The sequence below is a fragment of the Treponema denticola genome, from assembly GCF_024181405.1.
Lineage (GTDB): Bacteria > Spirochaetota > Spirochaetia > Treponematales > Treponemataceae > Treponema_B > Treponema_B denticola_D.
Genome location: NZ_CP051302.1, coordinates 1,209,850 through 1,267,520, shown reverse-complemented (window position 1 = coordinate 1,267,520; position 57,671 = coordinate 1,209,850). Strand labels below are relative to the sequence as shown.

The window sequence follows — 57,671 nt, the reverse complement described above, 5'->3', positions numbered from 1 at the left end:
TGCAGTTTAAATTTACATAAAGGTTTAAAAATAATCTTTTTAAGACTTCCTCTTGACAAATTTTCTTCTTTTTGATATCATAATGATATCAAAAAGAAGTTTTTATAGGAGAATTTTATGAATGAAGTAGAATTAAAAGCAAAAAACGGGTTTGTGATGTTATGTCTTTTTATACTTATCGAACTTGCTGCCTTTCCGGCCTTGGTCTGCAGTATCTATTTTGCAGGTGAGGATTTAATTCCGCCTTATATAGGTATTCCCTGTATTGCGGTTCTTGTTTTAATAATAATAACGGTTTCTACCTGTTTTTTCGGTATTAAGATATTAAAACCGCAGGAAGCCCTAGTTCTAACCCTTTTTGGAAAGCACACTGGTACCCTAAAAAAGAGCGGGATGTATTTTGTTAATCCCTTTTCTATCGCTGTTAATCCTGCTGCAGAAACCGTTTTGCGCCAAAGCGGAGATGTAAACAAAAAGGTTTATGCTCAAAATGCAGGTGTTAATTTTGCATTAAACAAAAAGATTTCTTTAAAGCAGATGACCTTAAACAATAACCAGCAAAAGATAAACGATAGGCTTGGAAACCCCATCGAAATAGGCATTGCCGTAATTTGGAGGGTTGTAGATACGGCAAAGGCTGTTTTTGCAGTGGATAACTACAAAGAATTTTTATCTTTGCAATGCGATGTTGCTTTAAGAAATATAGTTAAAATCTATCCTTACGATATTGCAGAAAATGTAGATACAACAGGGGACGGTACTCCCGATGAAGGCTCGCTCAGAGGTTCTTCCGAAATTGTTGCAAACAGAATCAAAAATGAAATTCAGTCAAAGGTTAATGAGGCCGGTATAGAGATTATCGAAGCCCGCATTACCTATCTTGCCTATGCCCAAGAAATAGCTGCCACAATGCTTCAAAGGCAGCAGGCTTCTGCAATTATCGATGCCCGAAAGATGATAGTTGACGGAGCCGTAGGTATGGTCGAGATGGCCTTGGATAAGTTAAACGAAAGCGGAAAGGTGATTCTCGATGAAGAGCGAAAGGCTGCCATGGTGTCAAACCTTCTTGTAGTCCTTTGCGGAAATAAGGATGCTCAGCCCATAGTAAATTCGGGTTCTTTATATTGATGGAAAAGGATGAGAAAAAACAGATACCCTTACGGGTATCTGCAAAACTATATCAGGATCTTGCTTCTTGGGCTGAAGACGACTTCCGTTCTATAAACGGACAGATAGAATATCTTTTAAGCTTCTGTGTTAAGCAGCGCAAAAAAACGGGTAAGTATGTAAGCGATGAAATAGATGAAGAGCCGGATCTGGGAGAGATTAAATAAAATTTTCTTAAACCGTATTGACAAAAGTTAGAATTTATGTAGACTATCTAGCTAGATAACTCGTTATACCATTTGCGGTTAAATTAAATAAAATGACTATTTACCGCCTCAAACATGACTTTTGTCACTGGTAAAGCGGGTAAAAAATATGTAAACTTACAGAAATGTAAGGCAGAAAGTTAAAATGTAAGCTATAGTAAATGCTTGTTTTAATTTTTTATAATATAATATGTACAACTTTTTTGGAGGTTTTGTATGAATATTGTACAAGTTAAAAACTTAAAGAAGACCTATCCGTTGGGAAAGGTTTTAGTTGAAGCCGTAAAAGGCATCGATTTCGCCATTGAGCAAGGCGAATTCGTTTCTATTTCAGGGCCTTCGGGTTCCGGCAAATCAACCATTCTTAATATGATAGGTTTAATAGATACGCCCTCGGGCGGGGAGCTCATCATAAACAATGAAAGTATTTATAAGGAATCGGATTTTGCTTCTCTTTTAAAAAAACAGAACAAAAAGGTTAAGGTTCCCAACAAACTGGATAAAAAAATGACCGTACTCCGCCACGAGTATTTAGGTTTTATTTTTCAATCCTTTAACCTTGTTCCGGTTTTAAATGTATACGAAAATATAGAATTTCCTCTTTTATTTGGAAAGGCAAAAGAGAGTAAAGCAAATCAAAAAGAGTGGATTAACTATTTAATCGATAAGGTCGGTTTGAGCGAATGGAAGAACCATAAGTCTAACGAGCTTTCAGGAGGTCAAAGGCAGAGGGTTGCCATCGCAAGAGCCTTAGCTACTAAACCTCAAATAGTTTTAGCCGATGAGCCTACTGCAAACCTTGACTCAAAGACAGGTATTCAAATTTTGGAGCTTATGAAAGAGGTAAACAGGGAACTTAAAACAACCTTTATCTTTTCGACACATGACGCAAAGATCGTAGATATGACCAACCACCGCATTAAGATTTTGGACGGTCAAATCCTTGAAGATGTAAAGGCTTCAGCTTAAACTTAGGAAAATTATTATGAATAAGACAATTTTTAAAATGGCGGTAAAAAATCTTTTTGCAAGTAAAGCGAAAATGATTATTACCTTATCACTTATAGGAATAGGAACTTTTTTGGTAATCCTAGGCTTCGGTATCTTAAATTTTTCATTGCAGCAAACTCAAGCGGTGTGTATAAGCGATTTTTCGGGAGATGTTTTAATTACGGGCAAGCCTGAAAAAGACACTGTAATGGTACAACTCTTGGGAGTTTTTCAGACAGTCAGTGTCAGCATGGATACACCTAAGATGCCCTATCTGGTTCCTTTTGAAAAAGTTAAGTCCAAGGTTGAAAGCCTTCCTGAGGTAAAAGGCCTTACATCTTCCGTTTTTGCAAGCGGTATGCTCAAGGCTCTTGATTTACCCGATTCATGGGAGGCCGAAGACAAGAACCGGTCCTTTTTTCCTTATGCACAGATTCTAGGAATTGAACCTGAAAGTTATAAAAATCTTTTTGATACGATTAATATTTATGAAGGAGAATATCCTAAAACATCAAACGGTAAGTTTGCTCTGATTCCGCGTGATTTAAAAGAAAAGTTTGAAAAATATTATGACAGGCCCTTAAACTTGGGTGACGAGATTTTGGTAACGGCCTTTGCAGGAAAGGCAAGACAGCAAAAAGTTATCATAACGGGCTTTTTTGATTATGCTCATCCCGATACGGCAATAGACGGCATAGCCTACTTTGATGTAGATACAACCCGAATACTTGCCGATATGACCATGGGAGCAAGAGTTGCAGCGGCCATTCCCGATTCCGTCGATTTAAGCCTTTCAGAAAAATCGGAAGATGAACTTTTTTCGGATGATTCAGGCGCAGATATTATAGATACCGTACAGAATTCAAATTCAAAGATTGATTATGAAAATCTTTTGGGAAGCACCGAACTGCGCGATCGGCTTAACTTAGCCGACAATGAAGCTTGGCATCATATCGTAATAAAGCTTAAAGATTCTTCAAAGACTCAAAGCGTAATAAAAACCTTAAATGATTGGTTTAAGGAAGAAGGAATAAGCGCTCGAGCTGTGAATTGGGAACGCGGAATGGCAATGTATTACAGTGCAATAGAAGGAACAAGAATTCTTTTTATTACAATGCTGGCTATTCTTTCCGTAGTAGTTTTAATCGTTATAATGAATACACTGGTTGTCGCCGTTATGCAAAGAAGCTCCGAGATAGGAACGATGAGGGCCATAGGAGCTAAAAAAGGTTTTGTCAGAAGGATATTTTTTGCGGAATCTTTTTTTATGTCTTGCGTAGGTGTTCTTATCGGCTTGGTACTTGCTCTTATCACTGCAGCCGTTGTAAATGCTTTTGACATCAGGGTCGGAGATATACTTGCAGCTATGTTCGGCGGAAAACAGATTAGGGTAAGTATTTCGATCGGTTCTGCCGTTTGGACAATGGCTGCAATGCTTTTAGCAGGTCTTGCAGCAAACTGGTATCCGGTAAGGCTTGCTTTAAAGATAAGTCCTCTTGAAGCAATTAACCGTTAAATAAGGAAATGGATTATGAATATATTAAAAATAGCATTTAGAAATTTAAACAGACAAAAAAGGCGAAGTATTCTTTTGGTTTTTGCGATAGCCTTTGCTTTCTTTGTCGTTATCTTTATGGACGGCATGACTTCCGGTGCCGTAAACAGTATGGCCGGAGAAATTTCAAAAATCGTAGGAGGCCATGTCTATATAATAGGTTCAAAAAAGGCTCCCGATAAGTCGGCGGATGATCCTGCTCAAATTTATATGGACAAAAACGATGTTGAGTTTATAGAAAAGACCGTAAAAGAATTAGGAATAGAAACTACGTACATCATAAAAAGAAGTCGTGCATCAGGTAAGCTGATATTTGAAGGAAAAGAAGTTACCTCTCAAATTGACGGCTGCAAATTCGATGAAGAAAAAATTTTACATGACAGTATTCTTTTTAAGGAAGGAAGCTGGGAAGCCATGAAAAAAGAAAATGCAATTCTTCTTTCCGAATCGGTAGCCGCAACCTTAAATGTAGACTTGCACGATATAGTTTTACTTGAAACTAGGACATCACAAGGTCAGCTTACGGTTATTGAACTTCAAGTAGAAGGTATTGCAGTAAATCGCTCTTCATTCGGCGGAATCACAAATTACATCAATTTTGATTATTTGCAAAAAATTACGGAATTGGAAAAAGACAGTATAGAAGTATATTCGCTTTTTTTAAAAAATCCCGATATGCAGGAAATTTATGCGCAACAGCTTGAAAGAAAAATCGCAGAAACTCATCCCATTACAAGCAGGGATCTTGCCCGAACTATAAGCCCTTCACAGCCTGCAAGCAATGTATTTAAGCAACTTGAAGAAGGAAAGTGGCAGGGAACCAAATTCGGCATAGCTACTTTTTACGATTTTGCTCCGCAGGTTATTACCTTTATGAATACCTTAAACGGTATAAGTTTCGGTATTTTGATTGTGCTTTTGGTTATTACGATGATAGGTATTTCAAATACCTTTAAAATTATTGTGTATGAAAGAAGGGGGGAAGTCGGAACCATGCGCTCTTGCGGTGTTATGAGAAAACATATAAGGCGTCTTTTTCTTGCAGAAGCTTCATTTTTATCCTTATTCGGAGCCGTATGCGGTTTTGTACTTGCTGTTCTTGTAATGCAGGTTATCTCGTTTATTCCGATAGCTGTAGATTCACCTTTTTCGGTCTTTACCAAAAACGGATACTTTGCGTGGAACTTATCCGCTCTTTTAGTTTTTTTAAAGTTTGTGATAATGTTGGGTTTAACCCTGCTTACTGTAAGGGGCTCGGCTTCGAGAGCCGCTAATATGATTCCTGCCGAAGCGCTGAGGTCGGGAAAATAAGTTTTTATGGGAGATTCGATAAACAGTTCGGCAGAAATTCTGCCTTACTGTTTATCTTCGAGTTTTGTGCTTTGCACAAAACATCGTGTTATAGGAGAATGTATGAAATATTTTATTAACAAAAAATTATTGATTATACTCATTGCTTTTTTTGTAAGCATTGCGGTATTTGCCGAGATTCCCTCAATGGAGGAAATGTATAAGATTATGGATAAAGTTTTCGACACGGGAAATTTTAAAAAAGATTTTACAAGCACTCTCACACTGATTGTCGAAAAGCCTAATCAGCCTAAGGAAGTCGTTCAGTTTAAACTCTTTAGGCGTGACACTAAGGACCAAACAACTCTTATTCAGCTGGCTCCCGAAGCCGATAAGGGAAACGGTTATTTACAGGAAAAGGAGAACCTTTGGTTCTATGATCCTATTGCCCATCAGTTTACTCATTCTTCCCTTAAAAGGAATTTGGCAAACAGCGATACAAAATTATCCGATGTAAATAAAAAGTCGCAATTTAGGCAAGCTTGGGAAATTCTTAAAATTGAAGAAGCAAAGCTGGGTAAATATGAGGTTTATGCGGTAACTGCTAAGGCTTTGGAAAAGGATGCTGCTTATGCTCAAGAAAAATTCTTTGTACGAAAAGACGAACACCTCCTTTTAAAAATAGAAAGTTACGGTGCGAGCGGAAAACACATGAGAACTACTCTTATACCAAAATACGCAAATGTTGAAGGTATGCCGCTTCCCGTACATCAAATATATATAAATGAGCTTATCAAGGGAGAAAAAACAACGCAGATATTTCAAGACTTCAGCACTGCAAAAATTGATGATGTAGTTTTTACCAAGGCTTATTTGGAGAAGATAAACTAATATGAAAAAAATTGCGATTTTTATTTTTGTTTTATTTATTCCCCTTTTTGTGTTTGCACAAGAAAACTCTTCCGATTTGGAAAATGATCTTTTCGGCGGAGATGAAGATACCCTTATATCTGCCGAAGAGGCCGGTTCCGAAAATAAAAGCGGTTTAAAGTTTAAGGCTGATCTTGAAAAGGCAACTCTTAGCCTTGAGTCAAAAAAAATGAGAATAGGCGGAAGTTTAAGTTCTTCAATGGGAATAGATTATGCTTGGGAAGATCCCTATTCAAAGAAGAATGATTACCTGAAATCTTTGAAAGACGGAAAGGGAAAATTTAACATAAACTTAAACGGAAGTCTTTTTTTTGATGCCCGTCCCAGCGAAGACTTAAAACTTTACGGAAAATTTCTTTTCGGCTTTCCATTTGAGAAGAGTTTATCAGGACAAGGTTCAGCTTTTGTGCCTAAGTCGATTGTTCCTCCAAATGGTATTGAGTTGCCTGCCTTTGTAGAAGTAAGCGGAGTTCCAAATATTAAAATTCAAGAGCTTTACACGGATTTTTCCGCTAAGAATATTGCATTTTTCCGTTTTGGAAAACATGCAGTAAAATGGGGAACCGGTTATTTTTATAGCCCTGCCGATGTTATAAATATTTCAAGAATCGATCCTCAAGATACTACGGCCGATAGGGAAGGGGGTATTTCTTTAAGAACCCATATAATAATTCCCAAAACCCAGCACAATATCTGGCTCTACCTGTTGCCTCCGGAACAGAGAGACGGCTATGATCCCAAATACACGGCAGGAGCCGCAAAGGGCGAGTTTGTTGTCGGTAACTGGGAATTGGGATTTGGAGGCTGGTACAAATACGAAAAAGCACCCCGTCTTATTACCACCGTTTCGGGCAGTATTGCAGGAAAGGTTGCCGTCTTCGGCGAGGGCGTTTTTGCTTGGGGAAGCGATTATACCTATTATAAGGCCGATATGAGTCCCTATACCGAAAAAAACAAGCCCTTTTTTCAGGCAACACTAGGCGGTTCTTATTCAAATGCCGACACCAATACCGGTATAGTTTTACAATATTTTTATAACGGCTTCGGGTACTCAAATACTGATACCGCTCAAGATATTCTTTCAAAGGCTGCTGTGCACATAAAAAATAAGAATTACACTCATCCTTCAGTCCTTGCCTCAGGTGATATTTTTGCTATGGGAAATATAGGCCAACACTATATAGCTCTTAATATAAGCCAAAACAAACTCGGTACCGATAAGTTGAGCCTAAACTTTTTTCAGCAATTTGCTATATCGGAACTTGAAGGTTTTTCAAAGCTTACCCTTAACTGGAGAATATATAAATTTGCCAGTATGAGTACAGGGCCTTCTTTTAGCTATCCCTTAAGTCCCAATTCAAAGACGAAGGGTGAGGTGAGGTATAGTCTTTCGTTCCGCCTAGGCGGCGGCACCTTCTAAGCCGTAAATAGAGGGGCATCTACTGCGTTGCTGCGAAAAAATGAATGCTCGACGTGCAACAAGCACGCCTCCGCTTCATTTTTCCTCGCGCCTTGTATCTGCTCCCTCTATTTACGGCATAAGTTTGCGATACGGGATTCAAATGCGGTTAATTTTTATTTGCTTCGCGTCCTCGGATCGCCTCTTGCCGGATTGGATTAATCTCCCCCGCCACGGATGGCGGGTGGTTTCATCTCTTTCTTCAATTGAAAAATAGTCAGTAAAATTTTATACAGCAAGTTAGAAATATTTCTCTTCCTCTAATACCCAAAAAATCTTAAATACTTGCATATTCCATAAAAATATGCAATAATTAACTTATACATAAGAAAACTGCCGCTTATAGTATGTTTCGGCTGCATGAAGTCGGCTCTTTCTTACAATGTTTTTTATGTTTAGGTTGTTTATCCTGTTGGAATTTAACAGCCATGCATAGGTGTTTTATCCAGGTTTATTAAGATGGAAACATTAATCATCATAATAGACCATGGTTAAGCTATGCCATAAAAAATTTGTATTGTGCTTTTTTAAGGAGGTTTTTATGTTTATTGAAATTAGGTCTTATGAAAAAGAGCGTTTGTCGGTGCGTTTTAAAGCTGAGGGAGATGATTTTTCTAAAATTCTGCAATCAAATACCTAACAGGGCTTGGATTCCGGCCGGATATTTCTGGATTATACCTGCCGACCGTAATTCTTGCGATATTTTATTAAACAACCTTTATAATGAAGGGATTTGCAGGGCAGATTCCGGCTTTATCTTTAAAAATTGTGAACCTAATGATAGCAACAAGCCTCATGATGCCAAGCTTTTGAATACCGAAATTATTGGAGAAAGGAATAATCATACTGCAACCGATGTTCAGTGTATTTTAAATAAGTTGGAAGAAGTTATTACTGCCAAACACTACAGTAAGCGTACAATGGAAGCCTACAGCTATTGGATAAGCCGCTTTATTCGTGAAAATAAGAATAAAAATCTTAAAACTCTTTCCAATACGGAAATAAATGCCTTTGTGAGCCGTCTTGCAGTGAAGGAAAAGGCTGCCGCTTCAAGCCAAAATCAGGCTCTTGCGGCTCTTTTGTTTCTATATAAAAACATATTAGGCTTAACTATAAAGACTCCTGAAAATATAGTCCGTGCTAAAAAGCCTAAAAAGCTGCCTGCCGTAATGACCCGTGAGGAAACTGCAAAGATATTCTCTCTTTTGCCTGAAAACGATTACGGGCTTATTATCCGTTTGCTTTACGGAACCGGAATGCGGCTTATGGAAGCCTTGCGGTTAAGGATTCAAGATATCGATTTTGGGAAAAACGAAATTACGGTACACTGCGGAAAGGGTGCGAAAGACCGTAAAACCGTATTGCCTGTTTCACTTAAATTTCCGCTTCAAAAGCATTTGGAAAATGTCCGGCGTATTCATGAGGCAGACTGCAAGGACGGCTTCGGTTCGGTGCCGCTGCCCTCTGCTCTTGCAAAAAAATATCCCATCGCCGGCAAAAGTTGGGCATGGCATTGGGTATTTCCCCAAACACGCCGATGGCGTAACAAATAAACAGGCGAGCAGGGGCGACACCATATCGATCCTTCGGTTATTCAGCGAACTCTGCATGAAGCGGTTTTAAAGTCCTGCATCCCAAAACCGATAGGCTGCCACACTTTCCGCCACTCATTTGCAACGCACCTGCTTGAAGCAGGCTACGATATCCGCACCATTCAAGAGCTTCTCGGTCACAGCGATGTTAAGACTACTATGGTTTACACCCATGTCCTAAACCGCGGCGGTCTGGGCATTCAAAGCCCTATAGACAGGATGTGATTTTTTTATCCCATTTAGTGAAGATAGGCCTAATCTGCCAACGGTTCATTTATCCGATTCGTATTTATGGTAGAAAGATGTGTTTTTTTTTTTACAGCAGTTTAGATTGCAAATTATTGGTTTTTATGCTATAGTGAGGAAGGGTCGAAGGGATGTTAGGTTTATACAATTGTTATAGGCAAATTAAATATAAAGGAGAATAATAGTATGGATAATGATATGAGAATAAAAATAATTGAAAGGTTTGATTCATATTATGCTGGCATCAATAACAAGGGATCTTTTTTACTTGCTTTTAATACTTTTTTTATTGGGCTGGTAGTTGTTAATTATAAAAATTTATTATCTTCTGTAATAGATAATTTGAAATGTTATTTATGCGGTCTAATAGGAATTATAGTATTTTCTTTTATCTCTTCAATTTTCTTTACGATAAAAGCAATAGTTCCTTATTTCGGTTCTGAAAACATTAATAGAAAAAAATCCTGTTGGTTTTTTTATGATATAGCAACAGATGACAAAGAAACATTTTTTAATAGAATAAATAATTATACAGAAGATGATATAGCTTCAGATTTAAATAATCAAATTTTTGAACTTTCAGTAGGACTTAAAAAAAAGCATGAAGATATTAAAATAGCTTTAATATTTGATTGTATTATAATATGTATGTTTGTTATTTTATTTTTTTTCATTAAGGGGTAAGTTATGACTTTATTTAATAATTATTTACAGGATATTTCTAAAATTCTTACTGAAAATAGAAGTAGCTCTTCTTTGTGCTTTTCAGATTCAAGAAAAAGTCTTGAATCTGTACCAAGTATTAAGCTTGAGGAAGCTGTAATGGAGAAAACACTTGAGAATACTAAAAATTTAATCCAAATTAATAGAAATGAACTTGCCAATCTTTTTGGTATGAATCCGTTTTCTTTTCAATCTCTACAAATAGGTGCTCATCCTGATTTTAAGAGCTTAGGATTCGAAGATCATGAACAATATTACTGTGTATCTATGTTTATGGATATACAAGGGTCTACTAGATTAAATGAAAAGTATAATTTATTTCAAATAAAAAGAATTAAAGATACTATATTAACTTTAGCAATATATGTATCTTTATATTTTGGTGGGCATGTGCATAGATTGCAAGGTGATGGTATTTTTTTACAATTTGTACGAAAAGGGCTTGCTGAATGTGATGCTGTAATAAATGCATTGAATACAGCATCAGTTCTTACATACTTTATAAGTACAGATTTAGCTTCTATTTTTATTTCAGAAGGTGTAGAGCCTTTAAACGTAAGAATTGGTATTGATTTAGGTTTTGAAAAGGATGTGCTTTGGTCTTATTATGGTATTCCTAACTATTCAGAATTAACAACTACCAGTTTACATACAGATTTAGCTGCAAAATTGCAAGCAGCTGCGAATTCAAATGAAATACTAGTAGGAGAAAATATAAGAACGATTCTAGACATAAATGAAAAATTTTGTGAAATCTGTACAGATAGTCGAGACGAAAATGATTTATACATTTATAAGGGGAGTAAAAATTATAAAAAATTTAACTTTAATTGGAAAAATTATTTAAGTTCTTTTGATTTCATAAAAAAATCATCAAATAAACTTCTAATTGAACAACCGCAATTTAAACTTATATGTAAAGTTAAAGAAGAAAAACATCCCAACGAAATTGAATACTATCAAAATTCAAGAGCTATTGTAAAAGGAACCCAAATAAAATTTGATATCATGAAAAATGGATACCCCTATGAAAAAGAAGATTGGGAAAGTATAGAATGGAAAGCATTTAATTCTGGAACTGAGGCAAAACAGGCTAACCAGATAACTCATAATTTTGATGGACGCTACAAAGATCTTACTACCTGTTATGCGGAAGCCGCATATCTAGGGCATCATTATATTCGTTGCATTATTAAAAGTAAGAATTCAAAAAAAGAAAATATATTAACATTTCCAATATTTATAATATGATCTGCATATAACATGGTGTAAAAAAATGCTGTGTAATTTTTTTACAATGAAAAATTGTATACTTTGTCTATCCAAAAGAAAGCTCTGCTTTTACACCATGGGCGTTAAGTAAGTAGAAACAAAAAACCTAACACTCGCTTCAACCTGACATTGCGGACAAGCCGCAAAGCAGGTTAAGCGAATGTTAGATTGACCTGCCTTATGGCAGGCGGGTAACGGAACCAATCGAAACAGACTTTCGACCGAAAAATAAAATAATTGCAATGAAAAAGACATTGCGAAAGGATGGTTTTAATATGGAAAAGAAGATAAAGTTGTATAGCTTTTTGTTTTTTTTAATGGTTGAGTTATGTACAGTGTGGGGACAGGATAAAGTATTATCTGCTGGACATAGACAATATATTCCAATAGAATATAACGGAGAAATCATATATAAATGGCTTAGTATCAGAAAGGTAAAAGAATACGATGTTGCAGGAAATTTGATATATGAAGGGAATGGTTATACTGATGATAAATGGTATGAATATGATGCTGAAGGGAATAAAATTTGCTGTAAGATCATGAATCAATTGAGAGATAAATTTTATTATATGGAAGAGAAGTATGAATATAATACTAATGGTTATCTAATACGCATGTATAAGAAAGGTAGTGGTAATCCTCAGGAAACTACATATCAATACCATAAAGATGGAAATATCATATTGTGTGTAGATTCGGATGGGTTGATTTATGTGTATGATGATAAAGGTCATCTGCTTACTAAAAAGAGAAAGAATAAGAATTATGGCGGGACAATTATAGCGAGCTTTGACAGTAATGGTGTTACCATGGGTGGTAAAGATACAAACGAATTTTCTGAAGAATTTTTATATAAATATGATAATATGGGAAATATAATTTATGAAGAGTATAAAACTTCCGGTCAAATTGATAACATACAAGTACATAAATATGACTATACTAATAATCGTATTTACTCTTACAGGAAATGGCGTACGGGAAATTATAGTTTAGAAAGTATTCATCTTCTTGAATATTATGAGGATGGAAAAACATTAAGAAAAGATACCGAATTATTTGTAGATCGCGCGTATCAAGGATTGTGGTATCCTTTGTATTAGTATTTTATTCAATACCTGCATTAAGTTGATATTGTTCTGTTACAATTTAATGCATTATTAAAGGAGAATGATTTAACATGATATGTAGAAAATGTTCAACTCCACTCAATGAGAGTGATATTTTTTGTCCAAAATGCGGTAAACGGCAAAAAAAGATTAACTTTAATTTAAATAAAAAAATATTTGCCTCTTCCAATATTATTTATGGAGTTTTTTTCATTTTATTTGCAATAATATTTTTGCTGATAATGAATGATAAAAGTGATAAAAAAAATAGAACTTATGATTTTTTGATAAGTACAATGATTCAATCTATTACAAATTTAAACTTAATTGCTTCCGATTACTATATACATGGAAATATCAACTACACACATACTTCAAGTATGAGAAAGATGCTGGAAGTAGATACACCGAATTATTGTTCATATCTTGTTCAAAGGAAAAATTTTTCAATTATTAGTCAAAGATATTACCGATATGTTAATAAGTACCAAAAGGAGTTGTCACAAAGTGATGAAATTTTTAGATTATATGATTTATATAAAAAGACTATTCATCTATTTGATTTAAATTTAAGTTTGGAAAAATTTAGAAAAGAATATGAATATTTATACAAAGAATACGAGAATTTATACGGCGGGTATGGATATAATATGCGTCAAGATGTCGAACTTCAATAGGTACAGCAGCCGAAACAATATCAAGCGGTGGGTATGAATACAATATGTTCAAGATGTCGAATCCGTGTAAGATACATATAAAGTGAAATAATGCGTATTGTATTTTATACTTTATATAATTATACTGGGACAAAACTCGGAGTGTCGTCGAATAATAAATCTAACACCCGCTTCAACCTGACATTGCCTTTACGGCAATGCAGGTTAAGCAGATGTTAGACCGATGCCTTACGGCACGATAAACTGTAACTTTGAAAAAATAGGGTATTTTTTTGTAAATTAAAGCGTAAAACTCAAAGTAATAGCTTAGATTCTTTGAATAAAGTTATATTTTATTATAATATCTACTTGTTAAGTAAAATAAAACTTTAATCTTTGGATTTTAAAACTTGTTAAGGAAGTCAACGAGTTAAAAGTCCTTCGGACGGTCATGGTAATTATAATAATTAACTTGTTAAGGAAAACTAAAGTTTTATCTAAGTATTTTAAACTAGCTAAGGAAATCAACAAAATAAAAGTCCTGCGGACGGTCATGGTGATTATAATAATTAACTTGTTAAAGAAAATAAAGTTTTAGTTTTGATTTTAATGATTTAGTAATTAAAAAGCTGTCTAGGTTAAAAAATAAAGTCTTATTGTTAAGAGTAAGCTTATAATTTTAAGATAATATTATTTATAAAAGATTAGTTTTGTAAATAATATAGAATTATAGTTAAATTAATAGTTTTTAATATATGCATTAAGTAATATGAAAGTTGGATATGCAAATAATAAAGCTTTATAGTAAAATTTTAAGTTTTTTATTTATTAAATATTGTAATAAAAAGCAAAATAGTGTAAAATTAAAAGCGTAATTGTTAATATTAAGTTATATAAATAAAATAAAAGTGTCTAACACGCAGTTCAAGACTGACAAAACCCGCTCTGAAGAGCGGCCGGCTAGACGCCGGTACGTTTTGCAGCTTAACTGCACGTTATGTGGACGCCCGCACAGGGGCGCTTCTGAAGGAGAAAAAAATGGAAAATGAAATTATTAAACTTGATAGAATTCCACAAATTATAAATGAAAATAATGAAAAGAAATGTATAACAAAAATATCCAAAATCTGCCAAGCGCTTAATAATAGCTTCAAGATTGAAAATAATCGATTTTTGTATATATTAAATCAGATCCCAATAATTTCCCATGCTTTAAAATATGAAAAAGGTTTTACAGCGATAATTCCAGAAAAGTTTAAGGAAGGCTTGAAAAATGGAACTTTAAGAATTATGAAGGGAAAAGATGGTTCGACTATTTCAACGATTATCAATTCAAAGGGTAATATTGTTCATCAAATGCGTTTAAAAGAGTTTATACAACTTGTCAATCCTGCAGAACTCTCCCAAGCAATGAATCAAATTTGTATGCAAATGCAACTAGACGAGATTCAAAAAAATATTTCAGAATTTCGTATTGAAGTAAATTCAAAATTAAATGAAATATTAAAAAATATCCATGATAATAGAATTACGATTGCGGATTCATTAAAACTGAGTTTTGAAAGATTCCAAAAAGGTGAAGAAATTTCAAGAAGTCAATTGTTATTTAAAATTGATGATGCTAAGGCTAATTTATTTAAAGAAATAGAAAGTCAAATTGATTCTTTATCCAGATATAAAACAAAAAATATAATTGACGAAGAAAAAAATACTGAAATACAAACGAAAATATCATTTATCTTAGAAGCAATAAATTCACTACAAGATGTATTTCTAATCGAATGTTACTTGCAAAAAGATGATGAAAATAAATATTATGAAATAATAAATGCTTATTCCGGTAAGCTATTAAAAATATTAGATATTAACAATCTAAAATTACTAAATGGCTTATCAGATTTTTCATTTCTTAAATTGAATTTTAATATTTGGGAAGAAAAAATGATTCCGCAAGCAAATACTTTACTTTTGCAATATAATGAATCAAAAAAATTCTTGTATGGAAGGAAATAAAAAATGAAGTATTGTTTAGGTAAATTTCATGGAAATGTAAAAAAAACAATCGATGATAATGAAGATTTTTGTCTTCTATGCAAAAGTAGAATGGAAGCAGAAAAAATAGCTAAGAAAGAAAAGAGAAAGAAGAGATTGGTAAATATAGGTAAAGGAGCTGTTGCCGTTATTACTATAGGGTTAGGGATTGCAAATCTAGTAAAACAAAGCGATGAATCTTAATCACATAACACTGTTTTCAAAGCCGACAACGCAGACAGGCTGCGTTGCGGTTTAAAACCATGTTAGGTTGACGCCTACGGCGCGGAGGATAAAAAATGAATAGGACGCTCTGTTTAAAAATACTTTACGGTGTAATACTTATATCACTTGCTACCATTGTTTATTGGAGTATATCAAATACTAACAAGGATTATCCCCTTGTTACTTCGCTTTTTATTGGTTTACTTTTGCTTATTATACCTGGAAGAATAAGTCAATACTTTTATCAAGATTTCTACACCGGTAGAAAGTATATGAATAAAAATGATTTAGATAAAGCATTATATCACTTTTTACAATTTGAGCGTTGTATTGAGGAAAAACCATGGAAAAAAATGATTCTCTGGATGACATGGTCTGTTTATACGATAGATATTTTAGCCATGGTTAAACACAATATTAGTTGTATTTATATAAATAAAAAACAATATGAAGAAGCAGAAAAATATATTAAAGAGGCTTTAAGTATTGATAATAAATATCCGCTTCCATATTTAAACCGTTCCATTATTAACATGGCTAATGGTAAAAAAGAAGAATGCATAAATAATATTGAAAAGAGTATAAAACTGGGAATGAATAATAGTAAAGTAGATAAGATTATAAAAAATATGCAGTCTGTGTATGCTAATATTCAATCTGTTGAGTAAGCTCTAATTATAATTAAGCTGTTTGGAAACGAGAATAAACCTAACACCCGCTTCAACCTGACATTGCGGACAAGCCGCAAATGCAGGTTAAGCGAATGTTAGACGGATTGCCCAATGGGCAACAAGAAAGAAAATGAAAAAATTATATTTATTATAGGATTTATGTTTATGGGCTTAATATCATGTTTTGTAAAGACAAAAGAAGAAAAATTTTGGTGTTGGTTTTGTAAAAACTCACAATTAATATACAATTATGAAATAAATCAGGAAAAAATTTTTAATGAACTTCAAATTCAATTACGTAAAATAAATCCTGATCTAACGTTTGAAATTAGTTCTGTAAAAAATGGAAAAAGAGATTTTGTAATTAGTGCAGATGGAATACTAGATGCATTTCCTGCAGTAGAAAAATTGTATTTATTAAAACCGGAATTATCAGAATGGACTTTTATAAAATTTCGCCCGAGAAGAAAAATAGAGAATTCAATTAAAATAGAAGATAAAGAAGTTTGTCCAAATGATATAAGATTTATGTTTATAAAAGATGAAGATAAAAGTAAAATAGGAATTGTTCTTTTTTGCAATGGATATACTGAGATCGAATGTGAAATTTATAGTCAGATTGGATTTTTATTTCTTGATGAATGTCTAGGAGAATATGATGTAGAAAAATTTATCGGAACAATAATAATACAAGGCTTTGATAACGAATATTTTAACGATTCAATAAAAATAGAGTTTTTACCAACTGAGTTTGATAAAATAAAAGCAAATATAATTAAATAGTATATAGTTATATTTAAAAATAGCGTCTAACACCCGCTTCAACCTGACATTGCGGACAAGCCGCAAATGCAGGTCAAGCGAATGTTAGACGGACACCGCTTTCGCGGTGCGAATATTTTTTTATAAATAAGAGGTATGGTATGGAAATAAGAAATGAATCTAAGATTGAAATTATAAAACTTTCTATGATTCTATTTACAATTATTATATCATTAATTGTTTTATCAAAGACATTTTTGGAAAGAAATAAATAGAGTGAAGTAATCCAAGTAACAGGTTTGGGAACAAAAGATTTTGAATCTGATTTGATTGTATGGTCTGGTTCATTTTCACAGACTGATATTGATTTAAAAAATGCGTATGAGCGATTGCAGCTTGATCAAAATAAAATAATAGACTTTCTAAAAAAGCGAAATGTGTCAACAAATGAATATTTATTTTCAGCAGTAGTAATTGATAAGGAATATGAAACAATATATGACATGGATAAAAACCAAAAACGTCTTTTTAAGGGATATCGCTTAATGCAAGATATAAAGATTGAATCAAACGAAGTAGAGAAAATAGAAACTATTTCACGAGAAATTACAGAGTTAATCAATATGGGGGTTGAATTCTATTCATCTAAACCACAATATTATTATACGAAACTGACTGAATTGAAAAAAGAATTAATTGAATATGCAACTGAAAATGCAAAAACTAGAGCAGAAACAATAGCGAGTAAATCAGGATTTAAACTAGGACGATTGAAGAATGCAAATATGTGTGTATTTCAAATAATAGCTAGAAATTCAAATGAAGATTATTCTTGGGAGGGAACTTTTAATACTACATCAAAACAAAAGACCGCAACAATAACAATGAAATTACAATTTGGAATACAATAGGAATGAGCATCTAACACCCGCTTCAACCTGACATTGCGGACAAGCCGCAAATGCAGGTCAAGCGGTAGTTAGCATGACACCGCTTTCGCGGTGCAAAAAAAAGAATAATTTTTTTAAATTTTATTGTAGTAGGTATTGATGTTGTATCATAAAAATGGTACAATATAATATGGATAAAGAGAATTGCTTGATATATGAAGGTGTCTTTTTTAGAATTGAATGGTTTTATGATAAAGCAGGATATAGTCAAGCATTTGAATACTTTAGAAAAGCATCACCTTCTCAAAAACGAAAATTTCTTATGTTGGTAAAGAAAATAGGTGATTTCGGTAAAATATTTGATAAAACAAAATTCAGATATGAAGGAGATGAAATTTATGCATTTAAACCTCAGCCTGATAGATATTTATGTTTTTTTAAGAAAGGAAAGAAAATAATTGTAACAAATGGATTTTGTAAAAGAACGAATAAACTGCCGTTGGCAGAAAAGACAATCGCTTTAGAAAATAAAAAAATATATGAACATTTATATGAGGAGTGATATGATTATGGAAGAGTCGACCTTTGATAAGTACATAAAAAATGATATAAAACAAAAAAAGAAGTTTGATAAAGAATATAATAACTTTCTACTATCGGAATTTATACTTGAAAAAATGGAAGAGGAAAATATATCTGTTAGAGAACTTGCGAGGAAAGCTGAAGTATCACCGACAATCATTCAAAAATTACGAAATAATAAAACAGCAGATAAAATAAATTATCAGACTTTTTTATCTGTTGTAAATTCTCTTGGCTACAGGGTAAACATAGAAAGAATTTAAAAGTGCTAACACCCGCTTCAACCTGACATTGCGGACAAGCCGCAAATGCAGGTTAAGCGCATGTTATGTGCACAACGCAAAGCGTTGGAGGTAAAAGATTAAAATGTCAAAAAGCATTCATACAACTTATAAAATATTTAAAAATAAATCTAAAAAGGAAATAATAGAAATGTGTGACTTAGAAAATCCTGATTATAAAGTTGAAGAACTAAGAAAAAAACAGCAAATAAAGAAAGAAGTCAAAATAGCTAGAAAAAATAACAAGGATAAAAAATGAAACTATTCTTAAATATTATTAAATTTGTTGTAATTATATTAATTTTAATAATATTTATGTTTATATATTGGATTAAATATTTATGTAAAAAGTAAAGAAGAAAAAGTAAATCAACAAAATTTTTTATATTTAACTACTGTTTTATTAAATGAAGGTCAAATGGCTATAGCTAGTTATATAATTAATAAGAAAAGAGAATATGAATTTACTAATTATTTCTTTTTAATATATGATGCATTTACATCTAATAATAAAATTACTTTAGTTGCAGCGAGTACATATTTAAATGATTTTAAGAAACAATTATCAATAAACAGAAATATTATAGAACTGGCTACTAAAAGATATGTAATGAAAAAAAATTGATAGTAAAATTTGCTATAATTATGTCTGTTCAAGACTTTACTTTGGAAATGGAAAATATGGTCTTATTGATGCTGCAAAATTTTATTATAATAAGGAATATAGTGAATTATCAGAAAAAGAATTTATTAGTTTATGCTTATTATTAATAAATCCTGTTATATATGATTTTACTAATGAAGAAAGAAAACAATATTCATAAGAAAAAGTTAATCAAATATATAAGAAATTAAAAAACACATAACACCCGCTTCAACCTGACATTGCGGACAAGCCGCAAATGCAGGTTAAGCGAATATTATGTGGACGCCCCTCAGGGGCGCTTGGAGGAAAAATGTTATTTGTATTTGATTTAGATGGAACTTTATTAAATTCTAAAAAGGAAATATCTGAATCTAATAAAAATGCTGTTCAAAAGCTATATTTAGCCGGTCATAAAATTGTAATAGCAACGGCTCGCCCTCCTAGAAGCATAGATTCTAAGATTAAAAAACTTGGAGTTCCAACTGATAATATTTATTATAATGGTGCTCTTGTTCGCTGTTTTGATGGTATAACTTTTTCTCATTTTATAGAAAAAGATGTCTTTAAGGAAGTATTTTATTATATAAAAGAAAATGATAAATCTGCCGTGGTTTCTATCGAAGATAATGATACATGGTTTTCATCTTCCGATTTTGATTTTAAGGATTTTTATTCTGTAAAGGATGGTCCTGAAATTATTACTGAGGCTAAGTTACTTCAAAAAAATCCGAATAAGATATTGATAAATTCTTATTCAGATTTAAATTATTTAAATGAAAAGTTTAATAACATTTGTAATGTAATAGAAACGGATTCAAGGACATTAATTCAAATAATGGATAAGAATGCATCAAAAGAGAAATCAATTGATGAAATTTCTAAAAAATATAAAATTAGTTCTAATGATATATATTGTTTTGGTGATGATTACAATGATATTGAAATGTTCAAATTTTGTAAAAATAATGTGGCAATGGGAAATGCAATTAGTGAATTGAAAATAATTGCAAAATTTGTGACTGATACAAATGATAACGATGGCGTTGCTAAATTTCTTGTTGAAAAAGGAATTATCACCTAACACCCGCTTCAACCTGACATTGCGGACAAGCCGCAAATGCAGGTCAAGCGAATGTTAGATGGATGCCTTACGGCACGATAAACTGCAACTTTGAAAAATGGGTGTATTTTTTGTAGATTAAAGCACCCCACAATTAATAGGTTAGGTCCTTTTAGGAAACTTATGTTTTATTATAATAAACCTGTTCGATAACTGTGTTTTCAAACAGGTCGACGAGTTCTAAACCGTACAAATAGCACGATTTAGAACATCGCATTTCAAGGTGACCTATTCAGAAACGGAAGTTTCCGAACAGGTTTAATAGCTACTTGGTAAGGAAAATAATAAAAATGAAAATAACAAAAATAACTAATGAAAAGTATGATGAGAAAATGTTTTTAGTTATTATACTGGGAGTACTTGAAGCTGTCATTAACAAAAAGATAACCATAAATGAAATTAATTCTATCCTTCCAGTTGGTATGCATAAAAAATATAAATTCAATAAGAAAATAAATGATTTGTTAATAGAGTGTCATTACATAGAAGATTTTGAATCGCTACTTTCTAATGAATTGGAATCTCAATTACATAAATTAAAAGAACAAACCTTATTGCTGTTATCCGAATATAATGAGTGTTCTAATGTGCGTTGGCTAACTATAGGTATTCAAGATGGATTTTAATGATAAGAAAAGGGTGATAAAAAATGATCCTGTAAAATAATTGGAGGTAAATTTAAAAACTACTTGATAAAACTCTTGAGATAAGAAAATATTAAGAAAATAAAACTTTTATCTAAGGATTTTAAACTAGCTAAGGAAATCAACAAAATAAAAGTCCTTCGGACGGTCATGGTGATTATAATAATTAACTTGTTAAATAAAAATAAAGTTTTAGTTTAGATTTTAATGATTTAGTAATTAAAAAGCTGTATAGTTAAAAAATAAAGTTTATTGTTAAGAATAAGCTTATAATTTAAGAGAATATTATTTATAAAAGATTTGTTTTATAAATAATATAGAATTATAGTTAAATTAATAGTTTTAATATATGTGTTAAGTAATATGAAAGTTGGATATGCAAATAATAAAGCTTTATATTAAAATTTTAAGTTTTTTATTTATTAAATATTGTAATAAAAAGCAAAATAGTGTAAAATTAAAAGCGTAATTGTTAATATTAAGTTATATAAATAAAATAAAAGTGTCTAACACGCAGTTCAAGACTGACAAAATCCGCTCTGAAGAGCGGCCGGCTAGACGCCGGTACGTTTTGCAGCTTAACTGCACGTTAGACGCGCGGGGCAAGCAGGAAAAATGAAGAAATTACTATTTTTTATAGCATTAATTATTATTGCGGTAATAGTAAGTATTATGATAACTTATCTATTTAAAATAACTGCAAATAAAAAAAAACGTCCATTAATTTATTATTGGTTGAAAAAAATTGTTTTTTTACTTTTAATTATTGATTCTAGCATAGTATTTATTTTAATCCACTTAAAAACAAATGGACTTTGGAAAAATTATAAAGAGTTCATAAATCCGATAGCTGATAGTATTTTACTAGGATTGATTTTGAATTTTATCAATATTATTTTTAAAAATATATCTTCATTAAATCAATTTAGAATTGCAAAAGAAAATATTGAAAATGTATTAAAACCTAGTATATTGCGACTAATATTTGGGAAGGAAGAAATTCCTGATATTGCATTTGTGAAATTAGAGGAAATTTGTGATAAAGCAATAAAAAATATTGAAAAACTTCCAGATGAGAATTTTGAAGGATTTTATCATACAATAAGGATGGAGCGTAATTCAATTCTATTCAATCAATCAGAGGCTGCAAAAATAGATAGAACACATGTCTTTATTTATAATGGAATCACATCAAATCTTTCAGAATTTTTATTAAGAATAGAGGATGCAGAAAATATATGTCAAAAACGCAATATAACTTCACCTTCTAAAGCTACACAAGTAAAAAGAATAAATTCAAAAGTAGCTTTAATTTGTTACTTAAATGCATGTAAAGAATTTTCAAGATGTTATTTTGATGAGTTTTCAAATAATATTGAACTTAATGATAAAGAAATAAGAAAAGCGAAGAAGAATAAAGTGTAAATACAGAAAGCAAAAAAAAGATACCAAGAAGAAATATCGTCTAACACCCGCTTCAACCTGACATTTGTTTTGTCATAAAACTTGCTTAATGTGCCTTTTCGGCACCGCAAGTTTTACGCCAACTTTGCCTTACGCTTCGCTTCGGCAAAGCCGCAAATGCAGGTTAAGCAGATGTTATGTGGACTGCCCTTCAGGCAGCTTGGAGGTAGAAATGAAAAGGTTTGTATTAATATATGTTTTTGTATTTTTATCTATTGCAATATTTGCATCTCCGTTTGGTTTAAAAATGGGAATGACAATAGATGAAATTGCTGAACAGAGTGAAGAATATCCATCTTTTGTAAAAGATGAAATTTATTTAGTAAAACCTATAAAAAAGCATCCTCTTTTTTCATATTATGTGGTTTATGTAAATGAGAAAACAGGTTTGTACCAGATTAGGGCAATTTCGGATTCTATTAGCTGCAATAAATATGGTACAGAAATTCAAAATGCTTTTACTTCTGTTAAAGATAGAATTGCTAAAACTTATGGGAAACCAAAAGTGAATGATAGATATAAAAATACGGCTAATTCTTATTATCAAAAAGATGAATATTGGTTTTATTCGTTAAGAGAAGGTTCTCGTGAACTATCCGCAATATGGGATGAGAAAACTACACTTATGGATGACTTGGAAGGTATTGTATTAGATTGTATTGTAGCGGATGGCTGTTTTGATGGGACAGCACATCTTGTATTATACTACTATTTTAATAATGCAAACGGTGTTGAAGATGACCACGATTCCGTATTCTAAATTTTAAAATAGTATGATGTTATTGATTATATTTGGTTTTATTGCTTTTATCCTCGTCATTTTTTTTCTTGGAAAATGGGTTTGGGTAAGCAGAGGAGAAATGGGGGAACATTATGTATCGAAAATTTTATCATCATTGGATGAAAATGAGTATAAAGTTTTTAATGATGTAATGTTACGGACAAAAAATGGTAAAACAACACAGATAGACCATATAGTAATCTCTGCTTATGGAATTTTTGTAATAGAAACAAAAAATTACAGCGGTTGGATTTTTGGAAATGAAAAAGCTGAATATTGGATGCAAGTAATTTATAATGAAAAGAATAAATTTAGAAATCCTGTAAAACAAAATCAGGCTCATGTTTTTGCAATAAAAGAACTATTTGCAGAATATAGCGATATAAAATATTTTCCTATTGTCGTTTTTGTTGGTAATGCGGAATTAAAAAACATAGAATCTAATATGCCTGTAATTTATGATGATGATCTTTTAGACTTGATTTACTCGGATACTACAAATAAGTGTCTTACAGAAATAGAAATTCAGAAAATTGTAAACTTACTTTCAAGTAAAAATATTGTTGACGAGGAAATAAAAGTTGAACATATTAACAATATAAGACAAACTGTAGTTGAAAGAAAATTAAAAATGGAGAATTTAATTTGTCCTCGATGTAATAGTGAGTTAAAATTAAGAGAAGGTAAATCTGGTAAATTTTATGGATGTTCGAATTATCCAAGATGTAGATTTACTATGCCTTTTTTTAAAATAAACACATAACACCCGCTTCAACCTGACATTGCGGACAAGCCGCAAATGCAGGTTAAGCGGTAGTTAGACAGATGATGCCTTACGGCACGATAAACTGTAACTTTGAAAAATAGGGTGTATTTTTTATAAATTAAAGCATAAAACCAAAATTAAAAGCTTATGTTCTTTGGATAAAGTTATGTTATAATATCTACACTTGGATAAGTAAAAATAAACTTTTATCTAAGGATTTTAAACTAGCTAAGGAAATCAACGAAATAAAAGTCCTTCGGACGGTCGTGGTAATTATAATAAATATTTGTAGTATTAAGATTTATTGTTAAAAGATTGAAAAAGTGATATATTATTTATAGTATGATATTCGATTGGAATAATGAAAAAAATATGATGCTTAAAAGAGATAGAAATATATCGTTTGAGCGGATTATTGTGGCAATTGAGCAAGATGGTTTATTGGATATTTTAGAGCATCCAAACAAAGAAAAATATCCAAATCAACTTTTGCTTCTTGTAGAAATTGATAGATATGTATATGTAGTTCCTTGTGTACTTGAAAATGATGTTTGTTTTTTGAAAACTATTTTTCCAAGTAGAAAATATACGTCGAAATATCTTGACTGGAAAGGAGAAGAAAATGAATAGAGAAAAAGAGTTGTATGAATCTATAGAAAATGATGAATGGAAATCGGTAAAAAATTTTTATGATCTTAGTAATGATTTAAAAAAGGCTGCTGAAAGTATGCTTATGAAAAGAGAGAAGATAGATATAATGCTTGTCAAGCAAGATATGAATAATCTAAAGGCCAAAGCTTTTGAAGAAGGTATGGAATATGAAGTTTTTGCAGGAAGTATTTTACATAAATATTTAACCGGAAAGCTGATAGAAAGATAAATAATTCAATGCGTCTAACACGCAGTTCAAGACTGACAAAACCCGCTCTTACATAGCGGGCCGGCTAAACGCCGGTACGTTTTGCAGCTTAACTGCATGTTAGACGGATGCCTTACGGCACGATAAACTGTAACTTTGAAAAATAAGGTGTATTTTTTGTAAATTAAAGCTTAAAACCTGAATTAATAGCTTAGTTTTTTGAATAAAGTTATGTTTTATTATAATGACTAATTGAGTAAGAAAAAGTAAACTTTTATCCAAGTGTTTTTTAACTTATTAAGGAAATCAACGAACTAAAAGTCCTTCGGATGGTCATAGAGAGCTCTTTATTCACAATTAGTAAAAAATATGAGAGTTTAATCCACTTGACATTTTATAAGTATTTTAAGATAATTATTTAGTAAAATATTACGAATATTAGAGGTGTATATGATTGCTATAAAACCTGTTTCGGATTTGCGTAATTATAATGAAGTTTTGCAGGATGTTGCTGATGAATCGCCGGTTTTTCTTACTAAAAATGGCAGGGGGTGTTATGCTGTGATTTCCATAAGAGATTACGAAAAATTGACGGCTACGCAAACTCTTTTTTCTGAATTGAAGAAAGGCGAAGAATCTGCTTTGCAAAATGGATGGCTGGACACAGCTCAAGTCAGAAAAATGGTGAGACTTTGATGTTTGAGATAAAGATTGCTCCGCAAGCGGCAGCAGATTTACTTGAAATCAAAGATTATATAGAGAATGAACTTCAAAATCCCATAGCAGCACATAATACCATTTCAAAAATTATAGAAACATATGAAAATTTGACAGTTTTTCCAAATATAGGGATTCCTGTGGAAAAATATGTTTCATTTCCTACAGATTATAGGTTTGTGCTTGCAAATAATTATTCAATATTTTATAGAATTGAAGACGAAGTTATAAGAATTGTAAGGATTTTGTATTCAAGAAGAGATTTTGTTCGTATTTTGTTTGGAGCGAATAGCAAATAGCGTCTAACTACCGCTTCAACCTGACATTGCGGACAAGCCGCAAATGCAGGTTAAGCGAATGTTAGTTGGACGCCTTCGGCGCGAAAAAAGGAGAAAATATGTCAAATCAATTGGCACCGATTGGTGGTAGTAAGGAATTAGCCGTAGAAACCAATATTTTCGTGGAATATTTAGCACAGTATGGTTTACCGGCAGATAATATCATTGCAAATGACACGGAAAGAGCCGTCATTAGTGCTAATTTGCCTAAATTTATAGCGGCATTACCCAATGAAGAAAAACGTGATGCTAGATACTTGTCAAAATTTGTTGGAGCTAGTGCTATAGGTTTATTTGATGCAGCACTAAATTACATCTGGAATGAAGTAGTATTAAATCTAAGAAAAAAAGCAAGTATTTATGGTATTGATTTGTTTTTTGATGCCGCTGTTGGAGGAAAAAATCGTGAATTATACAAAGATGAAAAAGATCTTGCAGGATTAAAAGATGTTGTACTTCTAGACACATGTAAAAAACTAGAACTAATTTCAGAAGTTGTTTATAAGAAACTATTGCACATACTTAATATGCGCAACGATGTAGCTGCTTCACATCCCAATGTTGAAAGTATTGGTGGATATGAGTTACTTGGATGGTTGCAGACATGTGTGAAAGATGTTCTGCAAGACCGTCCCTCTGAATCAGCAATAAAAATCAAAGCGTTCATTGATAATATAAAAACAGCTGATAAACCAATTGATCAGGCAACCGTACAACGCCTAATTCAAGAAATAAGACAGTTGTCATTACCACATGTTAATAATATGGTTATTACCATTTTCGGTATATTTATTGATCCAAATACAACGCAAGTTTTGAAAGCAAATATAGCTAGAATAGCTCCTGTAATTTGGGATTGTTGTCAAGAATCTTTGAAATTTAAAATAGGAGTCATTATTGATGGTTTTAGAACAAACCTTCATCAAGAAAAACTGAAAAATGGAATAGAATTTCTAACAATAGTTGATGGACGTAGATATGAATCCTTACCAGCAAGAGTATCAACCTTAAATGACTTAGTTGATCGATTAGAAGATGCTCGTACTGGGCGAGATAATTACTATAACGAACCACCAATAATGTCTGAAATATTACTATTTTGCAAAACTACATCAGATATTCCCTCTGAAGTTTCAGAAAAAATAATTCGAACCGTTTTGCTTTGTAGAATTGGAAGAGGATATTCATACTGTGATGGCGTAAGTCCAGGTGGTTTACCTCTTTATGACAAATTCCTCTCCTTACTTGATGATGATATGATCGCAAAACTGGTTTTAATGACTTTTGATCCAGTTGTCGGTGCTAGAATATATAATGCAATTTGTTTCAAACATTATGAATCAATACTTACTTTACTTAGGACAATCGCTATTGCCCCAAGAGTTCAGCAAATTCTTGACTATCTACTAAAGGATATTAAGAATGCTCCTACTGCATATAAAGATAAGGTATTTGTAGAGTTGATAAGACCATACAACTAACACCCGCTTCAACCTGACATTGCGGACAAGCCGCAAATGCAGGTTAAGCGAATGTTAGGTTGACGCCTAATGGCGCAGGAAAATAATATATGGAAAAGACAGATAAATTAATTTATTTAGACTGGAATATATTTCAAGATATAAAACAGAATAGAAATGCAGAGGATTTAAAAAATATTTTAAGCAAAGCAAAGCAGAGAAATTATATTTTCCCGTATTCATATTCTCATATAAGAGATTTATCTCGTTCTACAAATAAGGAATACATAGACGAAGATTTAAAATTTATTAGTATGTTTTGCGATAATTATTGCTTACATTATAATGCGGATAATGAAAATGATTTTTATATTGAAAAGAAAAACTCCCAAGAAGTTATGGAGTATTTGAAACAGCAAAATGCTATGATAAAAAAAGTAAATTGTACTTTTCTATTTCCAAGGTATAGAGTTGATATGAATAAAATATCACAAGATAATATTTTATTTCCCTATTTGGAAAAGAATAATTTTATCATGTCCCCTGAACTGATTAACACATTTGCTAAGAGTCTTTACCCAGTAATATTTGAAAATTATCAAATGCAAAAAAAATTTAAAAATTCATTGGAAGAATTAATAAAAATTAATTGTCCTGCTTTTCAAGAAGTGTTAAATTTACCGATATATAAACACTTTTTATCAGATAGATGCACAATAATGAATAATTTTTCTGAAATATTTAATAGTTTTTTATCATTATCGAATAAGTCACAAGACAAAATTAAGTTCGGAGAACAGATAACAACAGCTTCGAATATGTTAGAATTTTTACCAGCATTTTCAGAGAAAATAAATAAAAAAAATAATATAAATAATATAACAACTGATTCCGAACATTTTTTTTGGGGAGCTAGTTCTAAATATTATATAACAAATGATGAAAAACATAGTGAAAAAATTGGATTTTTATATGCCTATTTCCATATAAAAACTAAAGTTTATACAAAAAAAGAATTTGTAAGAAATATAACCTTTATGTAAGACACCTAACACCCGCTTCAACGCTGACATTGCCTTTGCGGCAATGCAGGTTAAGCGGTAGTTAGGACGACACGCCGCTGGCGTGCGATGTTTTGGAGGAAATCTATGAAATTAGATGGATTTGGTGTTTTTGTAAAAGATATGCCGACAATGGTGCGTTTTTACAGGGATATATTGGGATTTGAAATCAAAGAGGCAGAAGATGCATCGAATGTATTTCTTGAAAAGGACGGCACTCTGTTTTTATTTTACAGACGCTCAGATTTTGAAAAGATGACTTCTACAAAATTCAATTATGCAGAAAAGATAAATGGGCATTTTGAAATTGCCTTAGGTGTAGAAAATTTTGCGGCAGTGGATAAAGCATATAATGAAATAGTCGCAAAGGGTGGAGAATCTGTAATGCCGCCTACAACAGAGCCTTGGGGACAGCGAACTTGCTACATTGCCGACCCCGAAGGAAATCTTGTAGAAATCGGTTCTTTCGTGAAAGAATAAAGTATATTTTTATCAAGATCATATTACTAAAAAAGTAAATTGAACTTTTAGGCGAAGTTAAGGCTGCTGTATTTTAACTTTTTAGGAAATTAAAAAGTATTTTCTTACAGAAATGAAAAATATATAAATAGCAAGTTGCTTTATACCTCAAAAAGGAGAATAATAAGTAATGGCGTCTACTAAAGATTACTTAGATTTTGTACTTGACCAGCTTTCTGATTTGGAAGATATAAGGTTTCGACAGATGATGGGAGAGTATATAATTTATTATAAAGATAAAATCATCGGCGGGATATATGATGATCGTTTTCTCGTAAAGCCTACAAAATCAGTAATGGAAAAAATACCTGATGCATCATATGAAGTGCCGTATGCCGGTACAAAAGAAATGATTTTAGTTGATGCGATAGATAACCGTGAATTTCTTCGGGATTTGATTTTGGGTATGTATGAGGAACTGCCGGAACAAAAGAGAAAAAAGTCCTAACACCCGCTTCAACGCTGACATTGCCTTTGTCATGGAAATTGCTTATGACGCTGCGCCGCTAAAGCGACTCCGCTTCTTTTATGCAATTTCCACGCCAAGCCCTATACGGGCACGGCAATGCAGGTTAAGCGGCAGTTATGTGGACAAGCTAACCGCTTGCGGAAAGACTTGTGCGGAACCGACCTATAACATTTATTTCGATCTAAAAATAAATTTATAGGAAAAAAGAGGGAGAAAATTGAAAACTATACTTAATATTTTTTCTAGAGGATTTATCGGATTGTATGCAATTCTGACTCTTATTGCAGTGATTGCAGAAATTAAGGGGATAGGTTTTAAAACTGTTCACTTGCTGTATTTTGTCGGATCTATTTTGTTGATTTCGGCTGCGGTTACGAATCTACCATGGCTTGTATATCTTTCTTTAGTGTTAATGATTCCATTAGTAATTTTTACCGGTTATGTGGCTGGGAATTTAGAATGGTCTCATATTATAGTTCGCATATTGATTACATTACTATTGTCTTTACTATACAGATACTCAATTTGCTGAGTAAGTAGAAAAAAATGTAAAATAATTTTTTTTAATATGTATGATGATAATCAAGTTTTGGATATTTAGCTAAAAGAGTGGGGGCGAGAATTTAATCGAACTATTAAGATATAAAAGTTTTGCTTATAATTTTATTTAAAAGGGAAATTGAAAATTAACACATAACGCCCGCTTCAACCTGACATTGCGGACGAGCCGCAAATGCAGGTTAAGCGAATGTTATGTGGACTGCCGTCAATAACGGCAGCAAGGAGAATATTAATGAAAGTAAAAGTATTGCTATTCTTTTTTATATCTTCCATTAGTCTTGTTTCTTGTAAAGAAAAATCTGCAAATGATTTATTTGAAAGTTTTGTGCATAAAAAACTTAATGAAAAATATATTGTATTAAAAACAGCCAATGTAAATTCTATCGAAGCCTTGGATAAGAGTTATCGAAAGATAATAGAAAATCATAGTAACACAACTTTGCTACTTGAAAAAGCAAAATCTATAAAAGAAACGAAATATTGCATTCCCAATTTGGTTTGTCCTATGACGGAGGGTGATGTTGCTATTTGTATGCTTCTCGATATGTATAAAATGTCTGATGATTATTTTGAAAATGTAATGTATAAAAATATAAAAAGAGAAGTACATAGTGCAGCTGATTTCTGGCATTATATTCATGTATCCGAAGACAACAGAAATGAAATTATAAAGAAAATTACCAATTGGATTGAAATTTATACAAACAGCGATTTATTATTCCATTGGAGTGAAGAAGAAATTATCAATCATCGTTTTGAACTTATATCCGATACGAAAATAGAAACTTTTGTATTTCATAAAGCAGATGATGGAATGCAAACAGTAACTTGTACTTATGGGAAAAAAGATTCTTTTGTTACCGGTCCAATTGAATATTGGGGTATAAAAAACGGTTTACTTTGCATTTATCAGTATGAAAATATGCCTTCAAAAAAACAAATCAAAATCGGTAAAATTCGAATTGATGAAGAAAAGAAAATTCTGTATGCTTATAGAAATAATAAAAAAGTTGAATATCAATATATAAAAAAATAAACTCACATAACACCCGCTTCAACCTGACATTGCGGACGAGCCGCAAATGCAGGTTAAGCGAATGTTAGGTTGACGCTGCACGCTTGTTTTATCTTTAAATTAAAGGAATCAAGTTTTCCCTAGCATTGATTGTGCTTTTCAGCATAACATCAACTTGATGAATTGATTCGGATATAAAGTGTGAATTAGATTGTATAAAAATATGTTATCGAAAAATAAATATTATTAAAAAAGAGGTAGGTAATGCTTAGTTTTGTGTATGGAATATTATTATTACTTGCTTCAGGAATATCATTTTTAGGAGGGCTAATACTACCTCTTGGAATTATTTTCGTTGCAGTGGGATGCCTTATAGGTCTCATTATTTCCATATTATTTATAAAGAAATCAATGGAAAATAAAAAAGTTAATCTATTATCATTCGGAGTTATTGTAACTTTAATGTTTACATTACTTGGATTTTATTTTGACATACATAGAACAAATAAAATAAAAGAAGAACTTTATAAATTAAAAGCATATGTAATTAAATATGTAGAAGAGAATGGAGAATTACCTAATTTTGAAAATGACGAGTATATAAGCAAGTATAAAAATAAGCCAAGTCTAAGTGATTATGGAGACGGTAAATTTGATATTAGATATATGGATGGAATAATATCAAGTGAAAGTAATGATATTGGATTTAGACCGAGCCCATAAACCTAACACCCGCTTCAACCTGACATTGCGGACAAGCCGCAAATGCAGGTCAAGCGGCAGTTAGGCGGATGCCTAGCGGCACGATTAACTGTAACTTATTTTTTTATAGTAATTTTTTTTGTTTTTTAAAAAGCTACATGAAAAATAAAACCTTATTGTTAATCTAATTTTAGAATTAATATTCTATAATATAAAGTTTAGATTTATATATATTATAAAATTATAATTAAATTTATATTGTTTAATTTATGATTGAAGTAATATAAAAAGTTAAAAATATAAAATTTAAATTATCAATTAATTATTTGTAGCTAAAATATAAGATTTGGTTAAAAGTTGTTTGCGATATAAATTATTAATAAAAGTACTATAAATAAAATAAACGATTATAAAACGCGGTTATATGGAGATACTTGGGATATCTAAATTGAATAAAACAAATTGGAGGATAAGAAATGCAGAAATATGTTTTAGAATATACTAATAATATTAAAGACTATTTACATGCTTTTAATGAAATTGAGAAAAGAAAAGTATGGAATATATTTGATAAAATATTTGGAATTATTATTATATTGATATCAATTTATTGTATTGTTAATTTTTCTAATTATTTTAGGTGGATAGCAATAATATTTCTATTATTTGGAATTAATGATTTATTCAATATATATAGAATTGCATATGTAATTATTAGAATTCATTTTTATATAAATCCTAAAAATAAACATAAGCAAAAACTAATATTTTCTGAAGAAAATATATTATATGCTACAAATGGGGTTGAAAGTAAAATTGAGTGGAATTTCTACAATCGTGGAATTGAAACGAATGAGACTTTTTTATTATTTTATGGCAAAAATATGTATTCTGTAATCCCTAAACGAGCAATAAAAAAGGAAGAAATAGAAGGTTTAAAAATGTTATTTACTGATAAAATAAAAGATTTTCGCCTAACACTCGCTTCAACCTGACATTGCGGACAAGCCGCAAGTGCAGGTTAAGCGAATGTTAGATGGACTCGTGCTACTGCACGAGCTGAATTTTTCAGGTATAAATCTAGATTTAATATTAAAAAAAGGTATAATAGAAGTATGAAACCTAAAGAAATAATAACAAAAATCAATAAAATAGAAATAGATATTGCTGATTTTATAAGTAGTTACAAAAGTGAACAACTTGTCAGTAATTATGATGATTGGAATTATAAAGATGTCATTGCGCATCTTTTGGAATGGATTATGTTTTCAAAAAATAAACTAAACGCTATTGTACATAACCAAGATTTTCAAGAAATAAGTAATATCGATATATTCAATAAACAAAATTATATAAAAAATAAGAATAAGCATATTACAGAATTACAGAAGAAACTAATCTTTAAACTGAATGAATATAAAAATATTGTGCTATTGTATACAGAAGCGGATTTACAGAGAAAAGATTTGCCAACAGGTTTTTCATTTGAATTATGGCGGTATATGATAATGGATACTATTATACACCCTGTAATGCATTTATTATATTATTTAATTAAAACAAAAAACTATAAGTTATTTTTCAAATTGTGTAAAAAATATAATGACATATTTTATTGTTATGCAAAAGGAAATCTTGAGGTGTATTCTTTTTATGAATATATTGAAGATAGTAAGAAATTTATTGAGAATATAAAAGAATTAGGCGAGCAGTATAAAAATGATGATATGATACATGCAGTTTTAAAAGCCAATAAAATAGATGGAAACATCTAACACCCGCTTCAACCTGACATTGCCTTTACGGCAATGCAGGTTAAGCGAGAAGTTAGAACGACGCCTATCGGCGCGAAAGGAGAAAGAATGAAGAAATATATTTTAACAATGATACTAATCACATTCTTTTCAGTTACTTTATTTGGACAAAAAATTGAAGATTTTGAAAAAGATTTTATCAACACAACCAAAATGGAGTTTACTGAAGCTGACTTAAATAAAATGTTTCAGACATATTCAAATTTCCTAACACCACACAGTGATATGAAGCAACTCATGGCAAATCTAAAAAATGAGCAAATAGTTGAATATCCGCTGTCGAAATTTAAAGAAACTGCTAGTTACAAAAATAATATTAAAATTTTATTTAATTCAAAAAATGAAAATCAACGATTATTGTCTTATTTGGTAATTGCAGGCGCTGGCGACATAAAATTTGAAAAAAAGCTCTTAAAGAGAATTAAAACCGAAAAATCTATGGGCAATATTATTTGGGCTGGTATGGCTTTGATGCATTTAAAAACCAATCACACAACAGCTCTATTTGATTTTTTGGTAGAATACGAAAATTTTGGAGATAGTCATATGATTCCTTTATATTTTCAACTAAATAAGAATTCTCTACAAAAAACTGCTTATGATAGAATTAATAGTGAAAATGTAAAAGCAAAAGTCCTAGCTGCTCAAATATTTTCGGTTACAGGTAAAAATAAAAAAACTGAAAAAATACTACTAGATGCTGTTAAAAACTGGGATTATAGTATAAAGGGTTACGCTATTTATTCAGTAAAAGAACTTAGAATTGGCAACCTCAAAAACACTTTTATTCCATTATTAAATAATACACAAACTCGAAGAATTGCAATTCAAGCTTTAGCTAATAGTCCGACAAAAGAAGATGTTGATTATCTAAAAGAGTTAAGTAAAAATGAAAATCCTATTTCCAAGGATTTATTAGACGGATTTTATGAATCAAAAAATACAGAAAATATAAAATTTTGGTTGTATTTAGTTTCTACAAAAGAGATTCCTAAAAATTATTTTTTTAGTGTATCGGAACAGCCTCTATTATTTTCAGATGAAGTTTTAAAAGATGTTCAAGACGCATTAAGAACTACAAAACACATCGAAATTCAAAAATATCTAATTAGTGTGTTGGGTGGTAGAAATGACAAAGAGTCAAAGGATATAATTTTTACCTATTTAGATAATAAAGATTCTTCAGTTAGGTATTGGACTGTAGATGTTTTGAAAGGAAGTCAATCTAGTGAAGTTTTAAATAAACTAATAGAAATGTTGGAAAAACCAGAAAAAAGAGTTGTTTCAATTACCAACATATTGATAGAAAATAAACTAGACACGCTTCAAACTCTTTATGAAAAAATATATCAAACTGAAAAGAGTTTAGATTGGCAAAGAAGCTCGATTGAATATCTATCGAATTTTCCAAAACAAAATCATAAAAAGATATTTCTGAAAATTTTAGAAAATACTAATTCTGACTTTTCGTTAAAGAGAAATGCTGCTATCGGACTAGCAAATTTAAAAGATGAAACATCAGTCGACACAATAGTTAAAGTTTGCGAAACCGAACGATTAAGTAGTGATTATAACGCTCGAATTTATTTAGTTGCTCTATCAAAAATAAAAGGCGAAAAAGCAAAAGAATATATTGAAACATATAAAAATAGTAAGGAGAATATGATTCGAGAATTAGCGAATGAATTACTTGCAAATTGGAACAACTAACACGTCCTAGCAGTGTAAATAATCAATAGTGGGTTAAGTAATAAAACTAAGAATCTTCTAACACCCGCTTCAACCTGATATTGCGGACAAGCCGCAAATGCAGGTTAAGCGGCAGTTAGTTTGACAAGATTTAATACAATAAGGAATACGCAATTGAGCAAAATTATCATAGCTTTACTACAATTAACGCCGGGGAACTTTCTTGTTGAAAATATGTATATCGGTATAGCTGCTTGTCGCAAGGCAAAAAATATGGGGGCAGATATAGCATTATTTCCTGAAATGTGGAGTATTGGTTACGAAATCCCTAAATCTGTCAATGAATTAAAGAGTAAAGCAATTAGTAAAAATGATGCATTTATACATTCATTCTCGGATTTAGCAAAAGAATTGCAAATGGCTATCGGTATAACATTTCTTGAAAAGTATGAGCCATTACCAAGAAACAGTATATGTCTGTTTGATAGATTTGGAAAAGAACTATATACCTATGCAAAAGTACATACATGTATTTTTGAAGATGAAAAAAATTTAATGCCCGGTAATGATTTTTATGTATCTGAATTAGACACAGAGCGCGGTTGTGTAAAAATAGGTTCAATGATTTGTTATGATAGAGAATTTCCTGAGAGTGCACGAATACTCATGCTCAAAGGTGCAGAAATACTACTTGTACCGAATGCATGTCCAATGGAAATTAATAGGATTTCACAATTAAGAGCAAGAGCATTTGAAAATATGGTTGGCATTGCAACTGTTAATTATCCAAAAGGAAAACCCGATTGTAATGGTCATTCTACAGCATTTGACGGTATTGCCTATAAAATTGATGAACCATATTCACGAGATACATTAATAATAGAAGCCGGAGAGGAAGAAGGAATATATATCGCAACTTTTAATATAGAGGAATTAAGAAAGTATAGAAGTAGAGAAGTTCATGGTAACGCATACCGGCAGCCGACAAAATATGAGATTTTATTATCGGAAGAGAAACAAGAGCCGTTTATCCGTAAAGATTATAGAAAATCAGCAAACTAACACCCGCTTCAACCTGACATTGCCTTTGCGGCAATGCAGGTTAAGCGAATGTTAGATTGACGCTTCGCGCAAAGGAAATGTCTTTTGTTTATGTATTAAAGATTTCTTAATCATATGGAGATATTAATGTGGCTTTTAATAATGATTGGAATTTTTGGATTGGAGTATGCTTTTCTATTATCAGCATAGTTATTTCAGTTATTGGTATGTATCAAGCAATTGGAGCGAAAAAAGCTGCATTAGCAGCTAAAAAATTGTTATCAAATAGAAATGCTGAAGTAGAGTTCTCGAAGATGATTACAAAATTACAAACTATAAATTATAAAATTACCTATGAAGAAGCAGATGCGATAATTAGTGAACTATCTGCTGTAAGTATTGATCAATATAATTCCAATGTAGCTGGTTCAGTTGATTATGACGGATTAAAAGCAGAATTAGAAAAAAATTTACTTAATTTACGCATAAATCTACAAAAAGTTATACCATTAACTGAAACTCAGGAGCCAGGAATTGTCTACAATGCTATTAATGAACATAGGTACAATTTGATCAATACGTTTGCAAAAATAAAATCTGATCTAAGAAATAATAATACATCGGAGGAAAATAAATGAATAACAATTTTGCTTTCTCAACTTATATAAAGAAATTTACTGAGTTGACAAAAAATAATAAAATAATATGGACTCGTGTGAATAGTACAACATTTAAATCAGAGTTAATCAGTAAAACAGGACGTTATAATACACATCTAAAAGAAGAAAATACATTTATAATTACAATACAGAAAATTGAATCTACTGAAAGAGTCAATAGATTGGATTTCTCTTATGTTTTATCTATAATCAATAAAAAGTCACAAGATGTTGTTTTTGATATGGAGTCAAGATTAAATAATTCTGATGCATATCTTCTAGATGAGTTATATTCACTAATAGAGTATTTATATGAGCAGAAAGCTATTGAAATATTAGAACAGTTAATCTAACACCCGCTTCAACGCTGACATTGCCTTTGCAGCAATGCAGGTTAAGCGAATGTTAGGTGTATATAAAGGAGTAAATTATGACATCAGCAACAAAAAACAAAAAAGAAATTATTGATTTCCTTTGGGACTGGGCGAACAATTCTGATTGGGCTAAGTTATTGGTACATAAAGTCGTCAGCACTGAAAGCAGTTTACTTAAATCTGATAGAGAAGAAATATTTAAATATTTCTTGCATAAAATTGGATTGATAAAAGAGTTGCCTCCTCTAACAATCACAAAACCAAGTTATTCACCTGCTTCAAAAAAAATTGAGCTATCTGCACTTTCAGAAGTCACTGGTGTTAATAAACTGGCAAAGAAACAGACAATAACATTTGCACCAAACCTTACTGTCATTTATGGTGAAAACGGAACAGGTAAAACCGGATATGGAAGAATCCTAAAAGCTCTTGGATTTAGTTATGATCAAAATAACACCATCTTATCAAATATTTTCAAAGGAACAGAACCTCAATCTGCTAAAATTGTTTTTGAAGCGAATGGTAGCCCCGAAACATTTGTTTGGACAGGAAAAAACAGAAATGAAGATCTAGCAAGCATCTCGGTTTTTAACAATAACTGTGTTCAAATCAGTCTCGATGGCAGTCGTCAACTGATTGTGTCACCTATAGGTTTTCATTTATTTGATCTCGTTTCTTCAGAGCTAAGTGCTTTAGACGCTCTATTTCAAGATAAAAAAAATGAATATCCAGTTCAAGTTTCGTGGTTAGAAAATCTAAATTTAAATACCCCGCAACAGGTATTCATCAGTAATCTATCAAAAGACTCCGATGACCAAAAACTAACTGAGCTTTCGACCTTTGGCAAAGAACAAGCAAAAGAACTTCAGGTAAAAGAATTGGATTTATCAAATCTAAATAAAATATTACTGCAAAATGAGATTCGAGCATTAAACTATCAATGCTCAGAGCTGAACACAATTACTGAAAGAGTAGAACAAGCAAAAAAGGTCTTGAATGCTGATGTATGGAACCAACTAAAGCAGATTAATCAATCCATTGCTGAATTAGAAAAAAATACTCAAAAAGGCATTAGTGAGATTGCCTTATCAAAAGGCATTGAGTTCTATGAAACAAACGAGTTTAAAACCTTTTTAAGTTCAGCAGAAGCTTATATCAAAAAAATGGCTAAGCCCAATTATCCGCAAAATGAAGATGTGTGTATTTATTGCAGACAACCTCTTGAAGTTGATGCAAGAGAGTTATTAGAAAGTTATCGTAAACTACTGAATGACAAAACAGAAGAAAATTTAGCTAAACTTATAAAGTCTAAACATGATTTGATTAATTCCGTAAATGATATAGATACATCATTAAAGCTAAGCTATCCAAGCTTCGGAAGTGATGATAAAGATAATCCAATCCAACCAGAAGAATTGACTGCATATAATAGAGAGTTAGAAATTCTAAAGAAAAAAATTATTAATGATGAAATTTCAGAGGACTTGGTCTTTAATTTGAAATATGATGATTTTAAAACATTTATTTCTAATAAAGCAATACAACTTCAAGATTCTTTAAGCAAGAAAAACGAGTTATTAACAAATATCGAAACCAAAGAGAAAGAATTAAAAAAAGTTATAGCTGAATTGAAAGACCGTAAATATCTTTCTGAAAAAATTGATGAAATCAGGGATATAATTGTTAATCACAAAATATTGGCTATTCTAAATAAACACTCCAATTCCTTTTCTACAAGTTCAATCAGTAGGAAAACATCACAGGCTAGGGAAGAGCTGATAAGTCAGGATTTTAATAATATATTTCAAAAAGAATTAATGGCTCTTAGAAAATCAGAAATGCCAATAGAGTTAAGCTTTGGTACTGATAAGGGAAAGACAAAAATTAATCATAAAATCAGTAATCATCAATTATTGGAAATCCTGAGTGAAGGAGAGCAAAAAAGTATTGCATTAGCAGAATTTCTAACCGAATTGCAATTAGATACCATCAATGCCCCTGTAATTTTTGATGACCCTGTTAACAGTCTGGATCATAAGATAATCGATTCATTTGCAAAACGGGTTATACGCTTAAGCGAGCAAAGACAGGTTGTGGTTTTTACTCACAGCGTTTTACTTTTCAATAGTCTTCTTTACTCCAGCAATCAGCCAAGTTTCAAACACTTGAGTTATAAGTTTTACAATTCTCAGAAAGAGTATGATTTTGTGGGTGTAATTACTGAAGCTGAAGAAGAGAAAAATAAGGTAAAGCAGAATATCAGTAAAATTAATACATTAATCAATAGCAAACCCAAAGGCAGATCAGAAGCAGAAGTTGTAAAGGAAGGCTTTGGTGAGCTTAGAAGTGCTATAGAACTTTGTATTGAGCATGAAATCTTTAATGGTACTATCCAGAGATATCAAAAGCATGTTTCACTTGGTAAGTTTATTCAGGTCAATGCTGAGAGCTTAGGTAAATATAAAGCTAGTCTTAACGATATTTATGAGCGATGTTGCGGCTTTATTAATGCGCATAGCAATCCTGAACTCGTTCATAACGATCCAACCATTGACGACCTAAGAGCTGATTTTGAGGAATTTAAAAAAATAAGATCGGAGTTTATTAAGAGCTAGAAGAAGAATTTAGAAATAAAACCTAACACTCGCTTCAACCTGACATTGCGGACGAGCCGCAAATGCAGGTCAAGCGTTAGTTAGATTGACCTGCCTTATGGCAGGCGGGTAGCGGAACCAATCGAAACAGACTTTCGACCGAAAAATAAAATAATTGCAATGAAAAAGACATTGCGAAAGGATGGTTTTAATATGGAAAAGAAGATAAAGTTGTATAGCTTTTTGTTTTTTTTAATGGTTGAGTTATGTACAGTGTGGGGACAGGATAAAGTATTATCTGCTGGGAATAAACAATATATTCCAATAGAATATAACGGAGAAACCATATATAAATGGCTGACCATCATAAAAATAAAAGAGTATGATGATGCAGGAAAATTGATATATGAAGGGGATGGTTCTACTAATAATAAATGGTACGAATATGATGCTCAAGGAAATAAAATTTCTTGTAAGACAATGAACCACTTTAGAGAAAAAGTTGATTATGAAGAAGAACTCTATGAATATGATAGTAATGGTTATATAATATGTATGTATAAGAAAAGTTATGGTAAGACACATGAAACTACATATCAATACAATAAAGATGCAAATATCATATCTTGTGTTGATTCGGATGGGTTGATTTATATATATGATGATGAAGGTCGTTTGCTTACTAAAAAGAGAAGGAATAAGAATTATGGTGGGAGAATTATAGCGAGCTTTGACAGTAATGGTGTTACCATGGGTAGTAAAGATACAAACGAATTTTCTGAAGAATATTTATACAAATATGATACTATGGGAAATGTAATCTATGAAGAGTACAAAACTTCCGGTCAAATTGAGAACATACAAGTACATAAATATGACTATAGGAATAATCGTATTTACTCTTACAGGAAATGGCGTACGGGAAATTATGGTTTAGAAAGTATTCATCTTCTTGAATATTATGAGGATGGAAAAACATTAAGAAAAGATACCGAATTATTTGTAGATCGCGCGTATCAAGGATTGTGGTATCCTTTGTATTAGTATTTTATTCAATACCTGCATTAAGTTGATATTGTTCTGTTACAATTTAATGCATTATTAAAGGAGAATGATTTAACATGATGTGTAGAAAATGTTCAACTCCACTCAATGAGAGTGATATTTTTTGTCCAAAATGCGGTAAACGGCAAAAAAAGATTAACTTTAATTTAAATAAAAAAATATTTGCCTCTTCCAATATTATTTATGGAGTTTTTTTCATTTTATTTGCAATAATATTTTTGCTGATAATGAATGATAAAAGTGATAAAAAAAATAGAACTTATGATTTTTTGATAAGTACAATGATTCAATCTATTACAAATTTAAACTTAATTGCTTCCGATTACTATATACATGGAAATATCAACTACACACATACTTCAAGTATGAGAAAGATGCTGGAAGTAGATACACCGAATTATTGTTCATATCTTGTTCAAAGGAAAAATTTTTCAATTATTAGTCAAAGATATTACCGATATGTTAATAAGTACCAAAAGGAGTTGTCACAAAGTGATGAAATTTTTAGATTATATGATTTATATAAAAAGACTATTCATCTATTTGATTTAAATTTAAGTTTGGAAAAATTTAGAAAAGAATATGAATATTTATACAAAGAATACGAGAATTTATACGGCGGGTATGGATATAATATGCGTCAAGATGTCGAACTTCAATAGGTACAGCAGCCGAAACAATATCAAGCGGTGGGTATGAATACAATATGTTCAAGATGTCGAATCCGTGTAAGATACATATAAAGTGAAATAATGCGTATTGTATTTTATACTTTATATAATTATACTGGGACAAAACTCGGAGTGTCGTCGAATAATAAATCTAACACCCGCTTCAACCTGACATTGCCTTTACGGCAATGCAGGTTAAGCAGATGTTATGTACATAGCGCAGAACGCTCAATATTTATAAAAATAGGAGTATAATAATGAGACAATATGTAATTGCATCAATAATGATTATTGTTGGCTTATTATCCATGTTTCTTAAAGGAAAAATTCCTGAATTAAGTCTATGGAACCAATTTTTGGAAGATCTATCAAGTGCTGTTTTAGTTAGTGGACTTCTTTCCCTTTTATTTAAAATCTTTCAAGATAAAGAAAATCAATCTACATTGAAAAGATTACTGCGTATTCATGACAGTGTTGATGAACTTGGTTTGGAAGTAATCGAAAGTGATGTACAATCATTTTCATTTATAAATTTGATTGAAGATTCAAATGAGTTATCAATTATTATGAATGATGGGCAACGTTGGGTTGGCAATCATTCGGTATCTTTAACCAATAGATTTAACCAAAAAACTACTACTCTATTTTTTACAGTTGATCCAGATTCATGTTTTGTTGATGTATTAGCGAATAAAACGGCGATAAAAACTGAGCAATTAAAAGAAAAGATTAGAGATTCGTGGACACGTTTGGAACAAGCGTATAATAATTCTGAAAAAAACGGAATCTTAAAAATTTATAGACTAAAAAATTATCCTACAAAATCGATTTTTTGTAGTGAGAAAGAACTTCTAGAAACCCCATATCAAATATCATCTGGGAGAGTAAAAATACCATTGTACATTTATAAGAAAGTCTCAAGAAAAGATTCACCGTACTATTTTGTAAAAAACGATATTGATGAGTTGATAAAAGAATCAAAACTTGAAAAAGAATTTAAAAACACATAACACCGTTTTCAAAGCCGACAAACGGGACAAGCCCGTTTGCGGTTTAAAACAATGTTATGTCGACGGCTTCGCCGCGTAATGTTGTATTCTATAATAAATATATCTGATATTGTTATTAGTATAATAGGAGAAAAAAATGGGTTTTGGAGATTTGATGCTAAATGTTGTGACTTTAGGAGCACACCAAAGAGTTAAAAATGCAGAAAGTGATTATAAGGATAAACTGTATGAACTCAAAGAATTGAATGAGTCTCATGAGAAACGAAAAGAGGAGGTTAATAAAACTTTACAAGTTGTAATTGAAGTAAAAAAACAGCAATAATTCAACTGAGAAAAGGGAAAAAAATATTGGATCAGTTGAATATTAAGGAAAGACAACAAATTGATAGTTATTTGAAAAGCCAAGACTATTCACTAGATAGAATAGATTCTAGTATGAAAGCAGGAGAGATTGCAATTAATACGACAAAAGGTGCAGTGGCAGGAGTAAGCACTGCATTAGGTGCATGGGCAATCGTGGGAAGTTTTGGAACTGCGTCTACAGGTACGGCAATAAGTACACTATCTGGTGCTGCAGCTTCAAATGCGATACTTGCTTGGTTAGGTGGTGGTAGTATTGCAGCAGGTGGTGGAGGTATTGCTGCAGGCACTATGGTTCTTGGAGGTTTGGTTGCAATACCGGCTATTGCTATTACAGGATTATTTCAACATTTACAAGCCAATAAAAAAATTGAACAATTAAAGGAAGAAGAATTGAAAATTATTAAATCAATTGGGCAGATTAAAAAAAACTTATTAGCATTTGATGCAATAGAGCGTAGATCTCAAGAATTGATTAAATCAATTCCTAAAGCTCTTGAAGCGTTTGAAGTAATATATAAGACTACATATAAAAAAATTTATCCATTTGGTTTTACTAGTAAATTCTTCAAAAGTCTTAAAACAAAAGAAAAACGTTTTTCTCAAAGAGATATTGAACAGATACAAATCCTTGGAAACACAACGATTTCTATCCTAAAAATGGTAGATTCACCAGTAATGTCAATAAAGGAGGGTTAAATGTCTAACAAAAATATTAACGAGATTGTCAAAAAAATACCAGATGTTCCTGCTCCTGATATTACTTCTGCATTTAAAATGTTTATGGACTATAAAAAGGAAGCAGAAATAACAAAAAGAGAAATAAAACGTCTTGATAATGCAAAAGAAGTTCTTCTTGCAGAAATAGAAAAAAAATACGACCTCTATTATAGGATATTTGCAACAGTTTTTTCAGAAAGAAGGCAAGTAATAGATAAGTGTTTTGAAATTATAGATAAAGGTATAAAAGAGAATGATAGAGAATATATTTCTGTTGGACTTTCAAATTTATCTAATTTAGTTGCATCAAGTCCTTTTTCAAATATTGGGGAACTAACAAAACTCATTGAATCTGGTGCACAGATAGATTTATGAAATGACATAACACCCGCTTCAACCTGACATTGCGGACGAGCCGCAAAGCAGGTTAAGCGTTAGTTAGACCGATGCCTTACGGCACGATAAACTGTAACTTTGAAAAACAGGGTGTATTTTTTATAAATTAAAGCATAAAACCCAAATTAATAGCTTATTTTACTAAAAATGCCGTATTTTATTGTAATAACAGCTTGATAATTATACGCATAATGCGTATAATATGATTGGATATAAAATGACAGCAAAAGAAATAGAAAAAATACTAAAGGCGGATGGTTGGTATTTTGTAACAGCAAAAGGTTCTCATAATCAATATAAACATACTGTAAAATCCGGAAAAGTTACGGTCCCAAATCATAAAGGAGATATACCGATAGGAACCGTGAAAGCAATTCTAAAGCAGGCAGGATTGAAATAAGGATATATGGAGGAATATAAAATGAAATTAGCATATCCGGCAATAATAACATATTGTGAAGAAGATAATAGTTATAGTATAGAATTTCCCGATTTGCAAGGCTGTGTTTCCGGAGGATTTTCTCTTATAGAAGCGATAGAGATGGGAATAGATGCGGCATCAGGGTGGATATTAACAGAAATCGAGGAAGGAAATGCTGTTCCAAAAGCAAGTGAACCTACAAAAATAAAACTACCTGATAATAAAAGTTTTATAAATATGCTTATTTTAGATATGGATTCGTATAGTGAAAAATATTCAAGCAAATGTGTAAGAAAGAATATAACGCTTCCAAAATGGGTGAATACGCTTGCAGAAAAAAATAATGTAAATTTTTCACAATTATTACAGAACACGATAGTAGAAAAATATGTAGGTGTTATGTAAAAGCATCTAACACCCGCTTCAACCTGACATTGCGGACGAGCCGCAAATGCAGGTTAAGCGGTAGTTATGGTGACAGGCATCTGGCCTGCTTTTTGGAAATGAAAACGAAAAAAATAACTTTATTGTTTTTAATATTATACATTATGAACTTTCTCTTTGGGTGTAGTACCATACAGTGTTTATCTAAAAAAACACTAATTCAAGAAGAAGTAGTAATTATTTCAAAGAAATATATTATTCAATCATACATAACAAATACTATTTCTGATCCCACGTACGCACGCTTGTATATTAATAGTAATGAAATATTTAGATGTCGTGGAGCAAGTAAAATAGTATTTACAATTGAAAATGATATTCTTACAATTTATACAGATGGTAATTTAAAATATGAATACGACCGAATACAAAAAAAGTGTTACGGAGAATTACAGATAATATATTTAGAAATGTAGAAATACTATAATTTATCGATAAATCTGGTGTATGAACATTAGTTCTCATAAATGTGCTTAATAAAGCTTTGTTTTTTTTCGAGTTAAGCTCGCTGAAATTATAAAATAGAACTTTAGGGTTTGAGCGAATAAGTTATTTGAAAAAAGTGAATATTTCAGAAAGCATGTCAAGCTCGCTTTTTGAAATGAAATTGAACTTTAGGGCGAAGCAAGGTAGCGGTAGTGTATGACTTTACGCCGCTTAAGGAATTATAATAAAGAAGCCTAGCTTTAAAGAAATGGAAAGAATATCTCTAAAAGAAAAAGGATTTAATAAATATAATTCTGTAAAAGAAATATTTTTGCCATAACATCCGCTTCAACCTGACATTGCGGACGAGCCGCAAATGCAGGTTAAGCGGTAGTTATGGTGACAGGCATCTGGCCTGCTTTTTGGAAATGAAAACGAAAAAAATAACTTTATTGTTTTTAATATTATACATTATGAACTTTCTCTTTGGGTGTAGTACCATACAGTGTTTATCTAAAAAAACACTAATTCAAGAAGAAGTAGTAATTATTTCAAAGAAATATATTATTCAATCATACATAACAAATACTATTTCTGATCCCACGTACGCACGCTTGTATATTAATAGTAATGAAATATTTAGATGTCGTGGAGCAAGTAAAATAGTATTTACAATTGAAAATGATATTCTTACAATTTATACAGATGGTAATTTAAAATATGAATACGACCGAATACAAAAAAAGTGTTACGGAGAATTACAGATAATATATTTAGAAATGTAGAAATACTATAATTTATCGATAAATCTGGTGTATGAACATTAGTTCTCATAAATGTGCTTAATAAAGCTTTGTTTTTTTTCGAGTTAAGCTCGCTGAAATTATAAAATAGAACTTTAGGGTTTGAGCGAATAAGTTATTTGAAAAAAGTGAATATTTCAGAAAGCATGTCAAGCTCGCTTTTTGAAATGAAATTGAACTTTAGGGCGAAGCAAGGTAGCGGTAGTGTATGACTTTACGCCGCTTAAGGAATTATAATAAAGAAGCCTAGCTTTAAAGAAATGGAAAGAATATCTCTAAAAGAAAAAGGATTTAATAAATATAATTCTGTAAAAGAAATATTTTTGCCATAACATCCGCTTCAACCTGACATTGCGGACAAGACGCAAATGCAGGTTAAGCGGATGTTATGGCGACAGGCATCTGGTCTGCTGTGGAGGAAAAATGAAAAGAGTAATTATAATTATATTCTTTTCTATTTTATTATTTTTGTTTATCTCATGTAAAAAAAATGAAAATAAAGATTTTACTACTTTAGCAACAGATATAGAAAATTCTGCAAGAGAAGAACTGCTAACCTTTGAAAAAATAAAAGAAAGATTAGATTTAAAAAATCCTGAAGTGAGAGAATATTTTAAACCATTTTATGAATCTTTAAAAATATTATATGAAGAAAATCCTACTATTGAAGATCAGATAAAATTATTTTATGAAACGATAAAAGTATTGGATGAGGAATACTATTTTAATCTATTTGATTTTGATTATCAACCAAGTGATGAATTAAAAGAAATATTTCATAAAATATTTTTAGAAGATGAGATTTGGCAGGTTATCATTTCGAATTTACATACAAAAGCATCACAACAACCGGACAGATTCCTTAATACAAGTAAAAGCATAAAAATAAAAAATATCTCAATAGTTTCAATCAACGATAAGGAATGCACTTGTATCGTAAAAGCAGAAGCTTCACATTGGTTTTACGCAGACAGAGGTATAGAATTTACAAAAAAGGAATATTTCAAATATTATGATGATATTTGTATAAGTGAAGAAGAGTCGGAAAAATTCTACCAAAAAGCTTTACAGGAATATGAGAATATTGGAGAAGGAAAATTCATGGGGTGCGCTATAAAAACAGAAGAAAATCATATATTACATTTGGTAAAAAAAGAAGGTATATATAAAATAAAAGATTTTGTTTTTACTATTACCTCATTTACAGAAGGCTAAAATATTATGTATAAAAAGAATATTTTAGGAAGCAAGTCAAGCTTGCTTTTTTTAATGAAATTGAACTGTATGGCGGAACAAGGTAGCGGTAGTACTGGCTTTACTCTACTCAGGAAATATATAATAATAGAAGCATGGTTTCTTAAAGAAAAAGGCAATAATAAATATAATTCTATATGAGAAATATTTTTGATAAGATAAAAAATGAAAATAAAAAAATATTTGTAATTTCAATATTTGTTGTTTTTCTTTTTATCATTTTTTTTGTTTTAGAAAGCTATTTTAAAAAAAATGATTATTTAAGTATCTTCCACGATAAAATTGTAATTCTGGAACTACTGAAAGGATTTATACCTGATAAAAATAACATTGTTATTGATGATTTTGAAGTAAAAATTCCGTATGGATATGAAATAATTACTACTAATACTGCGATTGGGTTATTTTCAAATATTCGTGAATTAGAAAATAAACTTAATCAAAAATATGAGTTTGTTGATAAGCTTGGTAGTAACTATGTTTGGAAAGATAGTAAAAATAACAAGCTAATTTTTGTATATATAAAGAGATATGCCAATATTAATTATTTACGATTTGAAATAAAAAATATGTAATTCCAAATTTTTAACCTAAAAATATTTGTAAAAAACAACAGAGTGTTTAAAAAAATGAATATAAAATACAAGAAATATTTTTACCATAACATCCGCTTCAAACTGATATTGCGGACGAGCCGCAAATGCAGGTCAAGCGAATGTTGGGTCGACGCTTCGCGCGGGGTTAAATAAAATTAGTAATATATTTATCGAAATTTATTCATTAATAGATATTTAATATACTTAGAAAACGAAATAGCTTACCTAGGATTTTACCAATCAATTCAATGATAACTGGATTTGCTAGTAATTATGAATAGCTATTAGAAGTATTATAAGTATTTTCGAAATAGAAAATATTGTATTAATGGTATGCATAGTTTTAAGTATTATGTCGTAATTAATTGTATATTGAAGCAATTAATTTATTTTATTAGAATTGAGGCAAAATAATTAATGTTTAGTAGCATCATATTAGAATCTGTAAAAGAATATATACCAAATAGTTATATCGAAAATAATGAAAAATATGATTTTATAGTCGGTAGCGAAGTTAAGAAAAGACTCGTTTTCAAAATTATCCATAACTATATTTTTATATTTTCGAGGATAAAAGATAATAATTTTTCATTGTTAATACATGAAATATCTGAAAAAATAAAGAATGCAAAAGGAAAAATTTTCATTATTTATATTTGTGATTTTGACTTGCTGGAAGAAAATAATAAATTTTTATTCTTCATTAAAAAGTGTAAAAGAGTTGATGGTTTTATAAGAATCAATAGAAGGAATGGGCAGGTGTATTTTTCAGCGAATAAGGATTTAGAAAATAAAATATGTTCTGAAAGATATGTATTTTTATTAAATGAATACAAGTTTGCAATTAAAAATATCTGGCAGAATGAACTAAACAATTTTTATGATGTTTGTTTTAAAATTGGAAAGAAATAATGTAATAACCCCAACACCCGCTTCAACGCTGACAAACTGGATTATGTCCGTTTGCAGCTTAACTGCACGTTGGACGGATGCCTCCGGCGCACGAATATAAAAAGGAGAATATTATGAAACTGATTCGGATTGGTATTGACGGATTTAGGTGTCTTCTTGACTTCAAGCTTGATTTTGAACCAGGACTTACTGTTATTGTCGGTGAAAATGATAGAGGTAAATCATCTCTAATTGATTGTTTGAAAGTAATTACACAAAACAAGCCTGTGGAATTTGATGACATTAATTATGAAAAAAATGAATTAGTAATTGATATTGAAATAGAGAATTTCATTTACCGTAAGAAATTTGTAAAGGATGCTAATTCTGTCCAACCAATGCCATTAGTAGTTATCCCTACAGAAAATTATTTAACTTCCGTTGAAGCTAAAATTAATAGTACGGAATATGATCTTACCGTTACAGAAAATCAAGAAGAAGTTAAACAGCTTGCAAAACTCTTTGGATTAACTGTCAGAGTAAATAGTAATATTCCTAATTTAGTATCAGCAATAAATGATGTTATTAGCAAGAAAAGGCAAGTCGGTAATTTTGAGATTGATAATGTAAGTTTCCCACAATTCAATAATATTCAACTTGATGGAAAACAATTTGAAAACGTATCTGGATTCTTTAAAGAAATATTCTTAAAGGAAAGACAAAAACAAATATGGAACGAGAAGGTAAATGAAACAACAACAATTGAGGAATTTGTTAGGAATAAAATAGATAACTATAGTTCAGATATTTCAAGTGAATTGCATGAAAAAGGGATAATCGAAAAAATGTAATTATTCCTCAATGATTTAACGGATATTAAAATTGAACCAATATACGAAACTAAAGATCTAAATATCGATGCAAAGGTAAAGTTTTTACAAGGGAATTCTCAAGAAATTAATATTCAAAAAAAAGGGGATGGGACAAAAAGAAGAATTTCAATGGCATTGCTTGAACTTAAGAAAGAAATGACCCAAAGAATTGATGGCTCTACAACCTACTTACTTGATGAACCTGACACTCATCTTCATGTTAAAGCTCAAATGGATTTATTGAATACTCTTTACGATTTTTGCAGTCAAGGTCATCAAGTAATTATGACGACACATTCACCATTTCTTGTAAATGCTGTTAGATCTGAAGAAATACGATTATTATTTCAACGAGAAATAAATTGTACAAAAGTAAGATATATTAAGAAGTCAACTGAAATCGAGTCAACCATTCTAAGAAATATTGGAATTGAAAACTCGTATTTATTTTTTGCAAAAAAAATCATTCTTGTTGAAGGAGAGACAGAAGCTGCTTATATACCTTCTTTCTTTGAAAATAAAACGAATAAAACAATAAACTCTAGACTTATAAAGATACTCAATGTTAAAGGTATTAGGAATATTTATGGGTTCGCACAAGCTATACTACAAATCCATCCTAAGGAAAACATATTTATCATATATGATAATGATGCAACTGAAGACACACTATCACTTATTGAATCTCTAGATATTTCAGACAGCAATAAACTAGTATTAGGTGATAAAGAGTTTGAAGATTGTTTTTCTAGTGAATCAATTCATGCTACATGGGCTAGTTATTTGGCAGACCTTAATTTTACTTTACCAGCCTCAACAAATTGGACTATAGCAAATATTCAAGCAAAAAAAGAGGCGTGCCAACAAGACAGAAATATGAAGTTCTCATCTGAGTTAAAGACATTAGCCGCTGGTACTAAAAAAATGACCAAACCATTATTTGGTGAATTAATGGGGAAATATGTATCAATTGAACATACTCCAGCTGAAATAAAAGAATTCCTTGGTAAATTATAGAAAAAAATCATCTAACACCCGCTTCAACGCTGACAAAAGGGACTATGCCCGTTTGCAGGTCAAGCGTTAGTTATGTGTACGCCCCACTGGGGCGCATGGTGAAAAAAAATATTCGTCGCAAAAAAATAATCAAAAAAATGAATTGAACTTTAGGGCAAGTGCGAAGAAGCATTTTACAATAGGTATGTTTAATGAAAAAAAATATCATATTATTAAGTATATTTATATTTTCACTCTTGGTTTTATATGCAAAAAGGACTCCGCCTCCGGAAATTCCATCGATAATTCATAATGGATACGAGTATATTTCAAATTATTCAGATGGAATTTTTAAGGGAACCGGTCAGATAATTATTAAATCTATTAAAAACTCAAAAATAAAGAAAACAATATCAATTTATTCAATCTGGTATAATCCGTTTCTAGAAAAAGATGTTCAATGGATTTTTATTAAAGAAACAGAATTGATTGATAATGATACGATTCGTATTTATAATGAAAATGATGAAATTTTTGATTTGGAATTAATTAACTATAAGGTTAAGAAAATAACGAAAACCACATAACACCAGCTTCAACGTTGACGAACGGGATAAGCCAGTTTGCGGTTTAAAACAAAGTTATGTGGATGACCGCGCTGGGGCGCCTGGAGGAAAATTGAGAAATTTATTTACTAAAGAAGAGATAGTATTATGTACATATTCTGCTATGTATGCTTCAAATGATTTCGGCGGGATTAATAAAATCTATTTACTTAAACACAGAAGTATAAGTTCAATAAAAATGAAGATTATGAATATTGCTTCTATGCTTGATGAAAATGGAATACGTCGTTTTAATTATGATTCTGTTCCTCCGTTAACGGGCTTAACTACAGGTCAGACTGGTCGTAGAACTAATTGGAATATTGTAGCGACTTTATATCCATTGTCAAAAGAAGATTTTCTAAAAAAATGTAATATGATTGTCGGAAACTAATATACGGAAATATTAGTTTCATATAAACAATTTTCAATTTTTGTTCAATAGACAAACAAAAAATTCTAATTGAATAGAATAAATTATAATCAAATATAAAAATAAATCCGCTGATTTGAATGTAAGGAGTTTTGGCAGAGATACTTCTGTCAATTTTCTTTTTTGACTAATAATGTGAAATCAATAATTTTTTAGAAGATAATACTGGATATAAGAAAAATTAAACAATATTTAATTATCAAGTTTCTTATGTATTCGGGCGAACAAAAAATGAAATCGATTATTTTCAAGAACTAGAACGTAGAATTTGGATACTGCCAAATTCGTTAGATGTTGTTTTGGGTATTTTTAATCAAAGAAATACACATCCGGACGATAAAATCATTTTTGAAATGATTGAGTTAATTGAGTAAGAGCCTTCTAGCACCCGCTTCAACCTGACATTGCGGATAAGCCGCAAATGAAGGTTAAGCGGATGTTAGACAGGTGCGGTATTGCGCGCTTATATCTTTGGAAGGTTTTAATGAACTATAAGAACCATAATCATATAATTCAAGAAGATAATATTAAACTAAGACCACTATGTGAAACACATTGGGAATATTTATTTAAATGGAATAAAGATAAAGAAATATTATATTTTTCAGAAGGCGATGATATTTCTGAATATTCTAGTGAAGAAACAAAACAAATATATACATATGTTTCACAAAAAGCAGATATTTTTATTATAGAATATTTAAATGAAATAGTTGGCGAGTGCTGGCTTCAAGAAATGAATTTAAATGATATTATGGAAAAACTACCAAATAAAAATATTTATAGAATCGATTTAATGATTGGTAGGAAAGAATTATGGAACAAAGGAATTGGGAGCCAAGTTATAAATATGCTTACCAAATATGGGGTTAGAGAGAAAAAAGCTGATATGATATTTGCTGTTATTTCTGATTATAACTTAAGAAGTCTAAAAGCATTTTCAAAAAATAAGTATGTAGAATATAATAGAGTAGAAATAAATAGTAGCAAATCAAAAGAAGAAATAAGATTGGTATATAGAAATTTTGTCTAACAATGCTTCCAATTTAGCTTGCCTATTGTTACGGATTTTCGGCTGTTTGGAAATAAATAGTAAACAGGTATAAGTATCCGCATTTTTTAGAGGGTAGGGTGTATACTTTTAATAGGAGAAATAATGAAAACGAAAATAGTATATGTAAAAAGTACTTTTCCGTCAGATATTGATTCTGTATTTAAACTATTAACCGATGTAAAAACTTTACAATATATTGCGTCTCCATATGCTTCATTTAAAATAATTGGTGAAGATAAAGAACTTGTTTGGAAGGAAGGACAGACATTTTCATTTTTGTTTAAAATGTTTTGCTTTATTCCTTATGGAACTCATACAATTAAGGTAATTAATTTTAATAAAGATGAAATTTATACAAACGAAAGCAATACACATGTATCTATATGGAATCATAGAATTAAATTGATTGATAACGGAAATGGAACAACGGATTATAGTGATGAAGTTGAAATTGGAGCCGGTTGGAAAACATTTATTGTTTGGCTTTGGGCTAATTGCTTTTATAAACATCGTCAAAGAAAATGGTTGAAACTTATAAAAACTCGAAAGGTAGTTAAGTAATAATGTCCTGTAATTTTTGTAAAGAGCTCAAGCTTTTATGTATCAATTTTTAGTTGATGCAAAGGCATATAGTAACAGGTATAGCCTTGACATTGATGATATAGCAATTAATGAATATATAATATTTGGAGATAAATAAGTGGAATCAAATTATGTAATCCGTATGGAAGAGATTCAAGATTATACTGTTGTTGAAAATTTAACTAGAGATTCTTTCTGGAATGTGTACAGACCCGGCTGCATGGAACATTATATCCTGCACTGTTATAGGAATAATCCCGATTTTATTTCGGAGCTTTCATTGGTTATAGAGATAAACGAAAAAATCATCGGGCATGTGATGTATTCAAAAGCAAAGCTGACGCTCGACAATGGTGAAAAAGTTTCTGCATGGACTTTTGGACCGATAAGCATACATCCGGATTACAGGCAGAAGGGATGCGGCTTGAAGTTGTTAAAATATTCGCTTGAAAAAGCTAGAACAATGGGGATTGGTTTTGTTTGTATTGAAGGTAACATTGAGTTTTATCGTCATGCGGGGTTTGATCTTGCGAGCAAGTTTCATATTCACTATTATTGTGAGCCGAAAGATGCCGAAGTGCCGTATTTTCTTGTGCTGGAACTTATTCCAGGATACTTTAAAATTCATGGAATTGTAGAAGCCACTTATTGTCCTCCGAAAGGATATTTTGCGGCTGATGAAAATCCCCGCGATTTTGAAGCGTATGAATCGATTTTTCCTTATAAAGAAAAATTGATTTTACCCGGTCAGTTGCAAACTATTTACTGAGAACCTTGATTTACTGATCAAAATACACCGATACTTGTATTGCAGAAATACAAATCGAATAGTAAGACAGGTGTGTAAAATTCAAGAGAACTAGGGCAATTTAAAGGCTGTAAGATAAAATTAAACATTGGGAGAAATTAATTATGAGTAAAAGAATAGAAATACTAAGGTTATTTTATGATGATATCGATGAAGACAGCAGGTTAAACATAAGCCGCCAGGGACAGTTGGAATATCTTACTACAATGAACTATATTCATCGCTATGCAAAAGCCGGAGCAAAGATATTAGAGATTGGTGCCGGTACGGGTAGATACTCCATTGCCTTGGCAAAAGAAGGATATAATGTCACAGCTGTTGAATTAGTAGAGAGTAATCTTGAAGTGCTGAAAAACAACAGCGTCGGCATTGAAAATATTATTTCCTATCAGGGAGATGCATTAAATGAAGCAATATACATCTTACCTTTTTGATATGGGTTCTACCTTATTGGAATTCCATAATCCAAAATGGAATGAAAGTGAAATACTTAAAAACGGTCATAACCTTATGATAGCTTATATTTCTAATATTTACGGTAAATTCATTGCCGATAAAATAGACAAAGAAGTTATTTTACCTTGGTATGACTATGTTGAAAAAGAGCGTAAAATTAAAAGAATAGAATACCGTATTTGTGAAGCCTTTTTTTTAAAATTTGGAGAATTGGGTATACATATTTCTTATAATGAAATTATTGAAATATTGAAAAAAGATTATCTTGATTTTTATAATTATGCTCATCCGAATGAAGGAGTGATTGATTGTCTTAAGTTTTTAAAAGAAAAGAAGTATAAAATCGGTGTTGTTTCAAACATTATGTACCCCAAAGAAATATATCTTGAAATTTTTAAGAGAGAAGGGCTTGATTTATTTATTGATAATTATACTTTTAGTTATGAAAATACCTATATGAAGCCTCATTCTTCTATTTTTTTGCGAGCTCTTATGTCGCTAAATGCAAAAATTTCGGAAACGCTTATGGTGGGCGATAATGAAAAAGTCGATGTTATAGGTGCAAAAGCCGTAGGATTAAAAACCTGTTTATACGATAAAGATAAAAAGTATAAACAACATCAAGCCGATTTTTATATAAATAATTTTATGGAACTTATTGATAATTAAATAAAAATAGTTTTATGAATTTACCGATTTTAAAAGAACAAATTTCACAATTTCTTGATAAAGAAGGCCGTATTGTCAGGTGGCCCAAGAAAACTTATGATAAAATAAATGTCTTAAAATATTTACAAGGAAAATTCGATCCTGATAAAAAATATTCTGAAATTGAAGTGAATGCAGTCTTAAAAACTTGGCACACATTTAATGACCATGCTCTATTAAGACGTGAACTTTTTGATAAATTTTTATTGGAGCGGACACCTGATTGTAAAGAATATTGGGTTAGTACCGATAAAATTATAATTTAAAAGATATTATTATGAATGATGAAGAAAAATTTAAAGTAAAAATTATTAAAGATGCGGAAAAATATGTAGAAAGTATATTTAAAGAAGATTTTAGCGGTCATGATTTTTTTCATACAATGAGAGTATTCCGTACGACAACTTATCTTGCAGAAAAAGAAAATGCCGATATTTTTATTGTTCAATTGGCTGCCTTATTACATGATATAGATGACCGTAAACTTTCGCCGCACACAACTGTAAATAAAGATAGAGCTGTTTCATTCATGAAGTCTAAAAAAATAAGCGGTGCTCTATGTAAAACTATTGTTTCTATTATTGAAGAAGTTTCGTACATCGGTAAAGATTCTAATAAACCGTCTTCAATTGAAGGAATGTGTGTTCAAGATGCAGATAGATTAGATGCTTTAGGTGCGATAGGTATAGCAAGGGCATTTGCTTATGGCGGAAGCCGTAATAGACCAATCTATGATCCGTCTATCCGGCCCCGTATGGGTATGGGAAAAGAGGAATATCAAAATCATGTATCGACTACAATTAACCATTTTTATGAAAAGCTATTTTATCTTAAAGATTTGATGAATACCGATACGGCAAAAAAAATTGCAGAAAAGAGAGACTTGTATATGAAAGACTTTATTTTGGAATTTTTAAATGAATGGGACTTAAAAGATATGTAAGCCTTATTAAAAAATGTTTATGTTAAAATAATAGTTTAAAAAGCTTGATTAAAAGTTAATATAAAGGAGTTGAAATAAACTGATATTTTTAATTATTTTTTTAAGTGTTGATCTTTTTCTTTCTCTGTTTTTAATGATTAGGGGTGTCAAAAAATATATGATTTCACTTGATACCTGTTTTTTAAATATGGGATTAATAACAACGATTATATTCATTGAGATATTGGTAGGCATAAATTCATATTATTTGGATTTTGTTTTTATACCTGTTATTGTTTGGGTTTTCGGTGCGTTTTTTTTGATCTATCTTGTAGTGTGTGAGCATAAAACCTATTCAAATGTACAAGAAATTATTGTTCATCTTAGTTCGACAGGAAGGCACAAAGGTCTTTGTGATGCTTTGTTGGAAGGTTTTATCAAATTTGGTGCGGGTATGCCTCCTCGTGGGTGGTATGGCTCTGATGAATACTTATATCAAAAAGCTTTTCTGGAGTTTTCTAATTTGAATTTAACGGAAGAATCGGAACAACTGATTAAATTTCAAAAACCTATTCGAAAATCACGAATTATAATAAAAATATGGATTGCCTTTTTTATAGCTTTTGTCTTGCAAATAGTTCCGGTAATAGTCGGGGTCGCAATGAAGAATAGTTAATAAAGTTCATAATGATTTGTACGACATTTTATGCGACAGTCCATCAAAAAGAGAAAAGAAAATGAAGTTTTCTCACGGATCTGAAAACCTGTAACTCTATACTAGATATAGACTTATAAAAATGGGCAATACTGGAATCGAACCAGTGACCCCAAGCGTGTCATGCTTCCCAATCTTCTTTTTTAAGCGTTTTTAGGTGTTTTTCTGTTTTGCTTTCACCCAAAAAGCCTTAAAATGGCTAAAAAATCTATAAAACGTGCGACATTTTATGCGACATTAGGGGAGATTTTATCAGATTGAAAACTTTTTGTAAAGTAGATTATAAAAGCCTTTTTATTTTTATAACCAAAAAACCTACACCGCCTAGAATTAAAAGAGCTAGAATAGAAGATACAATTACAAGGTTTAGTTTTAACTTATAATTTTTAATCTTCAGCCCCTCAATTTCTGCTTGTTTTTTTTCAATCGTTGTCTGTTTTTCCGCTATCGCCCCCATGCTTTCTTTTTCGTATTCTTCTAATGATTTCTCTGATTTCTTCAAAGATAGCCTCGCTTGAGTCAATTGATTT

General features: G+C 31.1%; 68 protein-coding genes and 1 pseudogene (1 of these 69 running past the window's edge). 68 read left to right on the top strand and 1 reads right to left on the bottom strand.

From position 1 onward, the window contains the following. Nucleotides 1-117 precede the first annotated feature (117 nt). From HGJ18_RS06120 to HGJ18_RS05785, 68 genes and pseudogenes are all read left to right on the top strand, one after another. Nucleotides 118-1,128 (top strand): SPFH domain-containing protein, encoded by a 1,011-nt coding sequence (locus HGJ18_RS06120; RefSeq protein ID WP_253698193.1) that lies wholly within the window; start codon nucleotides 118-120, stop codon nucleotides 1,126-1,128. After that, nucleotides 1,128-1,334 carry a type II toxin-antitoxin system antitoxin gene (locus HGJ18_RS06115; RefSeq protein ID WP_253698192.1) on the top strand — a complete coding sequence of 69 codons (207 nt, stop codon included), beginning with the start codon at nucleotides 1,128-1,130 and terminating at the stop codon, nucleotides 1,332-1,334. Before HGJ18_RS06120 ends, HGJ18_RS06115 begins: the two co-directional genes overlap by 1 nt. 255 nt (nucleotides 1,335-1,589) lie before the next feature. After that, complete coding sequence (locus HGJ18_RS06110; RefSeq protein WP_002669611.1) at nucleotides 1,590-2,342, top strand: ABC transporter ATP-binding protein; 753 nt, start codon at nucleotides 1,590-1,592, stop codon at nucleotides 2,340-2,342. Between the two features lie 16 nt (nucleotides 2,343-2,358). Then, nucleotides 2,359-3,879 carry an ABC transporter permease gene (locus tag HGJ18_RS06105; RefSeq protein ID WP_253698191.1) on the top strand — a complete coding sequence of 507 codons (1,521 nt, stop codon included), beginning with the start codon at nucleotides 2,359-2,361 and terminating at the stop codon, nucleotides 3,877-3,879. A gap of 15 nt (nucleotides 3,880-3,894) precedes the next feature. Continuing rightward, nucleotides 3,895-5,229, top strand: a complete 1,335-nt coding sequence (locus HGJ18_RS06100) for an ABC transporter permease (protein WP_002669609.1) — start codon at nucleotides 3,895-3,897, stop codon at nucleotides 5,227-5,229. A 102-nt stretch (nucleotides 5,230-5,331) separates the two neighbouring features. Continuing rightward, nucleotides 5,332-6,099, top strand: a complete 768-nt coding sequence (locus HGJ18_RS06095) for an outer membrane lipoprotein-sorting protein (protein WP_002690346.1) — start codon at nucleotides 5,332-5,334, stop codon at nucleotides 6,097-6,099. Nucleotide 6,100: 1 nt separating this feature from the next. Further along, nucleotides 6,101-7,558 carry a hypothetical protein gene (locus tag HGJ18_RS06090; protein ID WP_253698190.1) on the top strand — a complete coding sequence of 486 codons (1,458 nt, stop codon included), beginning with the start codon at nucleotides 6,101-6,103 and terminating at the stop codon, nucleotides 7,556-7,558. A 580-nt stretch (nucleotides 7,559-8,138) separates the two neighbouring features. Further along, nucleotides 8,139-9,414 (top strand): annotated as a pseudogene (locus HGJ18_RS06085) (integron integrase). 207 nt (nucleotides 9,415-9,621) lie between these two features. After that, complete coding sequence (locus tag HGJ18_RS06080) at nucleotides 9,622-10,119, top strand: Pycsar system effector family protein (RefSeq protein WP_253698188.1); 498 nt, start codon at nucleotides 9,622-9,624, stop codon at nucleotides 10,117-10,119. Nucleotides 10,120-10,122: 3 nt separating this feature from the next. Further along, nucleotides 10,123-11,409 (top strand): nucleotide-binding domain-containing protein, encoded by a 1,287-nt coding sequence (locus HGJ18_RS06075; protein WP_253698186.1) that lies wholly within the window; start codon nucleotides 10,123-10,125, stop codon nucleotides 11,407-11,409. Between the two features lie 296 nt (nucleotides 11,410-11,705). Next, complete coding sequence (locus HGJ18_RS06070; protein ID WP_253698185.1) at nucleotides 11,706-12,536, top strand: hypothetical protein; 831 nt, start codon at nucleotides 11,706-11,708, stop codon at nucleotides 12,534-12,536. A 77-nt stretch (nucleotides 12,537-12,613) separates the two neighbouring features. After that, entirely contained in the window at nucleotides 12,614-13,219 is a 606-nt protein-coding gene (locus tag HGJ18_RS06065; protein ID WP_253698183.1) for a zinc ribbon domain-containing protein, read from the top strand. A gap of 1,017 nt (nucleotides 13,220-14,236) precedes the next feature. Next, nucleotides 14,237-15,211, top strand: coding sequence for a hypothetical protein (locus tag HGJ18_RS06060; RefSeq protein WP_253698181.1), 975 nt, complete (start codon nucleotides 14,237-14,239; stop codon nucleotides 15,209-15,211). A 3-nt stretch (nucleotides 15,212-15,214) separates the two neighbouring features. Continuing rightward, nucleotides 15,215-15,433, top strand: coding sequence for a hypothetical protein (locus HGJ18_RS06055; protein WP_253698180.1), 219 nt, complete (start codon nucleotides 15,215-15,217; stop codon nucleotides 15,431-15,433). A gap of 95 nt (nucleotides 15,434-15,528) precedes the next feature. Then, nucleotides 15,529-16,122 (top strand): tetratricopeptide repeat protein, encoded by a 594-nt coding sequence (locus HGJ18_RS06050; RefSeq protein WP_253698179.1) that lies wholly within the window; start codon nucleotides 15,529-15,531, stop codon nucleotides 16,120-16,122. A 114-nt stretch (nucleotides 16,123-16,236) separates the two neighbouring features. Beyond that, entirely contained in the window at nucleotides 16,237-16,908 is a 672-nt protein-coding gene (locus tag HGJ18_RS06045; RefSeq protein WP_253698178.1) for a hypothetical protein, read from the top strand. A gap of 263 nt (nucleotides 16,909-17,171) precedes the next feature. Continuing rightward, nucleotides 17,172-17,798, top strand: coding sequence for an SIMPL domain-containing protein (locus tag HGJ18_RS06040; protein ID WP_301338939.1), 627 nt, complete (start codon nucleotides 17,172-17,174; stop codon nucleotides 17,796-17,798). 154 nt (nucleotides 17,799-17,952) lie between these two features. Next, nucleotides 17,953-18,339 carry a type II toxin-antitoxin system RelE/ParE family toxin gene (locus HGJ18_RS06035; RefSeq protein WP_366793534.1) on the top strand — a complete coding sequence of 129 codons (387 nt, stop codon included), beginning with the start codon at nucleotides 17,953-17,955 and terminating at the stop codon, nucleotides 18,337-18,339. 7 nt (nucleotides 18,340-18,346) lie between these two features. Continuing rightward, nucleotides 18,347-18,622, top strand: a complete 276-nt coding sequence (locus HGJ18_RS06030; protein ID WP_002689021.1) for a helix-turn-helix domain-containing protein — start codon at nucleotides 18,347-18,349, stop codon at nucleotides 18,620-18,622. Nucleotides 18,623-18,725: 103 nt separating this feature from the next. Beyond that, nucleotides 18,726-18,899, top strand: a complete 174-nt coding sequence (locus tag HGJ18_RS06025) for a hypothetical protein (protein WP_253698174.1) — start codon at nucleotides 18,726-18,728, stop codon at nucleotides 18,897-18,899. Between the two features lie 159 nt (nucleotides 18,900-19,058). Beyond that, entirely contained in the window at nucleotides 19,059-19,265 is a 207-nt protein-coding gene (locus tag HGJ18_RS06020; RefSeq protein WP_253698173.1) for a hypothetical protein, read from the top strand. Further along, a complete protein-coding gene (locus tag HGJ18_RS06015) occupies nucleotides 19,261-19,464 on the top strand; it encodes a transglycosylase domain-containing protein (RefSeq protein WP_366793589.1) in 204 nt (67 codons plus the stop codon). The genes HGJ18_RS06020 and HGJ18_RS06015 overlap by 5 nt, the downstream gene beginning before the upstream one ends. A 78-nt stretch (nucleotides 19,465-19,542) precedes the next feature. Beyond that, nucleotides 19,543-20,367, top strand: a complete 825-nt coding sequence (locus tag HGJ18_RS06010; protein WP_253698172.1) for an HAD family hydrolase — start codon at nucleotides 19,543-19,545, stop codon at nucleotides 20,365-20,367. Nucleotides 20,368-20,696: 329 nt separating this feature from the next. Further along, entirely contained in the window at nucleotides 20,697-21,032 is a 336-nt protein-coding gene (locus tag HGJ18_RS06005; protein ID WP_253698171.1) for a DUF3969 family protein, read from the top strand. A gap of 633 nt (nucleotides 21,033-21,665) precedes the next feature. Then, complete coding sequence (locus HGJ18_RS06000; protein WP_253698170.1) at nucleotides 21,666-22,475, top strand: hypothetical protein; 810 nt, start codon at nucleotides 21,666-21,668, stop codon at nucleotides 22,473-22,475. Nucleotides 22,476-22,686: 211 nt separating this feature from the next. After that, nucleotides 22,687-23,274, top strand: coding sequence for a hypothetical protein (locus HGJ18_RS05995; RefSeq protein WP_253698169.1), 588 nt, complete (start codon nucleotides 22,687-22,689; stop codon nucleotides 23,272-23,274). A 13-nt stretch (nucleotides 23,275-23,287) separates the two neighbouring features. Next, nucleotides 23,288-24,058 (top strand): NERD domain-containing protein, encoded by a 771-nt coding sequence (locus tag HGJ18_RS05990; protein ID WP_253698168.1) that lies wholly within the window; start codon nucleotides 23,288-23,290, stop codon nucleotides 24,056-24,058. A gap of 345 nt (nucleotides 24,059-24,403) precedes the next feature. Next, complete coding sequence (locus HGJ18_RS05985; RefSeq protein WP_253698167.1) at nucleotides 24,404-24,691, top strand: toxin; 288 nt, start codon at nucleotides 24,404-24,406, stop codon at nucleotides 24,689-24,691. Beyond that, nucleotides 24,684-24,941: a hypothetical protein gene (locus HGJ18_RS05980; protein WP_253698166.1), complete on the top strand. Its 258-nt coding sequence runs from the start codon at nucleotides 24,684-24,686 to the stop codon at nucleotides 24,939-24,941. Before HGJ18_RS05985 ends, HGJ18_RS05980 begins: the two co-directional genes overlap by 8 nt. A 429-nt stretch (nucleotides 24,942-25,370) precedes the next feature. Then, nucleotides 25,371-25,616, top strand: a complete 246-nt coding sequence (locus HGJ18_RS05975; protein ID WP_253698165.1) for a type II toxin-antitoxin system prevent-host-death family antitoxin — start codon at nucleotides 25,371-25,373, stop codon at nucleotides 25,614-25,616. After that, nucleotides 25,616-25,936: a type II toxin-antitoxin system RelE/ParE family toxin gene (locus HGJ18_RS05970; protein WP_253698164.1), complete on the top strand. Its 321-nt coding sequence runs from the start codon at nucleotides 25,616-25,618 to the stop codon at nucleotides 25,934-25,936. The genes HGJ18_RS05975 and HGJ18_RS05970 overlap by 1 nt, the downstream gene beginning before the upstream one ends. Nucleotides 25,937-26,034: 98 nt before the next feature. Next, nucleotides 26,035-27,456, top strand: a complete 1,422-nt coding sequence (locus HGJ18_RS05965; protein WP_253698163.1) for a hypothetical protein — start codon at nucleotides 26,035-26,037, stop codon at nucleotides 27,454-27,456. Between the two features lie 89 nt (nucleotides 27,457-27,545). Beyond that, nucleotides 27,546-28,478, top strand: a complete 933-nt coding sequence (locus HGJ18_RS05960) for a hypothetical protein (RefSeq protein ID WP_253698162.1) — start codon at nucleotides 27,546-27,548, stop codon at nucleotides 28,476-28,478. Between the two features lie 105 nt (nucleotides 28,479-28,583). Next, on the top strand, nucleotides 28,584-28,976 hold the full coding sequence (locus HGJ18_RS05955) for a VOC family protein (protein ID WP_002683256.1): 393 nt from the start codon (nucleotides 28,584-28,586) through the stop codon (nucleotides 28,974-28,976). A gap of 169 nt (nucleotides 28,977-29,145) precedes the next feature. Next, complete coding sequence (locus HGJ18_RS05950; RefSeq protein WP_253673541.1) at nucleotides 29,146-29,463, top strand: TfoX/Sxy family protein; 318 nt, start codon at nucleotides 29,146-29,148, stop codon at nucleotides 29,461-29,463. Nucleotides 29,464-30,277: 814 nt separating this feature from the next. Then, nucleotides 30,278-31,081 carry a hypothetical protein gene (locus HGJ18_RS05945; protein ID WP_253698161.1) on the top strand — a complete coding sequence of 268 codons (804 nt, stop codon included), beginning with the start codon at nucleotides 30,278-30,280 and terminating at the stop codon, nucleotides 31,079-31,081. A 243-nt stretch (nucleotides 31,082-31,324) separates the two neighbouring features. Further along, nucleotides 31,325-31,783, top strand: a complete 459-nt coding sequence (locus HGJ18_RS05940) for a hypothetical protein (RefSeq protein ID WP_253698160.1) — start codon at nucleotides 31,325-31,327, stop codon at nucleotides 31,781-31,783. Between the two features lie 455 nt (nucleotides 31,784-32,238). After that, a complete protein-coding gene (locus tag HGJ18_RS05935; RefSeq protein WP_253698159.1) occupies nucleotides 32,239-32,757 on the top strand; it encodes a YcxB family protein in 519 nt (172 codons plus the stop codon). Between the two features lie 120 nt (nucleotides 32,758-32,877). Then, nucleotides 32,878-33,537, top strand: coding sequence for a hypothetical protein (locus tag HGJ18_RS05930; RefSeq protein WP_253698158.1), 660 nt, complete (start codon nucleotides 32,878-32,880; stop codon nucleotides 33,535-33,537). 87 nt (nucleotides 33,538-33,624) lie between these two features. Continuing rightward, nucleotides 33,625-35,286 (top strand): HEAT repeat domain-containing protein, encoded by a 1,662-nt coding sequence (locus tag HGJ18_RS05925; protein WP_253698157.1) that lies wholly within the window; start codon nucleotides 33,625-33,627, stop codon nucleotides 35,284-35,286. A 153-nt stretch (nucleotides 35,287-35,439) separates the two neighbouring features. Continuing rightward, complete coding sequence (locus tag HGJ18_RS05920) at nucleotides 35,440-36,327, top strand: carbon-nitrogen hydrolase family protein (protein WP_253698156.1); 888 nt, start codon at nucleotides 35,440-35,442, stop codon at nucleotides 36,325-36,327. A 128-nt stretch (nucleotides 36,328-36,455) separates the two neighbouring features. Continuing rightward, nucleotides 36,456-36,944: a hypothetical protein gene (locus HGJ18_RS05915; protein ID WP_253698155.1), complete on the top strand. Its 489-nt coding sequence runs from the start codon at nucleotides 36,456-36,458 to the stop codon at nucleotides 36,942-36,944. After that, complete coding sequence (locus tag HGJ18_RS05910) at nucleotides 36,941-37,318, top strand: hypothetical protein (protein WP_253698154.1); 378 nt, start codon at nucleotides 36,941-36,943, stop codon at nucleotides 37,316-37,318. Before HGJ18_RS05915 ends, HGJ18_RS05910 begins: the two co-directional genes overlap by 4 nt. A gap of 77 nt (nucleotides 37,319-37,395) precedes the next feature. Next, a complete protein-coding gene (locus tag HGJ18_RS05905; protein ID WP_253698153.1) occupies nucleotides 37,396-39,954 on the top strand; it encodes an AAA family ATPase in 2,559 nt (852 codons plus the stop codon). 192 nt (nucleotides 39,955-40,146) lie between these two features. After that, on the top strand, nucleotides 40,147-40,977 hold the full coding sequence (locus tag HGJ18_RS05900; RefSeq protein WP_253698152.1) for a hypothetical protein: 831 nt from the start codon (nucleotides 40,147-40,149) through the stop codon (nucleotides 40,975-40,977). 77 nt (nucleotides 40,978-41,054) lie between these two features. After that, nucleotides 41,055-41,660: a zinc ribbon domain-containing protein gene (locus HGJ18_RS05895; protein WP_253698151.1), complete on the top strand. Its 606-nt coding sequence runs from the start codon at nucleotides 41,055-41,057 to the stop codon at nucleotides 41,658-41,660. A gap of 266 nt (nucleotides 41,661-41,926) precedes the next feature. Continuing rightward, a complete protein-coding gene (locus tag HGJ18_RS05890) occupies nucleotides 41,927-42,679 on the top strand; it encodes a hypothetical protein (protein WP_253698150.1) in 753 nt (250 codons plus the stop codon). Between the two features lie 136 nt (nucleotides 42,680-42,815). Next, entirely contained in the window at nucleotides 42,816-43,001 is a 186-nt protein-coding gene (locus HGJ18_RS05885) for a hypothetical protein (protein ID WP_253698149.1), read from the top strand. Between the two features lie 26 nt (nucleotides 43,002-43,027). Further along, nucleotides 43,028-43,738: a hypothetical protein gene (locus tag HGJ18_RS05880; RefSeq protein WP_253698148.1), complete on the top strand. Its 711-nt coding sequence runs from the start codon at nucleotides 43,028-43,030 to the stop codon at nucleotides 43,736-43,738. Continuing rightward, nucleotides 43,739-44,134 carry a hypothetical protein gene (locus tag HGJ18_RS05875; protein ID WP_253698147.1) on the top strand — a complete coding sequence of 132 codons (396 nt, stop codon included), beginning with the start codon at nucleotides 43,739-43,741 and terminating at the stop codon, nucleotides 44,132-44,134. Between the two features lie 238 nt (nucleotides 44,135-44,372). Beyond that, nucleotides 44,373-44,555, top strand: coding sequence for a type II toxin-antitoxin system HicA family toxin (locus HGJ18_RS05870; RefSeq protein WP_002669524.1), 183 nt, complete (start codon nucleotides 44,373-44,375; stop codon nucleotides 44,553-44,555). Nucleotides 44,556-44,576: 21 nt separating this feature from the next. Next, a complete protein-coding gene (locus HGJ18_RS05865) occupies nucleotides 44,577-44,981 on the top strand; it encodes a type II toxin-antitoxin system HicB family antitoxin (protein WP_002669522.1) in 405 nt (134 codons plus the stop codon). A gap of 1,691 nt (nucleotides 44,982-46,672) precedes the next feature. Continuing rightward, complete coding sequence (locus HGJ18_RS05860; RefSeq protein WP_253698146.1) at nucleotides 46,673-47,464, top strand: hypothetical protein; 792 nt, start codon at nucleotides 46,673-46,675, stop codon at nucleotides 47,462-47,464. 6 nt (nucleotides 47,465-47,470) lie between these two features. Then, the gene (locus HGJ18_RS05855; RefSeq protein WP_253698145.1) at nucleotides 47,471-47,644 is read left to right on the top strand and encodes a hypothetical protein; all 174 of its coding nucleotides are present in this window, start codon (nucleotides 47,471-47,473) and stop codon (nucleotides 47,642-47,644) included. Next, nucleotides 47,641-48,078: a hypothetical protein gene (locus HGJ18_RS05850; protein WP_253698144.1), complete on the top strand. Its 438-nt coding sequence runs from the start codon at nucleotides 47,641-47,643 to the stop codon at nucleotides 48,076-48,078. Before HGJ18_RS05855 ends, HGJ18_RS05850 begins: the two co-directional genes overlap by 4 nt. Nucleotides 48,079-48,516: 438 nt before the next feature. Next, nucleotides 48,517-49,011: a hypothetical protein gene (locus HGJ18_RS05845; protein WP_253698143.1), complete on the top strand. Its 495-nt coding sequence runs from the start codon at nucleotides 48,517-48,519 to the stop codon at nucleotides 49,009-49,011. A gap of 113 nt (nucleotides 49,012-49,124) precedes the next feature. Further along, a complete protein-coding gene (locus tag HGJ18_RS05840) occupies nucleotides 49,125-49,841 on the top strand; it encodes an AAA family ATPase (RefSeq protein ID WP_253698142.1) in 717 nt (238 codons plus the stop codon). Nucleotides 49,842-49,865: 24 nt separating this feature from the next. Next, nucleotides 49,866-50,879, top strand: a complete 1,014-nt coding sequence (locus tag HGJ18_RS05835) for an ATP-dependent nuclease (protein WP_366793587.1) — start codon at nucleotides 49,866-49,868, stop codon at nucleotides 50,877-50,879. 191 nt (nucleotides 50,880-51,070) lie between these two features. After that, nucleotides 51,071-51,445 carry a hypothetical protein gene (locus HGJ18_RS05830; protein WP_253698141.1) on the top strand — a complete coding sequence of 125 codons (375 nt, stop codon included), beginning with the start codon at nucleotides 51,071-51,073 and terminating at the stop codon, nucleotides 51,443-51,445. A gap of 91 nt (nucleotides 51,446-51,536) precedes the next feature. Then, nucleotides 51,537-51,857 carry a hypothetical protein gene (locus HGJ18_RS05825; protein WP_002669512.1) on the top strand — a complete coding sequence of 107 codons (321 nt, stop codon included), beginning with the start codon at nucleotides 51,537-51,539 and terminating at the stop codon, nucleotides 51,855-51,857. A gap of 460 nt (nucleotides 51,858-52,317) precedes the next feature. Further along, entirely contained in the window at nucleotides 52,318-52,929 is a 612-nt protein-coding gene (locus HGJ18_RS05820) for a GNAT family N-acetyltransferase (RefSeq protein WP_253698140.1), read from the top strand. A gap of 123 nt (nucleotides 52,930-53,052) precedes the next feature. After that, entirely contained in the window at nucleotides 53,053-53,511 is a 459-nt protein-coding gene (locus HGJ18_RS05815) for an Rv1443c family protein (RefSeq protein ID WP_253698139.1), read from the top strand. Nucleotides 53,512-53,650: 139 nt separating this feature from the next. Continuing rightward, nucleotides 53,651-54,301: a GNAT family N-acetyltransferase gene (locus HGJ18_RS05810; RefSeq protein WP_253698138.1), complete on the top strand. Its 651-nt coding sequence runs from the start codon at nucleotides 53,651-53,653 to the stop codon at nucleotides 54,299-54,301. A gap of 143 nt (nucleotides 54,302-54,444) precedes the next feature. Further along, nucleotides 54,445-54,774: a class I SAM-dependent methyltransferase gene (locus HGJ18_RS05805; RefSeq protein ID WP_253698137.1), complete on the top strand. Its 330-nt coding sequence runs from the start codon at nucleotides 54,445-54,447 to the stop codon at nucleotides 54,772-54,774. Beyond that, nucleotides 54,746-55,465, top strand: coding sequence for an HAD family hydrolase (locus tag HGJ18_RS05800; RefSeq protein ID WP_253698136.1), 720 nt, complete (start codon nucleotides 54,746-54,748; stop codon nucleotides 55,463-55,465). Before HGJ18_RS05805 ends, HGJ18_RS05800 begins: the two co-directional genes overlap by 29 nt. Before the next feature lie 14 nt (nucleotides 55,466-55,479). Further along, nucleotides 55,480-55,770 (top strand): DUF2087 domain-containing protein, encoded by a 291-nt coding sequence (locus HGJ18_RS05795; protein ID WP_253698135.1) that lies wholly within the window; start codon nucleotides 55,480-55,482, stop codon nucleotides 55,768-55,770. 11 nt (nucleotides 55,771-55,781) lie between these two features. After that, the gene (locus tag HGJ18_RS05790) at nucleotides 55,782-56,447 is read left to right on the top strand and encodes an HD domain-containing protein (RefSeq protein ID WP_253698134.1); all 666 of its coding nucleotides are present in this window, start codon (nucleotides 55,782-55,784) and stop codon (nucleotides 56,445-56,447) included. Between the two features lie 133 nt (nucleotides 56,448-56,580). Continuing rightward, complete coding sequence (locus HGJ18_RS05785; RefSeq protein ID WP_366793519.1) at nucleotides 56,581-57,102, top strand: hypothetical protein; 522 nt, start codon at nucleotides 56,581-56,583, stop codon at nucleotides 57,100-57,102. Nucleotides 57,103-57,421: 319 nt separating this feature from the next. Here HGJ18_RS05785 and HGJ18_RS05780 read toward each other — a convergent pair whose 3' ends face one another. Then, nucleotides 57,422-57,671 carry the 3' portion of a hypothetical protein gene (locus HGJ18_RS05780; RefSeq protein ID WP_253698132.1) on the bottom strand. Its footprint extends 209 nt past the window's final position, so the window shows 250 of its 459 coding nt (coding positions 210-459); the start codon falls outside the window, past its right edge — the gene reads right to left on this strand; its stop codon occupies nucleotides 57,422-57,424.

Excerpts from the sequence above, each read along its gene's own strand:
- HGJ18_RS05875 (WP_253698147.1), top strand. The coding sequence starts at position 43,739 with ATGTCTAACAAAAATATTAACGAGATTGTCAAAAAAATACCAGATGTT.
- HGJ18_RS05860 (WP_253698146.1), top strand. The coding sequence starts at position 46,673 with ATGAAAAGAGTAATTATAATTATATTCTTTTCTATTTTATTATTTTTG.
- HGJ18_RS05950 (WP_253673541.1), top strand. The coding sequence starts at position 29,146 with ATGGCGTCTACTAAAGATTACTTAGATTTTGTACTTGACCAGCTTTCT.
- HGJ18_RS05930 (WP_253698158.1), top strand. The coding sequence starts at position 32,878 with ATGAAACCTAAAGAAATAATAACAAAAATCAATAAAATAGAAATAGAT.
- HGJ18_RS05975 (WP_253698165.1), top strand. The coding sequence starts at position 25,371 with ATGATTGCTATAAAACCTGTTTCGGATTTGCGTAATTATAATGAAGTT.
- HGJ18_RS05905 (WP_253698153.1), top strand. The coding sequence starts at position 37,396 with ATGACATCAGCAACAAAAAACAAAAAAGAAATTATTGATTTCCTTTGG.
- HGJ18_RS06020 (WP_253698173.1), top strand. The coding sequence starts at position 19,059 with ATGGCTATAGCTAGTTATATAATTAATAAGAAAAGAGAATATGAATTT.
- HGJ18_RS06065 (WP_253698183.1), top strand. The coding sequence starts at position 12,614 with ATGATATGTAGAAAATGTTCAACTCCACTCAATGAGAGTGATATTTTT.
- HGJ18_RS05970 (WP_253698164.1), top strand. The coding sequence starts at position 25,616 with ATGTTTGAGATAAAGATTGCTCCGCAAGCGGCAGCAGATTTACTTGAA.
- HGJ18_RS05985 (WP_253698167.1), top strand. The coding sequence starts at position 24,404 with ATGATATTCGATTGGAATAATGAAAAAAATATGATGCTTAAAAGAGAT.
- HGJ18_RS06090 (WP_253698190.1), top strand. The coding sequence starts at position 6,101 with ATGAAAAAAATTGCGATTTTTATTTTTGTTTTATTTATTCCCCTTTTT.
- HGJ18_RS05865 (WP_002669522.1), top strand. The coding sequence starts at position 44,577 with ATGAAATTAGCATATCCGGCAATAATAACATATTGTGAAGAAGATAAT.
- HGJ18_RS05830 (WP_253698141.1), top strand. The coding sequence starts at position 51,071 with ATGAAAAAAAATATCATATTATTAAGTATATTTATATTTTCACTCTTG.
- HGJ18_RS05805 (WP_253698137.1), top strand. The coding sequence starts at position 54,445 with ATGAGTAAAAGAATAGAAATACTAAGGTTATTTTATGATGATATCGAT.
- HGJ18_RS05785 (WP_366793519.1), top strand. The coding sequence starts at position 56,581 with ATGATTAGGGGTGTCAAAAAATATATGATTTCACTTGATACCTGTTTT.
- HGJ18_RS05870 (WP_002669524.1), top strand. The coding sequence starts at position 44,373 with ATGACAGCAAAAGAAATAGAAAAAATACTAAAGGCGGATGGTTGGTAT.
- HGJ18_RS05800 (WP_253698136.1), top strand. The coding sequence starts at position 54,746 with ATGAAGCAATATACATCTTACCTTTTTGATATGGGTTCTACCTTATTG.
- HGJ18_RS05955 (WP_002683256.1), top strand. The coding sequence starts at position 28,584 with ATGAAATTAGATGGATTTGGTGTTTTTGTAAAAGATATGCCGACAATG.
- HGJ18_RS05960 (WP_253698162.1), top strand. The coding sequence starts at position 27,546 with ATGGAAAAGACAGATAAATTAATTTATTTAGACTGGAATATATTTCAA.
- HGJ18_RS05990 (WP_253698168.1), top strand. The coding sequence starts at position 23,288 with ATGATGTTATTGATTATATTTGGTTTTATTGCTTTTATCCTCGTCATT.
- HGJ18_RS05995 (WP_253698169.1), top strand. The coding sequence starts at position 22,687 with ATGAAAAGGTTTGTATTAATATATGTTTTTGTATTTTTATCTATTGCA.
- HGJ18_RS06060 (WP_253698181.1), top strand. The coding sequence starts at position 14,237 with ATGGAAAATGAAATTATTAAACTTGATAGAATTCCACAAATTATAAAT.
- HGJ18_RS05945 (WP_253698161.1), top strand. The coding sequence starts at position 30,278 with ATGAAAGTAAAAGTATTGCTATTCTTTTTTATATCTTCCATTAGTCTT.
- HGJ18_RS06120 (WP_253698193.1), top strand. The coding sequence starts at position 118 with ATGAATGAAGTAGAATTAAAAGCAAAAAACGGGTTTGTGATGTTATGT.
- HGJ18_RS06055 (WP_253698180.1), top strand. The coding sequence starts at position 15,215 with ATGAAGTATTGTTTAGGTAAATTTCATGGAAATGTAAAAAAAACAATC.
- HGJ18_RS05895 (WP_253698151.1), top strand. The coding sequence starts at position 41,055 with ATGATGTGTAGAAAATGTTCAACTCCACTCAATGAGAGTGATATTTTT.
- HGJ18_RS06100 (WP_002669609.1), top strand. The coding sequence starts at position 3,895 with ATGAATATATTAAAAATAGCATTTAGAAATTTAAACAGACAAAAAAGG.
- HGJ18_RS05965 (WP_253698163.1), top strand. The coding sequence starts at position 26,035 with ATGTCAAATCAATTGGCACCGATTGGTGGTAGTAAGGAATTAGCCGTA.
- HGJ18_RS06105 (WP_253698191.1), top strand. The coding sequence starts at position 2,359 with ATGAATAAGACAATTTTTAAAATGGCGGTAAAAAATCTTTTTGCAAGT.
- HGJ18_RS06080 (WP_253698188.1), top strand. The coding sequence starts at position 9,622 with ATGGATAATGATATGAGAATAAAAATAATTGAAAGGTTTGATTCATAT.
- HGJ18_RS06110 (WP_002669611.1), top strand. The coding sequence starts at position 1,590 with ATGAATATTGTACAAGTTAAAAACTTAAAGAAGACCTATCCGTTGGGA.
- HGJ18_RS05795 (WP_253698135.1), top strand. The coding sequence starts at position 55,480 with ATGAATTTACCGATTTTAAAAGAACAAATTTCACAATTTCTTGATAAA.
- HGJ18_RS05855 (WP_253698145.1), top strand. The coding sequence starts at position 47,471 with ATGTATAAAAAGAATATTTTAGGAAGCAAGTCAAGCTTGCTTTTTTTA.
- HGJ18_RS06095 (WP_002690346.1), top strand. The coding sequence starts at position 5,332 with ATGAAATATTTTATTAACAAAAAATTATTGATTATACTCATTGCTTTT.
- HGJ18_RS06005 (WP_253698171.1), top strand. The coding sequence starts at position 20,697 with ATGAAAATAACAAAAATAACTAATGAAAAGTATGATGAGAAAATGTTT.
- HGJ18_RS05885 (WP_253698149.1), top strand. The coding sequence starts at position 42,816 with ATGGGTTTTGGAGATTTGATGCTAAATGTTGTGACTTTAGGAGCACAC.
- HGJ18_RS05820 (WP_253698140.1), top strand. The coding sequence starts at position 52,318 with ATGAAGGTTAAGCGGATGTTAGACAGGTGCGGTATTGCGCGCTTATAT.
- HGJ18_RS06070 (WP_253698185.1), top strand. The coding sequence starts at position 11,706 with ATGGAAAAGAAGATAAAGTTGTATAGCTTTTTGTTTTTTTTAATGGTT.
- HGJ18_RS05790 (WP_253698134.1), top strand. The coding sequence starts at position 55,782 with ATGAATGATGAAGAAAAATTTAAAGTAAAAATTATTAAAGATGCGGAA.
- HGJ18_RS06050 (WP_253698179.1), top strand. The coding sequence starts at position 15,529 with ATGAATAGGACGCTCTGTTTAAAAATACTTTACGGTGTAATACTTATA.
- HGJ18_RS06010 (WP_253698172.1), top strand. The coding sequence starts at position 19,543 with ATGCAGGTTAAGCGAATATTATGTGGACGCCCCTCAGGGGCGCTTGGA.
- HGJ18_RS05925 (WP_253698157.1), top strand. The coding sequence starts at position 33,625 with ATGAAGAAATATATTTTAACAATGATACTAATCACATTCTTTTCAGTT.
- HGJ18_RS05910 (WP_253698154.1), top strand. The coding sequence starts at position 36,941 with ATGAATAACAATTTTGCTTTCTCAACTTATATAAAGAAATTTACTGAG.
- HGJ18_RS05815 (WP_253698139.1), top strand. The coding sequence starts at position 53,053 with ATGAAAACGAAAATAGTATATGTAAAAAGTACTTTTCCGTCAGATATT.
- HGJ18_RS06000 (WP_253698170.1), top strand. The coding sequence starts at position 21,666 with ATGAAGAAATTACTATTTTTTATAGCATTAATTATTATTGCGGTAATA.
- HGJ18_RS05935 (WP_253698159.1), top strand. The coding sequence starts at position 32,239 with ATGCAGAAATATGTTTTAGAATATACTAATAATATTAAAGACTATTTA.
- HGJ18_RS05845 (WP_253698143.1), top strand. The coding sequence starts at position 48,517 with ATGTTTAGTAGCATCATATTAGAATCTGTAAAAGAATATATACCAAAT.
- HGJ18_RS06035 (WP_366793534.1), top strand. The coding sequence starts at position 17,953 with ATGGTACAATATAATATGGATAAAGAGAATTGCTTGATATATGAAGGT.
- HGJ18_RS05900 (WP_253698152.1), top strand. The coding sequence starts at position 40,147 with ATGGAAAAGAAGATAAAGTTGTATAGCTTTTTGTTTTTTTTAATGGTT.
- HGJ18_RS06115 (WP_253698192.1), top strand. The coding sequence starts at position 1,128 with ATGGAAAAGGATGAGAAAAAACAGATACCCTTACGGGTATCTGCAAAA.
- HGJ18_RS05890 (WP_253698150.1), top strand. The coding sequence starts at position 41,927 with ATGAGACAATATGTAATTGCATCAATAATGATTATTGTTGGCTTATTA.
- HGJ18_RS06075 (WP_253698186.1), top strand. The coding sequence starts at position 10,123 with ATGACTTTATTTAATAATTATTTACAGGATATTTCTAAAATTCTTACT.
- HGJ18_RS05850 (WP_253698144.1), top strand. The coding sequence starts at position 47,641 with ATGAGAAATATTTTTGATAAGATAAAAAATGAAAATAAAAAAATATTT.
- HGJ18_RS06030 (WP_002689021.1), top strand. The coding sequence starts at position 18,347 with ATGGAAGAGTCGACCTTTGATAAGTACATAAAAAATGATATAAAACAA.
- HGJ18_RS06025 (WP_253698174.1), top strand. The coding sequence starts at position 18,726 with ATGTCAAAAAGCATTCATACAACTTATAAAATATTTAAAAATAAATCT.
- HGJ18_RS05940 (WP_253698160.1), top strand. The coding sequence starts at position 31,325 with ATGCTTAGTTTTGTGTATGGAATATTATTATTACTTGCTTCAGGAATA.
- HGJ18_RS05840 (WP_253698142.1), top strand. The coding sequence starts at position 49,125 with ATGAAACTGATTCGGATTGGTATTGACGGATTTAGGTGTCTTCTTGAC.
- HGJ18_RS06045 (WP_253698178.1), top strand. The coding sequence starts at position 16,237 with ATGGGCAACAAGAAAGAAAATGAAAAAATTATATTTATTATAGGATTT.
- HGJ18_RS05980 (WP_253698166.1), top strand. The coding sequence starts at position 24,684 with ATGAATAGAGAAAAAGAGTTGTATGAATCTATAGAAAATGATGAATGG.